57 protein-coding genes and 1 pseudogene (1 of these 58 running past the window's edge) are annotated in these 43113 nt (G+C 66.2%); 49 read left to right on the top strand and 9 right to left on the bottom strand.

Annotated features, from left to right (window positions below; genetic code table 11):
• From F816_RS0111735 to rplQ, 29 genes and pseudogenes are all read left to right on the top strand, one after another.
• Positions 1–231, top strand: a pseudogene (locus F816_RS0111735) (elongation factor Tu); the annotation flags it as partial.
• Between the two features lie 5 nt (positions 232–236).
• Positions 237–548, top strand: a complete 312-nt coding sequence (gene rpsJ, locus F816_RS0111730) for a 30S ribosomal protein S10 (protein ID WP_017941070.1) — start codon at positions 237–239, stop codon at positions 546–548.
• A gap of 110 nt (positions 549–658) precedes the next feature.
• Positions 659–1303: a 50S ribosomal protein L3 gene (rplC, locus tag F816_RS0111725; protein WP_019594876.1), complete on the top strand. Its 645-nt coding sequence runs from the start codon at positions 659–661 to the stop codon at positions 1301–1303.
• 4 nt (positions 1304–1307) lie between these two features.
• Complete coding sequence (rplD, locus tag F816_RS0111720; RefSeq protein WP_018168211.1) at positions 1308–1913, top strand: 50S ribosomal protein L4; 606 nt, start codon at positions 1308–1310, stop codon at positions 1911–1913.
• The gene (gene rplW, locus F816_RS0111715; protein WP_018146458.1) at positions 1910–2206 is read left to right on the top strand and encodes a 50S ribosomal protein L23; all 297 of its coding nucleotides are present in this window, start codon (positions 1910–1912) and stop codon (positions 2204–2206) included. Before rplD ends, rplW begins: the two co-directional genes overlap by 4 nt.
• Positions 2207–2208: 2 nt before the next feature.
• Positions 2209–3030 (top strand): 50S ribosomal protein L2, encoded by an 822-nt coding sequence (gene rplB, locus F816_RS0111710; protein WP_018146457.1) that lies wholly within the window; start codon positions 2209–2211, stop codon positions 3028–3030.
• A 12-nt stretch (positions 3031–3042) separates the two neighbouring features.
• Positions 3043–3315 carry a 30S ribosomal protein S19 gene (gene rpsS, locus F816_RS0111705; protein WP_018146456.1) on the top strand — a complete coding sequence of 91 codons (273 nt, stop codon included), beginning with the start codon at positions 3043–3045 and terminating at the stop codon, positions 3313–3315.
• Positions 3316–3324: 9 nt separating this feature from the next.
• Positions 3325–3666 carry a 50S ribosomal protein L22 gene (gene rplV / locus F816_RS0111700; protein ID WP_018146455.1) on the top strand — a complete coding sequence of 114 codons (342 nt, stop codon included), beginning with the start codon at positions 3325–3327 and terminating at the stop codon, positions 3664–3666.
• 2 nt (positions 3667–3668) lie between these two features.
• Positions 3669–4349 carry a 30S ribosomal protein S3 gene (rpsC, locus tag F816_RS0111695; RefSeq protein WP_018146454.1) on the top strand — a complete coding sequence of 227 codons (681 nt, stop codon included), beginning with the start codon at positions 3669–3671 and terminating at the stop codon, positions 4347–4349.
• Between the two features lie 10 nt (positions 4350–4359).
• Positions 4360–4773 carry a 50S ribosomal protein L16 gene (gene rplP / locus F816_RS0111690; protein WP_017941078.1) on the top strand — a complete coding sequence of 138 codons (414 nt, stop codon included), beginning with the start codon at positions 4360–4362 and terminating at the stop codon, positions 4771–4773.
• Positions 4773–4967, top strand: coding sequence for a 50S ribosomal protein L29 (rpmC, locus tag F816_RS0111685; RefSeq protein WP_018168209.1), 195 nt, complete (start codon positions 4773–4775; stop codon positions 4965–4967). Before rplP ends, rpmC begins: the two co-directional genes overlap by 1 nt.
• Before the next feature lie 4 nt (positions 4968–4971).
• Positions 4972–5238 carry a 30S ribosomal protein S17 gene (rpsQ, locus tag F816_RS0111680; protein ID WP_018146452.1) on the top strand — a complete coding sequence of 89 codons (267 nt, stop codon included), beginning with the start codon at positions 4972–4974 and terminating at the stop codon, positions 5236–5238.
• A gap of 22 nt (positions 5239–5260) precedes the next feature.
• Positions 5261–5629, top strand: a complete 369-nt coding sequence (gene rplN, locus F816_RS0111675) for a 50S ribosomal protein L14 (RefSeq protein WP_018146451.1) — start codon at positions 5261–5263, stop codon at positions 5627–5629.
• A gap of 7 nt (positions 5630–5636) precedes the next feature.
• Positions 5637–5951, top strand: a complete 315-nt coding sequence (gene rplX, locus F816_RS0111670) for a 50S ribosomal protein L24 (RefSeq protein WP_019594875.1) — start codon at positions 5637–5639, stop codon at positions 5949–5951.
• An 18-nt stretch (positions 5952–5969) separates the two neighbouring features.
• Positions 5970–6509, top strand: coding sequence for a 50S ribosomal protein L5 (gene rplE / locus F816_RS0111665; RefSeq protein ID WP_018146449.1), 540 nt, complete (start codon positions 5970–5972; stop codon positions 6507–6509).
• Positions 6510–6524: 15 nt separating this feature from the next.
• Positions 6525–6830, top strand: a complete 306-nt coding sequence (gene rpsN / locus F816_RS0111660; RefSeq protein ID WP_019563614.1) for a 30S ribosomal protein S14 — start codon at positions 6525–6527, stop codon at positions 6828–6830.
• A gap of 14 nt (positions 6831–6844) precedes the next feature.
• Positions 6845–7237, top strand: a complete 393-nt coding sequence (rpsH, locus tag F816_RS0111655; RefSeq protein ID WP_018146447.1) for a 30S ribosomal protein S8 — start codon at positions 6845–6847, stop codon at positions 7235–7237.
• Between the two features lie 10 nt (positions 7238–7247).
• On the top strand, positions 7248–7778 hold the full coding sequence (rplF, locus tag F816_RS0111650; protein ID WP_018146446.1) for a 50S ribosomal protein L6: 531 nt from the start codon (positions 7248–7250) through the stop codon (positions 7776–7778).
• Between the two features lie 10 nt (positions 7779–7788).
• Positions 7789–8142 carry a 50S ribosomal protein L18 gene (gene rplR, locus F816_RS0111645; protein WP_019594874.1) on the top strand — a complete coding sequence of 118 codons (354 nt, stop codon included), beginning with the start codon at positions 7789–7791 and terminating at the stop codon, positions 8140–8142.
• Between the two features lie 26 nt (positions 8143–8168).
• Positions 8169–8675, top strand: coding sequence for a 30S ribosomal protein S5 (rpsE, locus tag F816_RS0111640; protein WP_019594873.1), 507 nt, complete (start codon positions 8169–8171; stop codon positions 8673–8675).
• Between the two features lie 3 nt (positions 8676–8678).
• On the top strand, positions 8679–8858 hold the full coding sequence (gene rpmD / locus F816_RS0111635) for a 50S ribosomal protein L30 (RefSeq protein WP_018168205.1): 180 nt from the start codon (positions 8679–8681) through the stop codon (positions 8856–8858).
• Between the two features lie 2 nt (positions 8859–8860).
• Complete coding sequence (gene rplO, locus F816_RS0111630; RefSeq protein WP_018146442.1) at positions 8861–9292, top strand: 50S ribosomal protein L15; 432 nt, start codon at positions 8861–8863, stop codon at positions 9290–9292.
• Positions 9293–9295: 3 nt separating this feature from the next.
• Positions 9296–10642: a preprotein translocase subunit SecY gene (gene secY, locus F816_RS0111625; protein WP_018146441.1), complete on the top strand. Its 1347-nt coding sequence runs from the start codon at positions 9296–9298 to the stop codon at positions 10640–10642.
• 15 nt (positions 10643–10657) lie between these two features.
• Positions 10658–10771 (top strand): 50S ribosomal protein L36, encoded by a 114-nt coding sequence (rpmJ, locus tag F816_RS14680; protein ID WP_077277041.1) that lies wholly within the window; start codon positions 10658–10660, stop codon positions 10769–10771.
• Between the two features lie 66 nt (positions 10772–10837).
• Positions 10838–11194 carry a 30S ribosomal protein S13 gene (gene rpsM, locus F816_RS0111620; RefSeq protein ID WP_018139891.1) on the top strand — a complete coding sequence of 119 codons (357 nt, stop codon included), beginning with the start codon at positions 10838–10840 and terminating at the stop codon, positions 11192–11194.
• Positions 11195–11215: 21 nt separating this feature from the next.
• Positions 11216–11605 carry a 30S ribosomal protein S11 gene (rpsK, locus tag F816_RS0111615; RefSeq protein ID WP_017941093.1) on the top strand — a complete coding sequence of 130 codons (390 nt, stop codon included), beginning with the start codon at positions 11216–11218 and terminating at the stop codon, positions 11603–11605.
• 15 nt (positions 11606–11620) lie between these two features.
• Positions 11621–12241 (top strand): 30S ribosomal protein S4, encoded by a 621-nt coding sequence (gene rpsD / locus F816_RS0111610; protein WP_018146440.1) that lies wholly within the window; start codon positions 11621–11623, stop codon positions 12239–12241.
• 30 nt (positions 12242–12271) lie between these two features.
• Positions 12272–13261, top strand: coding sequence for a DNA-directed RNA polymerase subunit alpha (gene rpoA / locus F816_RS0111605; protein WP_019594872.1), 990 nt, complete (start codon positions 12272–12274; stop codon positions 13259–13261).
• A gap of 42 nt (positions 13262–13303) precedes the next feature.
• Positions 13304–13693, top strand: a complete 390-nt coding sequence (gene rplQ, locus F816_RS0111600; RefSeq protein ID WP_018146438.1) for a 50S ribosomal protein L17 — start codon at positions 13304–13306, stop codon at positions 13691–13693.
• A 172-nt stretch (positions 13694–13865) separates the two neighbouring features.
• On the opposite strand, the gene uvrA is transcribed toward rplQ, so the two are convergent.
• Complete coding sequence (uvrA, locus tag F816_RS0111595) at positions 13866–16718, bottom strand: excinuclease ABC subunit UvrA (RefSeq protein WP_019594871.1); 2853 nt, start codon at positions 16716–16718, stop codon at positions 13866–13868.
• Between the two features lie 192 nt (positions 16719–16910).
• Between uvrA and F816_RS0111590 the strand changes: the two genes are divergently transcribed.
• From F816_RS0111590 to lnt, 7 genes are all read left to right on the top strand, one after another.
• Complete coding sequence (locus F816_RS0111590; protein WP_019594870.1) at positions 16911–18281, top strand: MFS transporter; 1371 nt, start codon at positions 16911–16913, stop codon at positions 18279–18281.
• A gap of 129 nt (positions 18282–18410) precedes the next feature.
• Positions 18411–18896: a single-stranded DNA-binding protein gene (ssb, locus tag F816_RS0111585; protein ID WP_018146435.1), complete on the top strand. Its 486-nt coding sequence runs from the start codon at positions 18411–18413 to the stop codon at positions 18894–18896.
• A gap of 45 nt (positions 18897–18941) precedes the next feature.
• Positions 18942–20294: a tRNA (N6-isopentenyl adenosine(37)-C2)-methylthiotransferase MiaB gene (gene miaB / locus F816_RS14135; protein ID WP_019594869.1), complete on the top strand. Its 1353-nt coding sequence runs from the start codon at positions 18942–18944 to the stop codon at positions 20292–20294.
• 12 nt (positions 20295–20306) lie between these two features.
• Positions 20307–21320, top strand: a complete 1014-nt coding sequence (locus F816_RS0111575) for a PhoH family protein (protein ID WP_018146433.1) — start codon at positions 20307–20309, stop codon at positions 21318–21320.
• The gene (gene ybeY / locus F816_RS0111570) at positions 21310–21825 is read left to right on the top strand and encodes an rRNA maturation RNase YbeY (protein ID WP_019594868.1); all 516 of its coding nucleotides are present in this window, start codon (positions 21310–21312) and stop codon (positions 21823–21825) included. The genes F816_RS0111575 and ybeY overlap by 11 nt, the downstream gene beginning before the upstream one ends.
• On the top strand, positions 21818–22750 hold the full coding sequence (locus F816_RS0111565; protein ID WP_019594867.1) for an HlyC/CorC family transporter: 933 nt from the start codon (positions 21818–21820) through the stop codon (positions 22748–22750). The genes ybeY and F816_RS0111565 overlap by 8 nt, the downstream gene beginning before the upstream one ends.
• A 5-nt stretch (positions 22751–22755) precedes the next feature.
• Complete coding sequence (gene lnt, locus F816_RS0111560) at positions 22756–24246, top strand: apolipoprotein N-acyltransferase (protein ID WP_019594866.1); 1491 nt, start codon at positions 22756–22758, stop codon at positions 24244–24246.
• Between the two features lie 4 nt (positions 24247–24250).
• On the opposite strand, the gene F816_RS0111555 is transcribed toward lnt, so the two are convergent.
• Both F816_RS0111555 and F816_RS0111550 read right to left on the bottom strand, forming a co-directional pair.
• A complete protein-coding gene (locus F816_RS0111555) occupies positions 24251–24796 on the bottom strand; it encodes a zinc ribbon-containing protein (RefSeq protein WP_019594865.1) in 546 nt (181 codons plus the stop codon).
• A gap of 172 nt (positions 24797–24968) precedes the next feature.
• Entirely contained in the window at positions 24969–25823 is an 855-nt protein-coding gene (locus tag F816_RS0111550; protein WP_019594864.1) for a DUF2189 domain-containing protein, read from the bottom strand.
• Positions 25824–26044: 221 nt separating this feature from the next.
• On the opposite strand from F816_RS0111550, the gene leuS reads away from it, so the two are divergent.
• The 8 genes from leuS to F816_RS0111510 all read left to right on the top strand — a co-directional run bounded on the left by leuS (position 26045) and on the right by F816_RS0111510 (position 34056).
• Entirely contained in the window at positions 26045–28636 is a 2592-nt protein-coding gene (gene leuS / locus F816_RS0111545; RefSeq protein ID WP_019594863.1) for a leucine--tRNA ligase, read from the top strand.
• On the top strand, positions 28633–29172 hold the full coding sequence (gene lptE / locus F816_RS0111540) for an LPS assembly lipoprotein LptE (RefSeq protein ID WP_019594862.1): 540 nt from the start codon (positions 28633–28635) through the stop codon (positions 29170–29172). Before leuS ends, lptE begins: the two co-directional genes overlap by 4 nt.
• Positions 29172–30209, top strand: coding sequence for a DNA polymerase III subunit delta (holA, locus tag F816_RS0111535; RefSeq protein ID WP_019594861.1), 1038 nt, complete (start codon positions 29172–29174; stop codon positions 30207–30209). The genes lptE and holA overlap by 1 nt, the downstream gene beginning before the upstream one ends.
• Positions 30210–30213: 4 nt before the next feature.
• Positions 30214–31533 carry a glutamate-5-semialdehyde dehydrogenase gene (locus F816_RS0111530; RefSeq protein ID WP_019594860.1) on the top strand — a complete coding sequence of 440 codons (1320 nt, stop codon included), beginning with the start codon at positions 30214–30216 and terminating at the stop codon, positions 31531–31533.
• Positions 31534–31848: 315 nt separating this feature from the next.
• Complete coding sequence (gene nadD, locus F816_RS0111525) at positions 31849–32499, top strand: nicotinate-nucleotide adenylyltransferase (RefSeq protein WP_019594859.1); 651 nt, start codon at positions 31849–31851, stop codon at positions 32497–32499.
• Positions 32500–32507: 8 nt separating this feature from the next.
• Entirely contained in the window at positions 32508–32900 is a 393-nt protein-coding gene (gene rsfS, locus F816_RS0111520; RefSeq protein ID WP_019594858.1) for a ribosome silencing factor, read from the top strand.
• A gap of 22 nt (positions 32901–32922) precedes the next feature.
• Positions 32923–33393, top strand: coding sequence for a 23S rRNA (pseudouridine(1915)-N(3))-methyltransferase RlmH (gene rlmH / locus F816_RS0111515; protein WP_018176977.1), 471 nt, complete (start codon positions 32923–32925; stop codon positions 33391–33393).
• A 6-nt stretch (positions 33394–33399) separates the two neighbouring features.
• On the top strand, positions 33400–34056 hold the full coding sequence (locus F816_RS0111510; protein ID WP_019594857.1) for a nucleoside triphosphate pyrophosphatase: 657 nt from the start codon (positions 33400–33402) through the stop codon (positions 34054–34056).
• On the opposite strand, the gene F816_RS0111505 is transcribed toward F816_RS0111510, so the two are convergent.
• Positions 34013–34435, bottom strand: a complete 423-nt coding sequence (locus tag F816_RS0111505) for a DNA polymerase III subunit chi (RefSeq protein ID WP_019594856.1) — start codon at positions 34433–34435, stop codon at positions 34013–34015. The two genes, F816_RS0111510 and F816_RS0111505, sit on opposite strands and share 44 nt — an antisense overlap.
• A 16-nt stretch (positions 34436–34451) precedes the next feature.
• Positions 34452–35930, bottom strand: coding sequence for a leucyl aminopeptidase (locus F816_RS0111500; RefSeq protein WP_019594855.1), 1479 nt, complete (start codon positions 35928–35930; stop codon positions 34452–34454).
• Between the two features lie 88 nt (positions 35931–36018).
• On the opposite strand from F816_RS0111500, the gene lptF reads away from it, so the two are divergent.
• The 3 genes from lptF to F816_RS0111485 are packed head-to-tail and all read left to right on the top strand — an operon-like array spanning position 36019 to position 38857.
• Positions 36019–37146: an LPS export ABC transporter permease LptF gene (gene lptF / locus F816_RS0111495; RefSeq protein WP_019594854.1), complete on the top strand. Its 1128-nt coding sequence runs from the start codon at positions 36019–36021 to the stop codon at positions 37144–37146.
• Positions 37143–38216: an LPS export ABC transporter permease LptG gene (gene lptG, locus F816_RS0111490; protein ID WP_019594853.1), complete on the top strand. Its 1074-nt coding sequence runs from the start codon at positions 37143–37145 to the stop codon at positions 38214–38216. The genes lptF and lptG overlap by 4 nt, the downstream gene beginning before the upstream one ends.
• Positions 38213–38857, top strand: a complete 645-nt coding sequence (locus tag F816_RS0111485; RefSeq protein WP_019594852.1) for a GDSL-type esterase/lipase family protein — start codon at positions 38213–38215, stop codon at positions 38855–38857. Before lptG ends, F816_RS0111485 begins: the two co-directional genes overlap by 4 nt.
• Before the next feature lie 286 nt (positions 38858–39143).
• Here the strand turns inward: F816_RS0111485 and F816_RS0111480 are convergent, their stop codons facing one another.
• Positions 39144–39683, bottom strand: coding sequence for an RDD family protein (locus F816_RS0111480; RefSeq protein WP_019594851.1), 540 nt, complete (start codon positions 39681–39683; stop codon positions 39144–39146).
• Positions 39684–39742: 59 nt separating this feature from the next.
• Here F816_RS0111480 and F816_RS0111475 point away from each other — a divergent pair, with 59 nt between their 5' ends.
• Positions 39743–40096 (top strand): PilZ domain-containing protein, encoded by a 354-nt coding sequence (locus F816_RS0111475; protein WP_018168181.1) that lies wholly within the window; start codon positions 39743–39745, stop codon positions 40094–40096.
• A 19-nt stretch (positions 40097–40115) separates the two neighbouring features.
• Here F816_RS0111475 and glp read toward each other — a convergent pair whose 3' ends face one another.
• Genes glp through mobA form a run of 3 tightly spaced genes read right to left on the bottom strand, consistent with a single transcriptional unit; the run spans position 40116 to position 42563 of the window.
• Positions 40116–41372, bottom strand: coding sequence for a gephyrin-like molybdotransferase Glp (gene glp, locus F816_RS0111470; protein WP_019594850.1), 1257 nt, complete (start codon positions 41370–41372; stop codon positions 40116–40118).
• A 14-nt stretch (positions 41373–41386) separates the two neighbouring features.
• Positions 41387–41929, bottom strand: a complete 543-nt coding sequence (gene mobB / locus F816_RS0111465) for a molybdopterin-guanine dinucleotide biosynthesis protein B (RefSeq protein WP_019594849.1) — start codon at positions 41927–41929, stop codon at positions 41387–41389.
• Positions 41930–41981: 52 nt separating this feature from the next.
• Complete coding sequence (gene mobA / locus F816_RS0111460; protein ID WP_026333252.1) at positions 41982–42563, bottom strand: molybdenum cofactor guanylyltransferase MobA; 582 nt, start codon at positions 42561–42563, stop codon at positions 41982–41984.
• Between the two features lie 127 nt (positions 42564–42690).
• On the opposite strand from mobA, the gene F816_RS0111455 reads away from it, so the two are divergent.
• Positions 42691–43113: the beginning of a nodulation protein NfeD gene (locus tag F816_RS0111455; protein ID WP_019594847.1), read on the top strand. Its footprint extends 1119 nt past the window's final position; 423 of the gene's 1542 nt are visible here — the first part of the coding sequence; it begins with the start codon at positions 42691–42693; its stop codon lies beyond the right edge, outside the window.

Raw genomic sequence — 43113 nt, 5'->3', positions numbered from 1 at the left:
CGTCATACGCCGTTCTTCAACGGGTACCGTCCGCAGTTCTACTTCCGCACGACGGACGTGACGGGTTCGGTGGAGCTTCCGGAAGGCACCGAGATGGTGATGCCGGGTGACAACGTGAAGATGACGGTGTCCCTGATCAATCCGATCGCGATGGAAGACGGTCTGCGCTTTGCGATCCGCGAAGGCGGCCGCACTGTGGGCGCCGGCGTCGTCTCCAAGATTATTGAGTGAACCAGATGGCTAACCAGCGCATTCGAATTCGTCTGAAGGCCTTTGATCATCGACTGATCGACCGTTCCGCGGCCGAGATCGTCGAGACTGCGAAGCGGACCGGTGCCCGAGTCAAGGGCCCGATCCCCCTGCCGACCAAGAGCGAGGCGTATACCGTCCTGGTTTCCCCGCACGTCAACAAGGACGCGCGGGACCAGTACGAGCTGCGCACGCACAAGCGACTGATGGATATCCTCGATCCGACCGACAAGACCGTGGATGCCCTGATGAAGCTGGATCTGGCCGCAGGCGTAAATGTTCAGATCAGGCTTAACTAACGTTAAATTTTCTGCCATACTATTGGGCTTTCCGTGGCCCGGCGGAATTTTCGCCGGGCCACGGCTTTAGGGCGCTTGTTAGCGCCGTCTGATACGGAAGGGGTTTTGTAATGGCTCTTGGACTCATCGGTCGCAAGCTCGGCATGTCGCGCGTCTTTACGGACGATGGCGTCTCTGTGCCGGTTACGGTGCTACAGGTGGACAACAATCGCGTGGTCCAGATCAAGCGCACCGAAGGCGACGGCTACAACGCGGTCCAGGTGACGGCGGGCTCGCGCAAGCCGTCCCGGGTAAGCAAGCCGGAGGCTGGGCACTACGCCGCGGCGTCGGTGGAGCCCGGGCGCGGTCTGTGGGAGTTTCGCGTCGACGAGACCGACCTCGAAGGCCTGGCTGCCGGTGATGCAATCACCGTCGACTGGTTCGAGGAGGGGCAGATCGTGGATGTGACCGCTCAGAGCAAGGGCAAGGGCTTCCAGGGTGCCGTGAAGCGTCACAACTTCCGCACCCAGGACGCGACCCACGGCAACTCGCTGGCGCATCGCGCTCCGGGTTCCATCGGTCAGAACCAGAGCCCGGGCCGGGTGTTCAAGGGCAAGAAGATGGCCGGGCACATGGGCGCCGAGCGTAAAACCATCCAGAACCTCAAGGTGGTGCGCGTCGACGCCGATCGCAGCCTGGTCCTGGTTCAGGGTGCCGTGCCGGGCGCGCCGAGTACCGACGTGATGATTCGTCCGGCCGTGAAGTCGAAGGGTTAAAACAATGCAAGTTACGACTGCCGATACCGGGGCCAGCGTGGAGCTGTCCGCCACCTGCTTTGAGCGGGATTTCAATGAACCGCTGGTGCATCAGAGCGTCGTCGCTCAGCTGGCCGGCGCACGCAGCGGGACCCGTGCCCAGAAGACCCGGGCCCAGGTCAGTGGCGGCGGCATCAAGCCGTTCCGCCAGAAAGGGACTGGGCGTGCTCGCGCTGGTACGATTCGCAGCCCGCTGTGGACGGGTGGCGGCAAGGTGTTCGCTGCGCGCACTCAGGATTTCTCGCAGAAGCTGAACAAGAAGATGTACCGCGCCGCTATGGCGTCCATCCTCTCCGAACTGCTGCGGCAGGATCGCCTGAAGGTGGTCGCTGCATTTGCCGTCGAGTCGGGCAAGACCCGTGACGGTATTGCCAAGCTCGGCGAGTTGGGCCTGGAGCGGGGGCTGGTGGTGCTGGCCGAGGATGACGCGATGACCGAACGTGCGTTGAGCAACGTCCCGCACGTGGATGTGATCGATGTGAGCGGTGTCAATCCCGCCAACCTGGTCGGGGCCGATACCGTCGTGATTACGGAAGGCGCCATCCGCAAGCTTGAGGAGTGGCTGGCATGAATTCGCGTCTGATGCAGATTATTCAGGGTCCGGTGGTGTCGGAGAAGTCGACCAATGCCGGCGAAGTGGGGCAATACGTGTTCCGTGTGCTGCCGGATGCGGACAAAGCCGAGATCAAGGCCGCGATCGAGAAGCTGTTCGAGGTTCGGGTGGAGCACGTGCGCACATTGAACCAGCAGGGCAAGAACAAGCGCTTCGGTCGCATGTTCGGGCGTCGCAACCACTGGAAAAAGGCCTATGTGGCCCTCGCTGAAGGCGAGAGCATCGACATGGGTGAAGGAGAACAGGTCTAGTCATGGCGATTATCAAGACCAATCCGACCTCTGCCGGGCGCCGTCACGCGGTGAAGATCCGCGGCGACGGTCTGCACAAGGGCGCGCCGCACGCGGCGCTGCTCGAAAAGCAGACTCGCTCGGGCGGGCGCAACAACGCCGGGCGCATTACCACGCGCCACGTCGGTGGTGGCCACAAGCAGCGCTACCGCATCGTTGACTTCAAGCGGAACAAGGACGGCGTGCCCGGCAAGGTCGAGCGGCTGGAGTATGATCCGAACCGCAGCGCTCATTTGGCGTTGGTACTGTACTCTGACGGCGAACGCCGGTACATTATTGCGCCCCGCGGGCTGAAGCAGGGTGATGCCGTGACTAGCGGCTCGCAGGCGCCGATTCGCGTGGGTAACGCAATGCCGCTGCGCTCCATTCCGGTGGGCACGGTGATTCACTGCATCGAGATGAAGCCGGGGAAGGGAGCGCAGATTGCGCGGTCCGCCGGTGCCTCGGCCCAGGTCGTGGCACGTGAAGGCGCACACGCGACGATTCGCCTGCGCTCCGGTGAGATGCGCCGCATCCAGTCCGAGTGCCGGGCCACGATCGGCGAAGTCGGTCACAGCGAGCACAGCCTCAAGAAATTCGGGAAGGCCGGTGCCAAACGCTGGATGGGTGTCCGCCCAACCGTGCGTGGTACCGCGATGAACCCGGTCGACCACCCGCATGGTGGTGGTGAAGGTCGCAACTTCGGGCGTCACCCGGTGACCCCGTGGGGCCGCCCGACCAAGGGTTACAAGACCCGCAACAACAAACGTACCGACGGCATGATCGTGCGTCGGCGCAAGAAGTAACGGAGTGCCAGCATGCCGCGTTCACTGAAGAAAGGCCCGTTCGTCGACCATCACCTTCGCAAGAAGGTGGATGAGGCGCTCGAGAAGAACGATCGGCGTCCGATCAAGACCTGGTCGCGCCGCTCGATGATCATCCCGCAGATGGTGGGTCTCACCCTCGCGGTACACAACGGGCGTCAGCATATTCCGGTGCTGGTCAACGAAAACATGGTCGGCCACAAGCTGGGCGAGTTTGCGTTGACGCGGACCTTCAAGGGTCACATCGCCAACAAGAAGTCGCGCTGAGGACGAACGATGGAGACGATTGCAAAACTGCGCTACGCGCGCATCTCGCCGCAGAAGACGCGGCTGGTCGCCGACCAGGTTCGTGGCATGCGGGTGGAAGAGGCTCTGAACGAGTTGACTTTCAGCCCCAAAAAGCCGGCAGCGATTGTAAAAAAGGTGCTGGAGTCCGCGATTGCCAATGCGGAGAACAATGACGGTGCCGACATCGACGAGCTGCGCATCTCGCGCATCCAGATCGACGAAGGCCCGGTTCTCAAGCGCATGCAGGCGCGAGCCAAGGGTCGCGGCAACCGCATCATGAAGCGCACTAGCCACATTGTAGTGGGCGTGAGCGAGAAGGGAGCGAACTAACCATGGGTCAGAAAGTACATCCAACCGGCATCCGGCTGGGCATTTCTCGCCCGTGGTCGGCGACCTGGTACGCGGACGGTCGCGAGTTTGGTGAAACGCTGAACAACGACATCAAGCTGCGCACGTTTCTGCAGAAGAAACTTGCCCACGCGTCGGTCAGCCGTATCACCATCGAGCGTCCCGCCAAGGCCGCGCACATCACGATTCACACGGCACGTCCGGGGATTGTGATCGGCAAGAAGGGCGAGGACATCGAGAAGCTGCGCCGCGAAGTGGCAGCCGAGACGGGCCTGGAGCAGGGCAACGTCAAGATCAATATCGAAGAGGTGCGCAAGCCCGAGATCGAAGCCCAACTGGTCGCGGAAGGCATCGCCCAGCAGCTTGAACGCCGCATTATGTTCCGTCGTGCGATGAAGCGCGCCGTGGGTAACGCGATGCGCCTGGGTGCCCAGGGCATCAAGGTGCACGTGGCCGGTCGCCTCAATGGCGCCGAGATCGCGCGTTCCGAGTGGTACCGCGAAGGCCGCGTACCGCTGCACACCTTGCGTGCGGACATCGACTACGGTTTCGCCGAGGCGCGTACGACCTACGGGATCATCGGCGTCAAGGTGTGGATCTTCAAGGGCGAAGTTTTCGGCCTGGAACCGGTCGAAGGGACGCGCGCTGCGGCCAACGCGAGCTAGGACATAGACCATGTTGCAGCCAAAAAGAACCAAATTCCGCAAGCAGTTCAAGGGCCGGAACCGGGGCATGGCCTCCACCGGCGCCAAGGTCAGCTTCGGCGAGTACGGCCTCCAGGCCGTGGAACGCGGTCGCATTACCGCGCGCCAGATCGAGGCGGCGCGGCGTGCGATGGTGCGTCACATCAAGCGTGGCGGGAAGATCTGGATCCGGGTGTTCCCGGACGTCCCGGTCACCAAGAAGCCGCTTGAAGTGCGCATGGGTAAGGGCAAGGGCGGTGTCGAGTACTGGGTCTGCAAGATCCAGCCCGGCCGCGTGCTCTACGAGATGGAAGGTGTGCATGAAGACGTTGCGCGTGAGGCAATGCGTCTGGCCGCCGCCAAGCTCCCGGTCAAGACGGTGTTTACCCGTCGGCAGGTGATGTGATGAAAGCAGAAGAGCTCAGAAAGAAGTCGGACGGCGATCTGGACCAGGAGCTGGAAGCGCTCTACAAGGAACAGTTCGGCCTGCGCATGCAGAAGTCGGTCGGGCAGCTTGCGCGCCCGGATCGTGTCGGCAAGGTGCGGCGCGAGATCGCGCAGATCAAGACGCTGATGAATGAACGTAGAAGGGCAGGTTAAGACAATGACCGAAGAAGGTTCCAGGACTCAGCGTTCCGTCGTCGGGCGCGTGATTAGCGACAAGACGGACAAGACCCGCACGGTTCTTGTTGAGCGTCGCGTCCGTCATCCGCTGTACGGGAAGTTCATTCGTCGCAGCACGAAACTGCACGTCCATGACGAAGAAAATGTATCGCGCATGGGCGATCGGGTTCGTATCCGTGAATGCCGGCCGATTTCCAAGCAGAAGCATCATGCCCTGATCGAAGTGGTCGGGCAGGACGCTCTCTGAATCGGCTGCCAGGAGATAAGTCATGATTCAAATGCAGACCGTGCTTGAGGCCGCCGATAACAGCGGTGCCCGACGCATCCAGTGCATCAAGGTGCTGGGCGGGTCGCACCGCCGGTACGCCCGGGTGGGCGACGTCATCAAGGTGAGCGTCAAGGATGCGATCCCGCGTGGCAAGGTGAAGAAGGGCGATGTCTATGACGCCGTCGTGGTGCGCACGGCCGCGGGCGTGCGCCGTGCGGATGGATCGCTGATCCGGTTCGACCGCAACGCCGCGGTCCTGCTGAACAACCAGCACCAGCCGATCGGCACCCGTATCTTTGGGCCGGTGACGCGTGAACTGCGAGGGGAGAAGTACATGAAGATTATCTCCCTCGCCCCGGAAGTGCTGTGAGGACGTGATGAACAAGATTCGCAAAGGCGACGATGTCGTCGTGATTTCTGGCAAGGACAAGGGTCGCCGGGGCACCATTATTAAGGTCCTGGAAGGCAAGGTTCTGGTTCAGAACATCAACATGGTGAAGAAGCATCAGAAGCCGAACCCGCAACAGGGTGTTGGCGGTGGGATCATCGAGAAGGAAATGCCGATCGATGTGTCCAACGTGATGGTCTTCAACCCAGCAACCGACAAGGGTGATCGCGTGTCGTTCAAGACCCTGGAAGACGGCCGTAAGGTACGGGTCTTCCGCTCGAACGGCGAAGTCGTGGACGCATAACGCGGGACGGACGGTTTTATGGAACGCTTGAGAGAAGAATACGAATCCACGGTGAAGCAGGCCCTGCGCGAGCAGTTCAGCTATGCCAACGTGATGGAAATCCCGCGTGTCACCAAGGTGACCCTGAATATGGGTCTGGGTGATGCCGTGGCGGACAAGAAGGTGATCGAGCACGCGGTCAGCGACATGACGGCTATTGCCGGGCAGAAGCCGGTCGTGACCAAGGCGCGCAAGTCGATCGCCGGCTTCAAGATCCGCGATGACTATCCGATTGGCTGCAAGGTGACCTTGCGCCGGCGGCAGATGTACGAGTTCCTGGACCGCCTGATCAGCGTTGCGCTGCCGCGCGTGCGGGACTTCCGCGGGTTTTCCGCGAAAGCCTTCGATGGCCGTGGCAACTACAGCATGGGCATCAAGGAACAGATCATCTTCCCGGAGATCGATTACGACCGTGTCGACAAATTGCGCGGCATGGACATCACGATTACCACCAGTGCAAGAACGGACGCGGAAGCCAAGGCCCTTTTGGAGGCCTTCCGATTCCCGTTCCGGCAGTAACCGAGGTAGGCGCACATGGCAAAGACATCGATGCTCGAACGCGAGAAAAAGCGCGAGCGACTGGTCAACAAGTACGCGGCCAAACGGGCCGAGCTGAAGGCGATCCTGGTCGACGAGACCAAGTCGTCCGAGGAACGCCTGGCGGCCATGCATGCGCTGCAAAAGCTGCCGCGTGATTCCGCGCGCGTTCGGCAGACGAACCGGTGCGGCGTCACTGGTCGGCCGAAAGGTTATTACCGCCGGTTTGGCCTGGGGCGCAACAAGCTGCGCGAACACGCCATGAAGGGCGAGATTCCGGGCCTGCGCAAGGCGAGCTGGTAAGGAGATTTGAACCGATGATGACCGATCCGATTTCCGACATGCTCACCCGTGTTCGCAACGCCCAGCGTGCGAACAAGGAGCAGGTCGCCATTCCTTTCAGCAAGGCCAAGGAGCGTATCCTTAAGGTCTTCGCCGATGAGGGTTTCGTAGGCGACATCCAGGTCGAGGGCGAAGTGGCCCAGAAGAAACTGGTGGTGAAGCTGAAGTACTTCGAGGGACGGCCGGTCATCGAGACCGTCGAGCGGATCTCGCGTCCGGGCCTGCGGATCTATCGCGGCAAGGACGAGCTGCCGCGGATCAACGCCGGTCTCGGGGTTGCCGTGGTCTCCACGCCACAGGGTGTCATGAGTGACCGCGCTGCCCGGGCCGCAGGCCAGGGCGGCGAAGTCCTCTGCAAGATTTACTGAGGAATCAGCCATGTCGCGCATTGCAAATCTGCCGATCAAGCTGCCGAACGGCGTTTCCGTCGAGCAGTCGGACAGCGAGATCAAGATCAAGGGTCCGAAGGGCGAGCTTCAGCTCACCTGCCCCGAGGCCGTGATCGTTACCGTCGAGGACGGGGTGGTTCGAGTAAAGGCCACGGAGAACGCGAAGAATGTCGCGTTGGCGGGTACTATTCGGGCACTCCTGGGCAATCATGTCCACGGGGTGAGCGAAGGGTTCGTCCGGGCGCTGGAATTGGTCGGCGTCGGCTATCGCGCCCAAATGCAGGGCGCGAAGCTGAACCTGACGCTCGGGTACTCGCATCCGATCGACTTCGACATTCCGGAAGGCGTGACGGTGGAGACGCCGACCCCGACCGAGGTCGTGGTCAAGGGAACGGATCGCCAGAAGGTGGGCCAGGTGGCAGCGAATATTCGCGCCTTCCGCCCGCCGGAGCCCTACAAGGGCAAGGGCGTGAAGTACAAAGACGAGCGCATCGTGCGCAAAGAAGCCAAGAAGAAGTAGGTAGGCACCAGTGGACAAGAAAGAGGCCAGACTTAAGAGGGCGCGGCGCGCACGGTTCAAGATCCGTGAGCTGGGGGTGCATCGTCTCTGTATCCACCGGACGCCGCGCCACATGTACGCGCAGATCATTGCCCCCTCGGGCGACGCGGTGCTTGCCGCGGCGTCGACCGTGGAAAAGGATCTGAAGGATGCCGGGGGTTCCACCGGCAACGCCGAGGCCGCCGCCCGCGTGGGCCAGGCCATCGCGGAGCGTGCGCGCAAAGCAGGGATCGAACAGGTCGCGTTTGACCGCGCGGGTTTTCGTTATCACGGACGGGTGAAGGCACTTGCCGACGCCGCCCGTGAAAGCGGCCTGCAGTTCTAGTCAAACGCGATCGAGCGGAGAGAGAAATGGCACGTAACGATGTAAGCGAAGCGCAGGACGGCCTCCAGGAAAAGCTGATTGGCGTCAACCGCGTTGCGAAGGTGGTCAAGGGCGGCCGGCAGTTCCGGTTTGCCGCACTGACCGTCGTCGGTGATGGCGAAGGACGAGTCGGATACGGTTACGCGAAGGCGCGCGAAGTGCCGGCGGCGATTCAGAAGGCAATGCAGCAGGCGCGCATGGAAATGCGCAATGTGTCGCTGAACGAAGGCACGCTGCACTATGCGGTGAACGGGCATCATGGCGCGGCCAATGTCTACATGCAGCCGGCCTCTGAGGGTACCGGGATCATCGCCGGTGGCGCGATGCGCGCAGTGCTCGAAGTAGCGGGCGTGCGTAACGTGCTGGCCAAGTGTGTCGGTTCGCGCAACCCCATCAACGTCGTGCAGGCGACCATCGACGGGCTCACCATGGTGAACTCGCCGGAACGGGTTGCGGCCAAGCGCGGCAAGACCGTCGACGAAGTGAAGAGCTAAGCCATGAGCAAGCTGAAACTGACACTGGTACGCAGCACCGCCGGCCGCATCGCCACGCACAAGGCGTGCGTGCGCGGACTCGGGCTGCGCAAGACCCACAGCAGCGCGATCATTGAGGCCACCCCCGAGAACATGGGCATGGTCAAGAAGGTCTCGTACCTGCTGAAGGTAGAGGAAGTCTAATCATGCGACTGAATAACATTTCCAGCCCCGACGGTGCCCGCAAGCCGGCCAAGCGCGTTGGCCGAGGCATTGGCTCCGGTCTGGGCAAGACCGGCGGCCGCGGCCACAAGGGCCAGAAGTCTCGCTCGGGTGGTTACACGAAGGTCGGGTTCGAAGGCGGTCAGATGCCGCTGCAGCGTCGCCTGCCCAAGGTGGGCTTCCGCTCCCGCAAGCAACAGTATTCTGCCGAAGTGCGTCTCAGCGAACTGGCCAAGGTCGACGGTGACGTGACCCTGGACACCCTGAAGGCTGCAGGCGTCGTGCGCAGCGACGCACAGAGCGCCAAGATCTTTGCCTCGGGTGAAGTCTCGAAGGCCTGTGCCGTGAAGGGCGTGGGCGTCACCAAGGGCGCGCGGGCGGCGATCGAAGCCGCTGGCGGGAGCGTTGAGGCCTAAATAATGGCACGTGGAGCGACAGCACGTTCCGGTGGCGGGCTCACCGGGTTTACCGAGTTACGCCAACGCCTGCTGTTCGTTCTGGGTGCCCTGGTGGTGTACCGGATCGGTACATTCATTCCGGTGCCCGGTATCAACCCGGTGGCCGTCTCGCAGTTCTTCGAACAGCAAAGCGGGACCATCCTGGACATGTTCAACATGTTTTCCGGGGGGGCACTGGAACGCCTGTCGATCTTTGCGCTGGGGGTCATGCCGTACATCTCGGCGGCCATCATCATGCAACTTCTGGCCGCGACCGTTCCGGCGCTCCAGCAGTTGAAGAAAGAGGGCGAACAGGGACGGCGCAAGATTACGCAGTACACGCGCTACGGGACTGTGGCGCTCGCGCTGTTCCAGAGTATCGGGATCGGGATTGCCTTGAATGGTCAGACCATCCAGGGGATGCCGATGGCCCTGAACCCGGGGCCGATCTTCATCTTCACCGTTGTGGTCTCGCTGGTGACGGGGACGCTGTTCCTGATGTGGCTGGGTGAACAGATTACGGAACGGGGTATTGGGAACGGGATCTCGATCATCATCTTCGCTGGTATCGTCGCAGGGCTTCCGGGCGCGATTGGCGGAACCCTGGAGCTGGCCCGTACCGGCGAACTGGCCGCGGCATTCGTGGTGATTCTGATCGTCCTGGCCCTGGCGGTGACTGCTTTCGTGGTGTTCGTGGAGCGCGGGCAACGCCGAGTGACGATCAATTACGCCAAGCGCCAGGTGGGAAGGAAGATGGTCGGTGGCCAGTCGTCGCACCTGCCGCTGAAGCTGAACATGGCCGGGGTGATCCCGCCGATCTTCGCGTCGAGTATCATTCTGTTCCCGTCGACGTTGGGGCAGTGGTTCGGCCAGGCTGAAGGGATGGACTGGCTGCGCGAGATCTCGACGACGCTGGCCCCGGGGCAGCCGCTGTACGTGATGTTCTATGCGGCCGCGATTATCTTCTTCTGCTTCTTCTATACCGCGCTGGTGTTCAACTCACGCGATACGGCGGAAAATCTGAAGAAGCAGGGCGCCTTCATTCCGGGGATCCGGCCAGGTGTCCAGACCGAAAGATTCATTGACGGGGTCATGACTCGACTGACGGCGGTGGGGGCGGTGTACATCACCGCAGTGTGCCTGCTACCGGAGTTCCTGATCCTGTATTGGAACGTGCCCTTCTACTTTGGCGGGACCTCGCTTCTGATCATCGTGATCGTGGTGATGGATTTCATGGCGCAGTTGCAGTCGCATCTGGTGTCCCACCAGTACGAAGGCTTGATGAAGAAAGCGAATCTGAAGGGTTTCGGCGGGACCGGGATCCGCTAGACCAGGAGAAAGACCATGAAGGTACGTGCATCTGTAAAGCCGATGTGCCGGAACTGCAAAGTCATTCGGCGTAATGGCGTGGTCCGGGTGATCTGTTCCGACGCCCGCCACAAGCAGCGTCAGGGCTGAAGCTTGGCGTAACGCATAATCATTGCTACTATAGCCGGCTTTGCCGGATTTTGATGGAGAAGTTGGATGGCTCGCGTCGCTGGAATCAATATTCCTGACCAGAAGCACACGGTAATCGCGCTGACCGCGATCTATGGCATTGGCCCGACTCGGGCCGGCCTGATCTGCGATGGCGCGGGTGTGCGTCGGGACATCAAGGTGCGGGATCTGACGGATGCCGAAGTGGATGCTCTGCGCGCCCAGATCGACAAGATCCCCGTGGAAGGGGATCTGCGCCGGGAAGTCAGCATGAACATCAAGCGATTGATGGATCTGGGCTGCTACCGTGGCGTGCGCCACCGTCGCGGCTTGCCGTTGCGCGGTCAGCAGACGCAGACGAATGCACGCACCCGAAAGGGCCCGCGTCGCCCGATTCGCAAGTAATCAGACTGGGATCTCAGGTACATGGCACAAGCGCAAACACGGACCAAGAAAAAGGTCCGCAAAAATATCGCCGAGGGCGTGGCTCATGTGTACGCCACGTTCAACAACACGATCATCACGATCACCGACCGGCAGGGGAACACGATCAGCTGGGCCACCTCCGGTGGTTCGGGCTTCCGTGGTTCCCGCAAGTCGACGCCGTTCGCCGCGCAGATCGCGGCCGAGCGCGCCGGGACGACTGCGGCCGAACACGGCGTGAAGAATCTCGACGTGATGGTGCGGGGCCCGGGTCCGGGTCGCGAGTCGGCGGTACGTGCGCTGAACAATGCCGGGTTCAAGATCACCAATATCAGTGATGTAACCCCGATCCCTCACAACGGCTGCCGGCCGCCCAAGAAACGCCGCGTTTAAGGCTGGAGTTGAAGAATGGCTCGTTACATTGGACCGAAATGCAAGTTGAGTCGCCGTGAAGGCGTGGACCTGGGCCTGAAGAGTGGGGTCCGTGCGCTGGAAACAAAGTGCAAGCTCGACAAGCCGCCGGGGCAGCACGGTGAACGCCGTACTCGCCTGTCCGACTACGCCGTGCAGCTGCGCGAGAAGCAGAAGCTTCGCCGCATCTACGGCGTGCTGGAAAAACAGTTCCGCAACTATTACAAGAAGGCCGCTCAGCGCAAGGGCTCGACGGGTGAGAACCTGCTGAAGCTGCTGGAAGGTCGCCTGGATAACGTGGTGTACCGCATGGGCTTCGGCTCCACCCGCTCCGAAGCGCGCCAGCTGGTCGCGCATCGCGCGATCCAGGTGAACGGCCAGGTGGTCAACATCGCGGCCTATCAGGTACAGCCGTCCGACGTGGTTACGGTCCGGGAAAAGGCGCGTAAGCAGGTGCGCATCCAGGACTCGATGACGCTGGCCGAGCAGACCGGGTTCCCGAGCTGGATCGAAGTGGACACCAGCAAGTTCGAGGGTACGTTCAAGGCGATCCCGGATCGTTCCGATCTGCCTGCGGACATCAACGAGTCGCTCGTCGTCGAGCTGTACTCGAAGTAATCGTTTTTCGGCCTGGCGCCAGGAGTCACAATGCAGTCGAACGAACTGGTCAAGAAACAGCAGATCGAGGTCGAGGCCGAGAATCGGAATCAGGCCAAGGTCGCCCTCGAGCCGCTGGAACGCGGCTTCGGCCACACCCTGGGCAATGCCCTGCGACGTGTGTTGCTGTCGTCCATCCCGGGTGCCGCCATTGTCGAGGCCCGGATTGAAGGCGTGCTGCACGAGTACACCACCATCGAAGGGGTACAGGAAGATGTCGTCGACATCCTGCTGAACCTGAAGGGTGTTGCGCTGCGTATGCACAGCCGCGACGAGTCCACGCTGACCCTGAGGAAGAAGGGTCCGAGCGTGGTGACGGCCGGCGACATTCAGGTCGACCATGATGTCGAGGTGGTGAACCCGGACCACGTGATCGCCACGATCACCAAGAACGTGGATCTGGACATCACTCTGACGGCGCGCGCGGGTCGCGGGTACGAACCCGTTAGCACGCGTCGGCAGGCCGAGGGTGGGGACGACACGGGTATTGGTCGGCTGTTGCTGGACGCCAGCTTCAGCCCCATTCGCCGCGTGTCCTATCGTGTCGAAAGTGCACGTCTGGCCCAGCGGACCGATATGGATCGCCTGGTGCTCGAGCTCGAAACCAATGGCGCGATCGCCCCGGATGACGCCGTGCGTCAAGCCGCGACCATCCTCCAGGGCCAGTTGGCCCCGTTCGTGGACTTGCAAGAAGAATCGGCCGAAGTGGCGGGTGCCGTAGGTGGCGCGATCGACCCGGTGCTGCTGCGTCCGGTGGACGAGCTGGAACTGACGGTTCGTTCGGCCAACTGCCTGAAGGCCGAGAACCTGTACTACATCGGGGATCTCGTCCAGCGCACCGAGGTCGAGCTGCTGCGTGCACCGAACCTCGGCAAGAAGTCGCTGACTGAAATCAAGGACACGCTGGCGACCCACGGGCTGTCGCTCGGCATGCGTCTCGAGAACTGGCCGCCGCCGGGTCTGCGCGACGACAACGAGTAATCACGGCGCCCCGCGCCCATCGTTTTTTAGAGGAAGCCTCTCATGCGTCATCGTCATTCCGGCCGTCAGCTTGGCCGCAACAGCTCGCACCGCAAGGCCACGTTTCAGGCCATGTCCGTGGCCCTGTTCCGGCATGAACTGATCAAGACCACGCTGCCCAAGGCGAAAGAGCTGCGTCGCGTGGCCGAACCGCTGATCACGCTGGCCAAGGAAGACAGCGTTCACGGTCGTCGGCTGGCGTTTGCCCGCCTTCGTGACAAGGAGATCGTCGGCAAGCTGTTCGCCGAACTGGGTCCTCGCTACCAGGCGCGGCCCGGTGGCTACCTGCGGATCCTGAAGTGCGGCAACCGCGCGGGTGATAATGCCCCGATGGCCTACGTTGAACTCGTGGATCGTCCGGAACTTGATGCCGGAGAAGGCGAAGCCGCCTGAGGTTTCGTCGCCAGAGGAAAGCGCGCTCGCAGGTTGAGCGCTCGGAAAGCCGGCCTTGCGCCGGCTTTCTTGCGTCTGGGTAACCACGACTTGCGAATGCGAGAGGTCAGCGCGGTCTGTGGGGACGGTGCGCAGGCGCGCAGCCCGTGGAGATGGAAAAGGGCGCGAACCGTTAACCGTTGGCGGCGTGAGAAGAGCTTGCGGCGGGGAGCAGCGGTGCAAGGAACTGTCCGGTGTGGCTGTGGGCGGTGGCGGCCACCGCTTCGGGAGTGCCTGCGACGAGGAGTTCGCCGCCGCCGCTACCGCCTTCCGGGCCGATGTCGATCAGCCAGTCGGCGGTCTTGATAACGTCGAGGTTGTGCTCGATCACGACGATGGTATTGCCATGGTCGCGGAGGCGGTGGAGCACGCGCAGGAGCTGGGCGATATCCTCGAAATGCAGGCCGGTGGTCGGCTCGTCTAGGATGTAGAGCGTACGACCGGTATCGCGCTTGGAGAGCTCGCGGGCGAGCTTGATGCGCTGGGCCTCGCCACCGGAAAGGGTGGTGGCATTTTGCCCCAGCTGGATGTAGGACAGGCCCACCTCCATCAACATCTCGAGCTTGCGGTGGATCACCGGTACCGGCTGGAAGAAGTCGAGGGCCTCTTCGACGGTCATCTCCAGGACTTCGTGGATATTCTTGCCCTTGTAGCGCACGTCCAGGGTCTCGCGGTTATAGCGATGGCCCTTGCAGACGTCGCAGGGGACGAAGACGTCCGGCAGGAAGTGCATTTCCACCTTGATCACGCCATCGCCCTGGCAGGCCTCGCAGCGCCCGCCACGGACGTTGAACGAGAAGCGCCCGGGCTTGTAGCCGCGCGAACGGGCCTCGCCGGTTGCGGCAAACAGTTCGCGTATGGGCGTAAACAGGCCGGTATAGGTGGCCGGGTTGGAGCGCGGGGTACGCCCGATCGGGCTCTGGTCGATGTCGACCACTTTGTCGATCAGCTCCATGCCGTCGATGCGGTCGTGATCCTCGATGTGGTGGCGCCCGCCATGGAGTGCGGTGGCGACGGCCGGGTACAGGGTGTTGTTGACGAGGGTGGACTTGCCGGAGCCGGAGACCCCGGTCACGCAGGTGAACAGCCCGGTGGGGAAGGCGAAATCACCGGCCTTCAGGTTGTTGCCACGCGCGCCGATTACGCGGATCTCGTGCTCCGCGTCGGGCTGCGTTCGCTGGTCCGGCACCGGGATGCAGCGGGTGCCGCGCAGGTATGCGCCGGTGAGGGAATCCGGATGATTCGCGACCGCCTCCGGGGTGCCCGACGCCACAATGTGGCCGCCGTGGCGACCCGCGCCGGGTCCGATATCCACGACATAATCGGCTTGTCGGATGGCATCCTCGTCATGCTCCACCACGATGACCGTGTTGCCGAGGTCGCGCAGGTGGCTCAGGGTCTTCAGCAGGCGTGCGTTGTCGCGCTGGTGCAGCCCGATTGATGGCTCGTCGAGGATGTACATCACCCCGACCAGGGCCGAGCCGATCTGCGAGGCCAGGCGGATACGCTGGGCCTCGCCGCCGGAAAGCGTGTCGGCGGAGCGGTCCAGGGTCAGGTAGTCGAGGCCGACATCGTTGAGGAACCCCAGGCGCGCGGAGATCTCGCGCACGATCTTCTCGGCGATCTGGGCGAAGCGCCCCGGCAGGCGGAGGTCGTCGAAAAAGGCCTGCGCGTTGGCCACGCTCATGTGCGTGACCTCGGGCAGGGTCATGTCGCTGACAAAGACGTTGCGTGCGGCTGAGTTGAGGCGCGTGCCGTGGCAGTCGGGGCAGGGCTGTTCCGCCTGGTAGCGGCCCAGTTCCTCGCGCACTGCCGCGGAGTCGGTCTCGCGGTAGCGCCGCTCCAGGTTCGGGATCACACCCTCGAACACGCGTTCGTCGGTGCGCAGTTGGCCGTTGGCGGCCGGGGTCGAGAGCTTGACCTTCTCCGTGCCCGAACCATGCAGGACGACCGCACGGACCTCGGCCGGCAGTTCCTGCCAAGGGGCCTCCACGTCGAAGTCGTAATGCCGGGCGAGACTGGTCAGCAGGCTGAAATACCAGGCGTTGCGCCGATCCCAGCCCCGTACGGCCCCGCCACCAAGGCTTAGCTCGGGCTGCGACACGACCCGTTCGGGGTCGAAGAACTGGTGCACACCGAGGCCGTCGCAGGTGGGGCAGGCGCCTGCCGGGTTGTTGAACGAGAACAGCCGGGGCTCCAGCTCGCGCAGGGCATAGCCGCAAATCGGACAGGCGTAGCGCGCGGAGAAGATCATCGGCTCGCGATCCGGCTCGTCCATCCACGCGATCAGCGCCAGGCCATCGGCCAGTTCGGTGGCGGTTTCGAAAGACTCGGCCAGGCGCTGGCGCAGGTCCTCGCGCACGCGGAAGCGGTCGATCACGATCTCGATGTTGTGTTTGCGCTTGGGGTCCAGGGCCGGCAGGGCGTCGAGGTCGTGGATCTCGCCATTGATACGCGCGCGCAGGTAGCCCTGGGAGCGCATGGCCTCGAGCATCTTGTGGTGCTCGCCCTTGCGGCCGCGGACCACCGGCGACAGCAGCATGACCTTGTCGCCCTCTGGCAGATCGAGTACCTGGTCGACCATCTGCGAGATGGTCTGGGCGGCCAGAGTCTCGCCGTGTTCCGGGCAGCGCGGCTCGCCGGCACGCGCGAACAGCAGGCGCAGGTAGTCGTAGATCTCGGTGATGGTCCCGACGGTGGAGCGCGGGTTGTGCGAGGTGCTCTTCTGCTCGATGGAGATCGCCGGCGACAGACCCTCGATCTGGTCGACGTCGGGCTTTTCCATCATCGACAGGAACTGCCGGGCGTAGGTCGACAGGCTCTCCACGTAGCGGCGCTGGCCCTCGGCGAACAGGGTGTCGAAGGCCAGCGAGGATTTGCCCGAACCGGAAACGCCGGTAATCACGATCAGCCGTTCGCGCGGCAGGTCGAGGTCCACGTTCTTCAGGTTATGGGTGCGGGCGCCGCGAATGCTGATGCTGTCCATGGGGCTGGATCGACTCCACTGGGTTACGTCGCGCGGCGCGCTAGAGAAAACACGGATCAGTGTTTCCATTGGGGCGCCGCAAACCATCCATGGTAACACCCGGGCCGCGCACGCCATGGTTTCCCCGCCGCGCTTGCCGGTAAACTCCCCGGACATGAAGAGCTCTTCTTGCCCGCGTCGGTCCCGGACGCCATGAATCCCCGCGAGCTGCGCGCCACCACTGGGCTGGCGGCGATCTATGGCGTGCGCATGGCCGGCCTGTTCATGGTCCTGCCGGTGTTCATGCTGCATGCCGACCGTATCCCCGGCGCGACCCCGCTGCTGATGGGCCTGGCGCTCGGGATCTACGGACTCACCCAGGCCGTGCTGCAGATCCCGTTCGGTCTCTTGTCGGACCGGGTCGGCCGCAAGCCGCTGATCCTCGCCGGGCTGTTGCTGTTTGTTGCTGGCAGTGTGCTGGCCGCGGTCGCCGAGACCATCCACGGCATCATCCTCGGGCGTGCCCTGCAGGGGGCGGGTGCGGTGGCAGCGGTGATCCTGGCCCTGACAGCGGACCTGGTCGGCGAGGAACGGCGCATGCGGGCGCTCGCCGTGATCGGGCTGACCATCGGCCTGACCTTCACCGCAGCGATGGCACTGGGCCCGGTGGTCGACCAGGCAGCGGGATTGTCCGGGATCTTCGGCCTGTCTGCGCTGCTCGGGCTGGTCGCGATCGTGATCCTGTTCCTTTGGGTGCCAACCCCGGCACGGGCGCGGGCACACCCGGACATGGTGCCGGTCTGGTCGGCACTGCCCCGCGTGCTGCGCGCCCCGGACCTGTTGCGCCTGAACCTCGGCATCTTCGTGCTGCACCTGGTCCTGGCCGCGAACTTTCTGGTTATCCCGGTGCTGCTGGTGGAGACGCTCGGGCTAGCGGGTGCCAGCCACTGGAAGTTCTATGTGCCGGTGCTGCTGGCGGGGTTCGCGCTAATGCTCCCGGGGATCATCTTCGGGGAGCGCCGCCGGCGCGTGCATAGCGTGCTGCGCGGGGCGATCGCCCTGCTGGCCGGGGTGCAGATCCTGCTGGCGCTGCTGGTGCTGGATGGCGGCGGTCTGTGGACGCTGGCGGCGCTGATGGTCCTGTTCTTTGCCGCCTTTAACCTGCTGGAGGCGGGGCTGCCGTCGCTGGTTGCGCGCGTGGCGCCGGTCGCCCACAAGGGCACGGCGATGGGCGGCTTTGCCACCGCGCAGTTCCTTGGGATCTTCGCCGGCGGCGTGCTGGGGGGCGTCCTGCTGACACTGGTCGGGCCGGTCGGGGTGTTCCTCGCCGGGGTGCCGTTGCTGCTGGCCTGGTGGTGGATCGCGCGCGGGATGCACCCGCGCTACCGGTCCAACCGAGTGGTGGCGGTGCCCGCTCACTGGTCCGGTCACGAGGCGGAACTGCTGAGGACGTTTGCCGGGTGGCCGGGCGTGTACGAGGCGGACCTGTCGCCGGATGCCGGTTCCCTGTACCTGAAGGTGGAGCCCGGAGGGCCGGACACCCCCGAGCTGACAGCCTGGCTGGCGCGCACGCCAAGCGCGTAGAACGCGCGCAATGCCTCCCCGACTGGCCGCGCGAATCTGTCCACATCCCGGACCGGTGCACTGTCGCGGCCGGGGTGGACTGCTACACTATCGAATCTGTTTCTCCATGCTTGGACACAAGGAGGCCCCATGGCCCGCGGCGTCAACAAAGTCATCCTGCTCGGCAACCTCGGGGCCGACCCGGAAAAGCGCGAGACCCCGAACGGGGTTACCGTCACCAATCTGCGTCTGGCGACGTCGGAGCAGTGGACCGACAAGAACTCCGGCGAGAAGCGCGAGAACACCGAATGGCACCGGGTGGTGATGTTCGGGCGCCTGGCGGATATCGCCGCGCAGTATCTGTCCAAGGGCTCGCAGGTCTATGTCGAAGGCAAGATCCAGACCCGCAAATGGCAGGACCAATCCGGTAACGATCGTTACAGCACCGAGGTCGTGGCCAACGAGATGCAGCTGATCGGCGGCCGCGGTGGCAGTGGCGGCGGTGGTGGCGGTTTCGACCAGGACCCGGGTTATGGCGGCGGCAATGCCTACGGCGGTGGTGGCCAGCAAGGCGGCAACCGCAGCAACGCACCGGCCTCCGGCGGCGGCTTCGATGACGACGACGTCCCGTTTTAACGTCCATATAAGCCACGGTTCACCCACTAGCGAAGTACCGAGAGCATGATCCGCAAGGTCTACATCCAGACGCACGGCTGTCAGATGAACGAGTACGACTCCGATCGCATGCTCGACGCACTGCGTGAGCTGCACGGGGCGCAGCGTACCGATGATCCGGAGCAGGCCGACCTGCTGCTGATGAACACCTGCTCCATTCGCGAGAAGGCGCAGGAGAAGGTCTTCTCGTTACTGGGGCGCTGGCGGCAGATCAAGGAACGCCGGCCGGAGGTGATCATCGGTGTGGGCGGTTGTGTTGCCAGTCAGGAGGGCGATGCCCTGCGCGCCCGGGCCCCGTACGTGGATCTGGTGTTCGGCCCGCAGACCCTGCACCGCCTGCCGGCCATGATTCAGTCGGTGCGCCGTGAGCGTGCCCCGGTGGTGGATATCTCCTTCCCCGAGATCGAGAAATTCGACCGCCTCCCGGAGCCGAAGGCCGACGGTCCGAGTGCGTTCGTCTCGGTGATGGAGGGCTGCTCCAAGTACTGCAGCTTCTGCGTGGTGCCCTATACGCGCGGCGACGAGATCAGCCGCCCGTTCGACGACGTGATTGCCGAGGTGGTCGCGCTGGCCGCGCAGGGGGTCAGGGAGATCAACCTGCTGGGGCAGAACGTGAATGCCTATCGCGGGCCGATGGATGACGGCGACACCGCCGACCTGGCGCTGCTGATCCACTATGTCGCGGCGGTCGACGGGATCGAGCGCATTCGCTTCACGACCTCGCACCCGGTGGAGTTTTCCGATTCGCTGATCCAGGCCTTTGCGGACGAACCGAAGCTGGTCAGTCACCTGCACCTGCCGGTGCAAAGCGGCTCCGACCGCATCCTGGCGCAGATGAAGCGCGGCCACACGATCCTGGAGTACAAGTCCAAGATCCGCCGCCTGCGCGAGGCGCGCCCGGACCTGGATCTCTCCTCGGACTTCATCGTCGGTTTCCCCGGCGAGACCGACGCCGACCACGCCGCGACGATGAAGCTGATCGAGGAGCTGCATTTTGATTTCTCCTTCAGCTTTATCTACAGCGCGCGTCCGGGCACCCCGGCCGCATCGCTGCCGGATGACGTGCCGATGGCGACCAAGAAGGCCCGTCTGGCCGAGTTGCAGGCCCTGATCGAGCAGAACGGCCGCGCGCGAAACAAGTCCATGGTGGGCAACGTCGAGCCGGTGCTGGTGGAAGGTCCGGCCAAGCGCAACCCCGGCGAACTGGCCGCGCGCACGGCGAACAACCGCATCGTCAACTTCGCCGGGGACCCCGGCCTGATCGGGCAGTTGATCCCGGTCGAGATTACCGAGGCCCTGGCACATTCCCTGCGCGGGCGTACGGTGGAGCGGGCAATGCCCGCTGCCGTCGGCGCTTAGGGAAACCGACGCATGGCCAATCGTCTGGATTTCACCCTGGAGCCTGGTGACCAGGAGACGCTCGCGCGGATCTCCGGGCCGCTGGATGCCCACCTGCGCCTGATCGAGTCGCGCCTGGGCGTGGCCGTGCATAATCGCGGGCCGCGCTTCAATCTCACCGGGCCGGGCGGTGCCGTGAAGGCGGCCGGGGCCTTGATCCACGACCTGCACCGGATGGCGCAGGAAGAACCGGTCAGCCTGGAGCAGGTGCATACCGCGCTGCAGACCGCCCATGTTGAGGGGTTGGCGGAGCCCGAGGGCACGGGCGACGATCCCGCGTTGCGGCTCAAACGCGCGGTAATCCGTGGTCGCGGCCCGCGTCAAGCGAAATACCTGTCCGCGATCGCGCGGCACGATCTCAGTTTTGGCATCGGCCCGGCCGGGACCGGCAAGACCTACCTTGCGGTGGCCGCCGCGGTCGCCGCACTGGAGCAGGACCGCGTGCAGCGCCTGGTGCTCGTGCGTCCGGCGGTGGAGGCCGGCGAGCGCCTGGGCTTTTTGCCCGGCGATCTGGCGCAGAAGATCGACCCTTACCTGCGGCCGATGTACGACGCCCTGTACGAACTGATGGGCTTCGATCAGACCGCACGCTTGATGGAACGCCAGGTGATCGAAGTCGCGCCGCTGGCCTACATGCGCGGGCGCACCCTGAACGAGGCCTTCATCATCCTCGACGAGGCGCAGAACACCACCCTCGAGCAGATGAAGATGTTCCTGACCCGCATCGGCTTCGGCTCCACTGCGGTGGTCAACGGCGACATCACCCAGGTTGACCTGCCGCGGGGGCAGGGATCGGGCCTCAAGCACGCGATGCAGATCCTCCAGGGCGTGGAGGGGGTGCATATCACTCGTTTCCAGGCCGGTGACGTGGTGCGCCACCCGCTGGTGCAGCGCATCGTCGAGGCCTACGAGGCCCACGACCATGCGTCTGGCAAGCCGGCTGGGGAGTCTGAGCCCGGTTCCGGGCGGGGTGCCGATGGCGCTTGAAATCGCGGTGCAATACGCTGTTCCGCGTGCCGGTCTGCCTGGCCCCACCACCTTGCACCGGGCGGCCCGCGCCGCCTGGCGCGGGGCGGGCGCGGCCACAGTCACTCTGCGCCTGGTGGATGCCGAGGAGGGGCAGTCGCTGAATCACACCTTCCGGGGACGCGACTACGCGACCAATGTGCTGTCATTCCCGGCGCCGACGCTGCCGCCGGGCTTGCCGCCCGAGGCGAGCGCCTATCTCGGAGATATCGTCCTGTGCGTGCCGGTGCTGGCGCGCGAGGCGGCGGAACAGGGCAAGACGCTGGCGGCCCATTACCACCACATGGTGGTGCACGGGATGTTGCACCTGCAGGGCATGGATCACCAGACGCCGGACGAGGCCGCGCGGATGGAGGCAATTGAGTCCTCGATCCTGGCCGGGTTAGGCTATCCCAACCCCTACGATGCCGACCCTCCGGCCCGCGTCCTGTCGCCGCATCCTGCCGGAACCGCCCCCGATGCCTGAACCCGAACCCGACGAACAACCGATCTGGCGGCGCTGGCTGATCCGCGCCGGCGAGATCCTGCGCCCGCGCCGCGAGCCGGCGACCCGACACGAGCTGATCGAATGCCTGCGTGGTGCCCACGCCCGCGAGCTGGTCGATCCCGAGGCCCTGACCATGCTGGAGGGGGTGCTCAACGTCGCGGATATGCAGGTGCGCGACATCATGATCCCGCGCGCGCAGATGGAAGTGGTGCGCCGCGACGCGGGGCTCTCCGAGTTCCTCCCGGACGTGGTGGCTTCCGCGCATTCGCGCCTGCCGGTGGTGGGGGATCACCGCGACGAGGTGGTCGGCGTCCTGCTCGCCAAGGACCTGCTGCGCTTCTTTGGCGAGCCGGACGATGCCGCCTTCGATATGCAAGAGATCCTGCGCCCGGCGGTGTTCGTGCCGGAGAGCAAGCGTCTGAACGTGTTGCTGAAGGAATTTCGCCTGAGCCGCAACCACATGGCGATCGTGGTGGATGAGTATGGCGGCGTGGCCGGCCTGGTGACCATCGAGGACGTGCTGGAGCAGATCGTCGGCGAAATCGAGGACGAGCACGATGTCGAGGACTACCTGACCCAGATCATGCAGCACCCCGGTGGGCGTTACACCATCAAGGCGTTGACCCCGATGGAGGAGTTCAACGCCTACTTCCAGACCGCCTACAGCGAGGACGACTTCGACACCATCGGGGGCCTGGTGCTGTCGCATTTCGGTCATGTCCCGCGTCGTGGCGAACAGATCGTCGTGGATGGCATGCAGTTCCGCGTCCTGCGCGCCGACAACCGGCGCCTGCACCTGCTGGAGATGCGCCTGCCGGAGCCGGACATGCAGCCCGCCACCGGTGAGGGCTCGCAGCCGTTCGATGGTCCGGCCCGGGAGCCGGACGACCGCCACATCCCCTGATCGGCATGCAAACCTTCGTCGAACGCCTGCCGCCCTGGGCCTCCGGGCTTGTTGCCTTGCTGGCCGGGGCGGGTGCAACCCTGGCCTTTGCCCCGGTTGACTGGTTCCTGGCCGCCCCGTTGGCCCTGGCCGTGTGGTTCGCCCTGTTGCCGGGCGCCCGACCGCGCCGTGCCGCCTGGACGGGCTATGCCTTCGGCCTCGGATTCTTCGGGATCGGGGTGAGCTGGATCTTCAATAGCCTGTTGGTGTTCGGGCAGGCGCCACTGGTGGTCGCCTCGCTGATTACCGTGCTATTCGTGCTGGTCCTGGCGGGCTATCCGGCGTTGCTGGCTGGATTGGCGGCGCGCTTCCTGCCACTGGGGCGTCCGGCCGGGTTGCTGGCGCTGGCCGGTGGCTTGGTGCTGATGGAGCTGGCGCGTTCCTGGCTGTTCTCCGGCTTTCCCTGGCTGCTGTTCGGCCACACCGTGCTCGACACGCCGCTGCAGCCCTGGCTGCCACTGGTCGGCGAGCTGGGCGCGGGGCTGGTGGTGGCCCTGCTGGCCGTGGCGCTGGTCCTGGTGTTTCTGACCCGGCAGCGCTGGCTGGGCGCGGGCCTGGTGGGGGCACTGGTGATTGCCTCGTTGTCCCTGGGGCTCGCGCGCTGGGTGGAGCCGGGCGGCCAGACGATTTCGGTGGCCATGGTCCAGGGCAACATCGATCAGGCGCGCAAGTGGGATGCCGATGGCATCGAGTATTCGCTGGGGGTCTACGAGGAACTGACCCGCGAGGCGGGTGAGGTGGACCTGGTGGTCTGGCCGGAGACCGCGATCCCAGCGTTCTATGTCGAGGTCCAGCGACCGCTCGGGCAGCTCGTCCAGTCGCTGGCGGAGCATGACAGCGAACTGCTGACTGGGGTCTTCGACCATGCGTCGGCCGGACGCCATGTGTACAACTCGGTGGTCAACGTGACCACCGGGGCCGGCTACAACAAGCGCCAGCTGGTCCCCTTCGGTGAGTACATCCCGTTGCGCGGCCAGCTCGACTGGCTGGATCGGTTGCTGGCGATCCCGATGTCCGACCTTTCCCCGGGCACCGGCGACGGGCGCATGCGGGTGGCCGGTCAGACCGCCGGGGTCAGCATCTGCTACGAAGCGGCATATTCGCGCCACATCCGCGCCGCGCTGCCGGAGGCCGGGTTCCTGGTCAACGTCTCCAACGACGCCTGGTTCGGCGACAGCCTCGCCCCGGCCCAGCATCTGCAGATTGCCCGGGTACGGGCGGTGGAGACCGGGCGCCCGATGATCCGGGCAACCAATACCGGCATCTCGGCCCTGATTGATGCCGATGGCCGGATACTCGAGCGTTCGGGGATCTTCACCCGCGAGGTGGTCACGGGCACGCTACAGCCTCGCCACGGCGTGACGCCGGCAACCGCCACCGGGGCGGGGCCGGCGGTGCTGGCCGCGCTGGTGCTGGTGGTTGCCGGTGCCGCGGTCGGCCGTCGCCGCCGACGCTGACGGGTTATTCGGCCTCGGTGCCGCCGGGGCCGCGACGGAACGTCGTGTTGTGGCAGTTGGAGCACGGCGGGATGCGGCCGACCTTCGTCATGTGCACGGGATGGCCGCATTGCTTGCAGAGCAGTTCGCCGGGGCCGGTGATCTCGCCGGTGTGCCACTCGCCCATCACCTGGGCGCGCGCGGTCAATTCGGTGATCTCGATCCGGGTGCGGTCGGCGATGCGTTCCAGGGCGTTCTTGATGCTGGCCTCGATCAGACCCAGATCGATCTGTAGCCAGCCACGCCAGTCGGAGCTGCGGTTGTCGAGGTAGGCGCCCAGATCCTGCAGGTCGCGGCGCAGGTAGTCCATCACCTCGTGAGCCTCTTCTCGGGTCAGGTCACTGGCCTTCTGCACGCGGTCGCGGGCGTTCTCCAAAGCCTCGGTGATCGCCTTGCTGGTCTTGTCCTCCAGCTTTTCGAGGTCCTCGGTGACCTCGTTCAGCATGCGGTGGTACGCATCGCTCAGGCGCGATTCGCGCTGCTCATCGTGTTCCTTCCGTTCCTCGCTCATCGGCCTATCCTTCGCGGTTGCAGGTCTCGGTTTCCAGGGGCAGCCTGTGACGCCGTCTCCCCAAGGTTCAACGTTAGCACGAGCGCACGCACCCGGAGCAGGGGCGCTCCGGGTGCGTGAATGGGCCGTGTTTCCGCGGGAGTATCGGAGCCGCTGCCGGGATTGCGGGGGTTCAGGGCATTGGGACCAGATCCCGGTAGGCGTGCCACATGGCAAAGCCCAGCCAGGGGAAGATCACGATCAGGGCCAGCAGCGCGGTCGCCACCGAAACCATGAACAGCGCGGTGATGATCAGGCCCCACAGGATCAGCGTACCCGGGTTGTGACTGAAGGCCTTCAGGCTGACCCCGATCGATTCGATCAGGCTCTTTTGCGGGGCATCATCGCGTATCCGGTGATCCAGCAGGGCCGGGATCGTGACCAGGCTGAGGGCGAATACCGCGAGGCCGAACACGATGGCGGCCACCACCACCCCGACCAGCGAGATAATGCCGGCGCCGCTGCCGAGCATCGCGCCCACCAGGTGATGCAACTGTCCCATGACCGCGATTTCGCCGATGTTAAGCACCGCGATCCACATCCAGACAAAGCTGGCCCAGATCACGAACAGGATGGCCAGCAGCGCGGCAAAGGCCCAGATCGAGCCACCCATCGGCCCCAGCCAGCCGAGACCGGAACCGCCCGGTTCGCCGCGCTCTTTCTGCAGCGCGAGGTAGTTCACACCGACGGCGAGTACGGGTCCGAGGAGCAGGATTCCGGCCAGAAGCGAGAAGGCCATCCACGGCTGATTCCAGGACAGGCCCAGCAGGATCAGCGCGGCCAGGGTGATCACCAGGCCGTGCACCAGGGCCACAGGCATCTGCCAGAGGTCCCGCCAGCCCTTGCCGAGCCAGGTGCCCAGGTCCTCCGTCGCGACCTCGCGGATGGCCGGGGAATCCGTCTCCGGCGTATGTTCGGGGACCGTTTCCCCCAAGTCCTCGGGATAGGCGCGCTGCAGCATGGGCACCACGTCTTTCTCTTCACTCATAACCTGCCTCCTGAGAACGTTTTGCCAACCGCTTTCTTTGACTGTAGGTCTTGAGGCAGTCAGGTAGGGGTACTGTTCCCGGCGTTGCGTGACGGGTATCACATCGAAGACGTGTGGCGAGGGGTGGCCGGGCGGTTTCCCAGCCGCTTGGAGGGGGTGGGGGCGACTGGTATTCTGCGCAGTTCTTTGTTTCACGCGAAAACTCAGGGCAGGTGGGCCACATGCAGGAGCAGTATTCCCCGGAGATGATCGAGGCGCAGGTGCAGCGCCAGTGGGAGGAGGCTGACTGCTTCCGTGCGCGCGAGGATGCCGCCGGTGAGCCGTTCTACTGCCTGTCCATGTTCCCGTACCCCTCGGGCAAGCTGCACATGGGGCATGTGCGCAACTACACCATTGGCGATGTGATCGCGCGCTTCCAGCGCATGCAGGGGCGGAGCGTGCTGCAGCCGATGGGCTGGGACGCCTTCGGCCTGCCGGCCGAGAACGCGGCGATGCAGAACCACGTGCCGCCGGCGGCCTGGACGCGCCAGAACATCGAGCAGATGCGCACCCAGCTCAAGCGCCTGGGGTTTGCCTACGACTGGTCGCGCGAGTTCGCCACCTGTGATGCCGATTACTACCGCTGGGAACAATGGCTGTTCGTGCGCCTGTTGAAGAAGGGCCTGGTCTATCGCAAGAAGGCGACCGTGAACTGGGACCCGGTGGACCAGACCGTGCTGGCCAACGAACAGGTGATCGAGGGCCGGGGCTGGCGCTCCGGGGCGGTCGTCGAGCGCCGCGAGATGCCGCAGTGGTTCCTGCGCATTACCGACTACGCCGACGAACTGCTGGAGGCCCTGGACGAGCTGGACGGCTGGTCGGACCAGGTGCGCACCATGCAGCGCAACTGGATCGGGCGTTCCGAGGGCGTGGAGCTCGAGTTCGCGGTCGAAGACGGCGAGGCGCTGGCTGTCTACACCACGCGCCCGGATACCCTGTTCGGCGTTTCCTACATGGCGCTGGCACCGGAGCACCCGCGGGTGCAGGCGCTGGCGGAGCAGGACGCCGAGCTGGCCGCGTTCGTCGCCGACTGCGCGCAGGGCGGGGTGGCCGAGGCGGACCTGGCCACGATGGAGAAGAAGGGCCGCGCGCTGGGCTTCACCGCCCGCCATCCGCTGACCGGCGCGGATGTCCCGGTCTGGGTCGCCAACTTCGTGCTGATGGAATACGGCACCGGCGCGGTGATGGCCGTGCCCGCGCACGACGAGCGCGACCACGAGTTCGCGACGAAATATGGCCTGCCAATCCGCCAGGTGATCGCCCCGGCGGACGGCGCCACGGTCGACGTGCAGCAGGCCGCGTTCACCGACGCCGGCGTGCTGGTGAACTCGGGTGATTTCGACGGCCAGGCATCGGAGGCCGCCAAGGCCGCGATCGCCGAACACCTGGAGCAGGCCGGGCTGGGTCGGCGCCGGCGCAACTACCGCCTGCGCGACTGGGGCATCTCGCGCCAGCGCTACTGGGGTTGCCCGATCCCGGTGATTCACTGCGAGGCCTGTGGCGCGGTGCCGGTGCCGGAAGCGGATCTGCCGGTGCGCCTGCCCGAGGACGTGATCCCGGACGGGGCCGGCTCGCCGCTGGCGCGCATGCCCGAATTCTTCGAGACGCCGTGCCCGGAATGCGGGAAGCCGGCGCGGCGCGAGACCGATACCTTCGACACCTTCTTCGAATCCAGCTGGTACTTCGCGCGCTATGCCTGTGCCGACAACGACACGGCCATGCTGGATGCGCGCGCTGACCACTGGCTGCCGGTGGATCAATACGTCGGCGGCATCGAGCACGCCGTGCTGCATCTGTTATATGCGCGCTTCTTCCACAAGCTGCTACGCGACGAGGGCCTGCTGGCCTCCGACGAGCCGTTCACCCGCTTGCTGACCCAGGGCATGGTGATCGCACCAACCTTCTATCGCGAGCGCAAGGACGGCGGGAAGGACTGGATCAACCCGGCGGACGTCGAACTGGAGCGTGCCGAGGACGGCTCGGTGAAGGCCGCGCGCCACCGCGAGGACGGGGCGCCGGTCGTGGTCGGCGGCATGGAGAAGATGTCCAAGTCGAAGAACAACGGTGTGGACCCTCAGGCCCTGATCGAGCGCTTCGGCGCGGATACCGCGCGGCTGTTCACCATGTTCGCCGCACCCCCGGACCTGTCGCTGGAATGGTCCGACTCCGGCGTGGAGGGCGCGCATCGCTTCATCAAGCGCCTGTGGCGCGCGGTCCACGAGCACGTGGGCGGCGAGTCGCCCGGCACGCTGGACACGGACGCGCTGGACGATGCCGGGCGCGAGCTGCGGCGCAAGCTGCACGACACCATCGCCAAGGTCAGCGACGACATCGGCCGGCGCCAGACCTTCAACACCGCGGTGGCCGCGAACATGGAACTGCTGAACGACCTCGGCAAGTTCCCGCAGGACGCCGCCGAGGCCCCGGCTGTGCGCCAGGAGGCGCTGGAGGGCATCGTGCGCATGCTGGCCCCGATCATCCCGCACGTGACCGAAACGCTGTGGCGGGCCCTGGGTCACGACGCGCTGGTGGCCGCCACGCAATGGCCGCAGGTTGACGAGGCCGCACGCCAGGCCGCGCAGGAGACCCTGGCAGTGCAGGTGAACGGCAAGCGCCGTGCCGAGATCGCGGTCCCGTCCGGGGCCGACAAGGACGCGATCGAGACCGTTGCACGCAACGACGAAAACGTGCAGCGCCATATCGAGGGGCAGGATGTGATTAAGGTGATCGTCGTTCCCGGCCGTCTGGTCAACTTCGTGGTGAAGCCGCAATGACCGCCCTTTTGCGCGCGGGTCTGGTGCTGGTCCTGGTGGCCGCGTTGGCCGCCTGCGGCTTTCAGCTGCGTGGCAGCAGCGAGTGGCCGGAGGCACTGAATCCGGTGCAGATCACGGGCATCAATGCGCGCGACTCGCTGTACCGCGAACTGGCCGTGACCTTGGGCTCCTCGGGCGTGGATGTCGTGCGCCAGCGCCCGGAGGGCCAGGGTGCGATCCTGGAGATCCGTTCGGTCAACGATCAGCGCCGCACCCTGTCGGTGACCGAGGCCGCGCGGGTGTCCGAGTATGAACTGGTGCGCACGGTCGATGCGCGCCTGCGCCCGGTGGATGGCGAGGCGGTTGACCTGGGGCCACTGCGCGCCTCGCGCATCTATCTGTTCGATGGCACTGCGGTGCTCAGCCGGGGCGAGCGCGAATCCACCCTGCGCGAGGCGATGGACCGCGACATCGTCAGCCAGCTGCAGCGCCGGATCGCCGCCCTGATCGAGCCGGACGGCAGCCTGCGTGACCCCGCGGAGGACCCGGCCCCCTAATGGCGCTGGATATCGCCCGCCTGGAGCAGGACCTGGCGCGCGGCCTCGCGCCGATCTACCTGTTGCTGGCCGAGGAGCCGTTGCAGGCAATCGAGGCGGCCGATGCGATTCGCGCTGCCGCCCGCGAGCAGGGCTTCCTGGAGCGCACGGTGCTGGACCTGACCGCACAATCGGACTGGGGCCCGTTCGAGGCCGCGATCCGCGACCGGTCGCTGTTTGCCGAGCGCACGGTGCTGGACGTGCGCCTGGCGACCGGCAAGCCGGGCAAGACCGGTGGCGACCACCTGAAGGCCTACGCCGGCGACCCGCAGGCTGACTTGGTCCTGCTGCTGCACCTGCCGCGCCCGGACCGCGACATGCGCCGGGCCGCCTGGTTCAAGGCCCTGGAGGGCCGCGCGGTGGTGATCCACGCGCGCCCGGTGCCACCGGCCCAGCTGGGCGGCTGGATCCGTGCGCGGCTGCAGAGGAACGGTCTGCGCATCACCGACCCGGCGCTGGCGTTGCTGGTCGCGCGGGTGGAGGGCAACCTGCTGGCCGCGCGTCAGGAGATCGAGAAGCTGGCGCTGGCCGGCGTGACCGAGATCGACGAGACCGTGCTGGCGGAGGCCACCACGGATTCCGCCCGCTTCGAGCTGTTTGCCCTGGCCCCGACCGCGCTGCGCGGTGATGTCCGCCACGCCCTGCGCATGCTGGAGGGGCTGCTGGATGAGGGCCAGGCCGAGCCACTGATCCTGTGGGCGCTGGCCCGCGAGTGCCGGCTGCTGGTGCAGGCGATGGAGCGCAAGGCCGCCGGTGCCCCCGACCGTGAGGCGTTTCAGGGCAGTTTCGGCGACGGCCAGAAGGCCCTGCGCCAGGCCATGTCGCGGCTGGACCTGAGTGCAGCGCGGGGCCTGCTGGGCGAGGCCGCGCGCGTGGATCGGGTCATCAAGGGTCAGGAAAACGGCAATGCCCGGCAGGGGTTGCTAGACTTGGTGGCCCGTATGGCGGGGCGGCCGCTGACCCGACCCGAACCCGCACTGAATTCTCAACGAGTCTGACTGCATGAACGCTGCCGTGAACCCCACTGAATCCGCCGCTACCAGTGGCGTGGTCGCCCAGGTCGAGGCGCTCGGCCGTGCTGCGCGCGCCGCATCGCGGCGTATGGCCGAGGCCGAGCCGGGGGCGAAGAACACCGCACTGCATGCGATCGCCGAGGGCATCGCCGCGCGCCGCGCCGAGCTGAATGAGGCCAACAGCCGCGACCTGGAGGCCGGGCGCGAGCGCGGCCTGGACGCCGCGATGCTGGATCGCCTGGCGCTGACCGATGCCCGCATCGATACCATGATCGAGGGCTGCCGCCAGGTAGCCGGGCTACCCGATCCGGTGGGCACGATCTCCGACATGGCCTACCAGCCGAGCGGTATCCAGGTCGGCCAGATGCGCGTGCCGCTGGGCGTGATCGGGATCATCTACGAGTCGCGGCCGAACGTGACCATCGACGCCGCCGCGCTGTGCCTGAAGTCGGGTAATGCGGCGATCCTGCGTGGCGGCTCCGAGTCGCTGCATTCCAATCAGGCCCTGGCCGCGATTATCCAGGCCGGTCTGGAGCAGGCGGGGTTGCCGCGCGAGGCGGTGCAGGTGGTGCCGACTACCGACCGCGCGGCGGTCGGCGCGCTGCTGCGCATGCCGCAGTACGTGGACGTGATCGTCCCACGCGGGGGCAAGGGTCTGATCGAGCGCGTCAGCAACGAGTCTCAGATTCCGGTGATCAAGCACCTGGACGGCGTCTGCCACGTGTACGTGGACGGCGGCGCGGATGTCGACAAGGCGCTGGCGGTCGCGGTGAACGCGAAGACCCAGCGCTACGGGACCTGCAACACCATGGAGACGCTGCTGGTGCACGCGGACCAGGCCGAGGCCTTCCTGCCGCGCCTGGCGGCCGCGCTGGGCGAGCACCAGGTCAGCCTGCGCGGCTGCGCGCGGACCCGCGCCATCTTGGCCAGCAGCGGGGCCGAGAGCGGAGCCGACATCGCGGAGGCCACCGAGGACGACTGGGTGGCCGAATACCTGGGGCCGATCCTCGCGATCCGCGTGGTCGACGACCTCGATATGGCGATCGATCACATCAATACCTATGGCTCGCACCATACCGACAGCATCGTGACCGAGGACTACACCCGCGCCCGGCGTTTCCTGCGCGCGGTGGACTCCAGCTCGGTGATGGTGAACGCCTCCACCCGTTTCGCCGATGGCTTCGAGTACGGGCTGGGCGCGGAGATCGGCATCTCCACCGACAAGCTGCACGCCCGCGGCCCGGTGGGCCTGCACGGGCTGACCACGCTCAAGTACGTGGTGTTCGGCAATGGCCATATACGTGGCTAGGGAAACACTGATCAATGTACACGCTCGCGCTCGAGTCGCTTTTGCGTACGAACAAGGCGTGGTGACTGCCGTGCAGTCATTCTGCACAAGGGAACCGCAACGCCGTGCGCGCGCAAAAGCGGCCGAGCCCCTTCGGGGTTGGTACCCCAGGTTCCCCGATCCTGCGTTGCGCCGCTTGTGGGTAGAACCACTACCCGCTGCACCGCGCGCCTCGTCTCGGAAAACCTGGGGGGGCAACGCGAGTGTGTACATTGATCAGTGTTTCCCTAGGGGAGAAGCTGATTCAACCGTGTGTCTCCCTGGGGCGATCCCCGCGTGATCGGGATCCTCGGCGGCACCTTTGACCCGATCCACTTCGGCCACCTGCGCCCGGCGCTGGAGGTCCAGCAGCACCTGGGGCTGGAGCGCGTGCACTTCATCCCCTGCCACGTACCGCCGCATCGTGCGAGCCCCGGAACCGGCAGCGACGACCGCCTGGCGATGGTGGAGCAGGCGATTGCGGACGTACCGGGATTCGTCGCCGACCGTCGCGAGCTGGATCGTCAGGGGCCGTCCTACACCGTGGATACCCTGCTCAGTTTCCGCGAGGAGCTGGGGCCGGACGCGCCGCTGGTACTGATCATGGGAATGGATGCCTTCGCCGGGCTGCCATCGTGGAGCCGCTGGCAGCAGATCTTCGAGCTGGCGCATATCGTGGTCTCGCACCGCCCCGGCAGCCCGGCCTCCCACGATCTGGGCGGCTGGCTGGGGAACGCCGCGACGCACGACCCGGCGGCGCTGCACAAGGCGCCCGGGGGGCTGGTCTACTTCCAGCCGGTCACCCAGCTCGACATCTCCGCCACTGCCATCCGGGACGAGCTGCAGGCCGGGCGCAGCCCGCGCTTCCTGCTCCCCGGGGCCGTCAATCGCTACATCCAGGACCACGGTCTGTACCGGGCCGGGTCGAACCGCAATCACGGGACATGACCGACACAATGAACAGCGAACAACTCCTGGGGCTGGTGACCACGGCTCTGGACGACATGAAGGCACAGAACATCCGTACCATCGACGTGCGTGGCAAGACCACGCTGACGGATTTCATGGTGATCGCCTCCGGGACCTCCGGGCGTCACGTGCAGTCCACCGCCGAGTCGGTGGCCACCGAGGCCAAGCAGGCCGGCATCCCGCCGCTGGGAGTCGAGGGTCAGGAGAGCCAGGAGTGGGTGCTGGTGGACCTGAACGATGTCATCGTTCACGTGATGCTCCCGGAGACCCGCGACTTCTACAACCTGGAGAAGCTCTGGATGGCGGAGGAGGCCGCGGACACCGAGAAGGCCGCCCCCGAGGACCCCAGCCTGGAGCGGGTCCGGCGCCTGCGGCGCTGAACGCCGAGCGAGGCCTCGCCCGATGCGTCTGGACCTGATCGCAATCGGCAAGCGCATGCCCGACTGGGTGGCGGAGGGCTTCGCCGAATACGCCGGGCGCCTGCCGCGCGAGCTGGAGCTGAACCTGCAAGCGCTGGCGGGTCCGTCGGGCGCGAAGTCGATGGACACCACCACGCTCCTGCGCCGCGAGGGCGAGATCCTGCTGAAGGCGATCCCCGAGGGTGCGCGCGTGATCCTGCTGGACGAGCGTGGCAAGGCGGTCGACACCAAGGGCGTGGCCAAGCGCCTGGAGGACTGGCAAGCGGACGGTCGCGACGTCGCGCTGGTGATTGGCGGGGCCGCCGGGCTGGACGAGGCCGTGCGCGCCCGCGCCGAGTGGGCCTGGTCGCTATCGCCGCTGACCTTCCCGCACATGCTGGTGCGCGTACTGGTCGCCGAGCAGCTCTATCGCGCCTGGTCGTTGCTCAACAACCACCCCTACCACCGGGCCTGATCCCCCATGAGCCCGATGGCCCCGCCGCTCCTGCTCGCCTCCGCCTCGCCGCGGCGGCGGGAGCTTCTGGAGCAGGTCCAGCTCGCCTTCGAGGTGGCGCCGATGGACGTGGACGAGAGCGCGCAGCCGGGCGAGACGCCGGAGGCCCTGGTCGAGCGCCTGGCCGTCGCCAAGGCGGAGGCGGCGCGCGCTCGCCTGGCGCCCGGCCAGTGGGTGCTGGCGGCCGATACCGTGGTCGCCGTGGACGACGACGCACTGGGCAAGCCCGCGGATTTCGCCGACGCCGCCGCCATGCTCGGGCGGCTGTCCGGGCGCGAGCACCGGGTCGTGTCCGGCATGGCCCTGTGGCGCCCCGGCGAGGCCATGCGCGCCCGTCACGTGACGACCCGGGTACGCCTGCGCGAGCTGAGCCCGGCCGATATCGAGGCCTACTGGGCGACCGGCGAGCCACGCGGCAAGGCCGGTGCCTACGCCATCCAGGGCCGCGGCGCCGCCTTCGTCGAGTGGATCGAGGGCTCCTACACCAACGTGGTCGGGTTGCCGCTGTTCGAGCTGGAGGCCTGGCTGCGCGAGATGCCCGACCCGCCGCCGCGTGTCGGATCGGCGTCTCCCGCGGACGTTACTGGATCTTGTGGTGTTCCAGCGGGTAGCCGCGCTCCTTGAAGAAGCGGTAGCGGCTACGGCCGGCATCGCGCCCCGTCTCGTCGCCACCGACGATGTCGGCGACCCGTTCGAAACGCCCACAGTACTCCGGGACCTCGGGGGCGAGGTTGATCAGCACGTCGCAACGATCCGACGGCGCATGCGCCTCGTGCAGGGAGACCGGGACGTCCGTGTCGCGCACGTCGGTGCTGTGCGGCAGGAAGGCCGTGTCCTCGAAGGTCCACAACCATTCATCCAGGGTGCGCGTCAGCTCCGGCGAGCCGGTATGGATATGTACTCGATGTCCCTGCCCGCTGGCCTTCTTTGCCAGACGGCAGACGAAGCGCAGGCGTGCCTCCGGGGCCGGATCCTCGAGCAGGTAGAAGCTGACGTGGGTCATGCCCGCCGGACCGCGATCAGGCCTGGTCGAGCAGGTAGCGCATCAGCATCGGCACCGGGCGCCCGGTCGCGCCCTTTTCCTTGCCGCTCTTCCAGGCCACGCCGGCGATGTCGACATGCGCCCAGGTGTAGTCCTCGGTATAGCGCGACAGGAAGCAGGCGGCGGTGATGGTGCCGGCCGGGCGTCCGCCGATGTTGGCCATATCGGCGAAATTGCTCTTCAGCTGTTCCTGGTACTCCGGCCACAGCGGCAGCTGCCAGGCGCGATCCCCGCTCTCCTCGCCAGCGGCCAGCAGGCCCTTGGCCAGGCGCTCGTTGTTGCCGAGCACGGCCGCGCCCTGGTGCCCCAGCGCGATGATGCAGGCGCCGGTCAGGGTGGCGATGTCGATCACCGCCTTCGGCTTGTAGCGCTCGACCCAGGTCAGGGCGTCGGCCAGGACCAGGCGGCCCTCGGCGTCGGTGTTCAGGATCTCCACCGTCTGCCCGGACAGGGTGGTGATGATATCGCCGGGGCGGGTCGCGCGGCCGTCGGGCATGTTCTCGGCGCTGGTGACCACGCCGACCACGTTGATCGGCAACTCCAGTTCGCAGCAGGCCTCGATCACGCCGAACACGCTGGCCGCGCCACACATGTCGTACTTCATCTCGTCCATCTCGGCACCGGGCTTGAGCGAGATGCCGCCGGTGTCGAAGGTGATGCCCTTGCCGACCAGAACCACCGGGGCGTCGCCCTTGGTGGCGCCGGAGTATTCCATGGCGATCAGGCGCGGCGGGCGCTCGGAGCCCTTGCCTACGGCCAGGATTGCGCCGGCGCCGAGTTTCTCCAGGTCCTTCTCGTCCAGCACCGTGGTCTTCAGCTTCTTGTTCTGCTTCGCCATTTCGCGCGCGGTGTCGGCCAGGCTCTCCGGGTAGCAGACATTCGGCGGGGTATTGCCCAGGTCCTTGGCGCGATTGACGCCGGTGGCGATCGCCGCAGCCTCGCTGCAGGCGCGCTTCGCCGCCTCGGCCTCGTCGCGCTCCACGCTGAGCTGGATCTTCTCCAGCTTCACCGGGGTGGTCTTCTCCTTGCCCTTGAACGGGGTGAAGCGGTAGGCGGCATCCGAGATCGCCGCCACCAGGGTATGCACCGTCCAGGCGATGTCCTTGCCGCGCGGCTGGAAGTCCGCCACCGCGATCACCGCGCTGGTGGTGGGGCGCTCGATCAGGGCGGCCGCCAGGGTCTGCGCGGCCTTGCGTGCGGCGCGGGCGTCAAAGTCCTTCTTCGCGCCCAGGCCGATCAGGAGTGCGTTACCCTTGCCTCCACCGGTAGGCAGCAACAGCCGGCTGCCGGCCTCGCCGTCCATCTCGCCGGCCTTCAGCAGGGCGGTGATCTCGCCATCGCGCGCGGCATCCAGGGCGGTGGCGCCCGCGGCCGGCTTGCGCTTGTGGGCGATCCCGGCGGCGCGGATGCCGGCGCGGGGTTTGTCGAGGGTCGAGGTGGTGACGGAGAATTGCATGAATGCCTCCCGAAAATGAGTTCGATCATGGTACCAGCGCCAGGCGGCGCCCGGCCACGCGCCGCGCGGGCCGCGGGGTAATGCGCGCATGATCCTGCGCCGCGCCGAGCGTCTTATCGCCCGCGAGCTGCTGGTCACGCAGACCGCGGTCACCGTCGTGCTGTTGCTGGTGATCATCGGCGGCGTGTTGGGGCGGGTGCTGCGCGATGTCGCCGAGGGCAGTATCCCCGTGGATTTCCTGCCGGGCATGGTCGCCTTCGGCGCGTTCAAGGGCATTGTGTTCCTTTGGCCGGTGGCGCTGTTCCTGGCCTTCATGCTGGTGCTGGGCCGGTTGCAGCGCGACAGTGAGCTGGTGGCGCTACAGGCCAGCGGCATGTCCTTCGCCGCGTTTTATCGCGCGCTGTTCTGGGTGGCTGTGCCGGCTACGTTGCTGTTGTTGGTGCTGATGACGCTGGTGGTGCCACGTACCGAGGCCCAGATCGACCAACTGCGCGACCTCGCCGAGACACGCTCCGATCTGGTCGGCATCACGCCCGGGCGCTTCCTGCGCTCGCGGGTTGGCGAGCAGGTCTTCTTCGCCGAGCGCCTGAGCGAGGACCGCGAGGCCCTGCTGGAGGTGTTCATTTACCGCGAGGTCGACAGCGAGGCGCAGGTGACCGTAGCCGAGCGCGCGATCCCCGACCCGGGGGCTGAGGGCAGTGGTTTCCTGATCCTCGAGAACGGCTATCGCCATGTCGGCGTGCCCGGCGAGGGCAGCTTCCGCATGCTCGAGTTCGAGCGCCTGCGGACCCAGATCACCGAGCCGGATGCCGGGGCTGGGCGGCGCTCGCTGAACGCGATGTCGACGCTTCAGCTGTGGGCGGAGCGCGATCGGCCGGACCATCGTGCGGAGCTCGAGTGGCGCATCGCCATGCCGCTGTCCATCCTGGTGCTCACGCTGATCGCGCTGCCGCTGGCCCAGGTGCCGCCGCGGACCGGGCGCTATGCCCGCATCCCGGCGGCGATCGGCGTCTACGTGCTGTACGCGAACTTCCTGATCCTGGGTCAGGGGCAGCTGGCGGATGGCCGCACGCCACTGGCCCTGGGGCTCTGGTGGACGCATGGCCTGATGCTGGTTTTTTGGCTATGGCTGGCCTGGCGCAAGGGCATGCTGGGCCTTGGCCGGGGAGCGGGCGGCGGCCCTCGCCGCGTGGAGCGTGACGAGGTGGCTTCGTGACGACCGTACTGGGTCGCTACATCATGCGCCAGGTCCTGATCGGGACCGCGCTGGCCGTGGTCCTGCTGGTGGCGCTGGATGCGGTCTTCGCGCTGATTGACGAGCTGCGCGACACCGGGCGTGGCAACTATGGCCTGACCGAGGCACTGCTGTATGTGGCGCTGACCCTGCCGCGGCGGATGTACGACATGCTGCCCCCGGCGGCGCTGCTCGGCGGACTCTTGTGGCTGGGCAATCTGGCCGCCAACAGCGAGCTGACCGCGATGCGGGCCGCCGGAATGACGCTTGGGCGCTTCATCGGCTGGGTGATGCAGGCCGGACTGGTGGTCGTGGTCGTGATGGTGGTGGTCGGCGAGTTCTTCGCTCCTGCGGCCGAGAGTCGTGCACAGAACCTGAAGGCCAGCGCCTTCGATGAACAGCTGAGTGTGAGCCCCATCGGGCTCTGGGCGCGCGATGGCCAGCGTATGGTGCAGGCGGATGCGGTGCTGCCGGGCAACCGCCTGATCGGCGTGCGCATCATCGAAGTGGATGCGAACCGCGAGCCGCGCGAGATTACGCGTGCGCAGAGCGCGCAGTACGTGGACGGGGCCTGGCGGCTGCAGGGCGTGGCGCGTTCGCGGCTGTCGCTGGAGCGCGTCGAGCCCGAACGCCTGGAGGAGGAGGTCATCGGGCGCCTGATCGCGCCGGAGTACTTCGACATTCTGGTGGTTGAGCCCAGCCAGATGGCGGCACAGAACCTGGCGCGCTATATCGACTACCTGCAGGAAAATCGCCTGGACTCGGCCCCCTACGAGGTCGCGTTCTGGCAGCGACTGACCCTGCCGGCCAGCACCTTCGTGATGCTGCTGCTGGCGATCCCGTTCCTGTTCGGCTCGCAGCGCGAGGGTGGTGCCGGGCGGCGCCTGTTCATCGGCATCGCCATCGGCGTGTCGTTCGCCATCGTGATGCGCGCGATGACCCATCTGGGGCTGGTCTACAACCTGCCCCCGGTGGTTGCGGCGAGCCTGCCGGTGGTGCTGTTCCTGATTTTCGCGCTGGTGGCGTTGCAACGCATGGGACGTCAGACATGAGGGGGTGGCTGCGCGGTGGGTTCCTGATCGTGCTGGCGGCCCTGCTGGCGGCCTGTGGTGGCGCGGGCCCGGGCGACTTCGAGCCACTCCCGCGCCAGGCCACGGTGCTCGCCTTCGGCGACAGCGTGACCCACGGGACCGGGGCGGGCTCGGGCGAGGACTATCCGGCGCGGCTGGCGGCGATCACCGGCTGGACACTCATCAATGACGGGGTGCCGGGCGACCGCGCCAATAGCGCCCGCGGGCGCCTGGAGCCCAGCCTGCGCGAGCACCAGCCGGACTTGGTGCTGATCTGGCTGGGCGGCAACGACTTTCTGCGCCAGCGCGATCCCGCCGCGGTCAAGGAGGATTTGCGCGCCCTGGTGGCAACGGTGCATGAACACGGGGCCCAGCCATTGTTGCTGGGGGTGCCGCGGGCCTCGGCCCTGGGGGCCGCCACCGGGCGCCTGCGGGACGATCCGATCTATCGCGAACTCGCCCGCGAGGAACAGGTGGCCCTGATCGAGGGCGTGCTCTCCGGCGTGTTGTCCGAGCGCGAGCTGCGCGCCGACCCGGTGCACCCCAACGCCCGTGGTTACCGTCGCATCGCTGACGAGATTGCCGAGGCCCTGGACGACCTCGGCCTCTGGCTCGCCCCCTGATTCTGGATTACTACGAAGCTACGAAAAAGGGCAAGGTCAAGGGCGTTTTCACCACAGAGGGCACAGAGTCCACGGAGAAGACCGGACGGAGAGGGGTAGGATGTGATGAGCGCAGCGAATCGCATCATGTCGCGGCCCGGGGCGTTCCGGTTCCCGGGTTGATGCGTTTCGCTGCGCTCAACCGCATCCTACTCGCTGACGCCCAAACACAATGCCCTTCCCATCTTCCAAACTTCCTGTAAACCGCCTTTGACCTTCTTCGCGGTGAAGAAGCAGTTGGTGGGGGTCAGGTTTTCTGGTTTTGTTTCCAGCGCGGCTTGGCGAGGCCCTGGATGCGGACCAGTTCGGTGCTGGAGAGCCAGTCGTGCAGCATCCAGCGCCGCGGGTGGAACTGCGACAGGCCGAGCGCGAACAGCGCCGCCGCCGTGACCACGGTGATTGCCACGGCGCCGTGCTCGCGCACCGCCCAGATCGCCATCAGGATCACCAGCCACTGGGCGACCGCGACCAGGTAGCGCAGGGTGGCCTGCCAGGCATTGACCGCGTGGCCACCCTCGGTGCGCAGCTGGATGTTCCAGGCCTGCATGCCAAGCGTCTGTCCGGTGCGGGTCCAGAACCAGTAGAAGAAGCCCCAGGCCACGATCAGGTTGAGCACGAAGTGCACACGCGGCGAGTACAGCCCGGTGGTATTGCCGAGGACAACCACCAGCAGGCCAAGGACCATCCAGATCGCCACCAGCAGCAGGGCATCGTAGACGATGGCGGCCAGGCGGCGGAGCAGGCTCGTCGGTTGGCCGTCGACGGACAAGGCGGCGGTTTCGGTCATGGGATTCCCGGATGGTTCTGGATTTGGCCGCAGGCGCGGAGTGGGCGTAGTCTTGCCGTATGGAGCGACGCTTTCAACGTATCCCTCTGGAATTTCCGGCTACCCTGCTCACCGACGGCGGGGACTGCGCGGTTCGCGTGGAGGATATCTCCCTGAAGGGGGTGCTGCTGGAGGGCGCGGATCTTCCGGTCCTGGCCGATGGGGACGAGGTCAGCGTCGATATCCCGCTCAGCGGCGAGGCGCGCATCACCGTCGAGGGCCGCGTGTGCTGGCACGAAGGCCTGTGGCTGGGCGTGGAGATCGAGGCGATGCCGCTCGAATCCGCCTCGCACCTGCGGCGCCTGGTCGAGCTCAACCTGGGTGACGAGGCCCTGCTGGAGCGGGAATTCGCCGCGCTCGTCCAGTCCCCCTGAGCGCGGGCCGAAACTCGGGTCACACCTCCGGGAAGATCTCCCGGAACGGCAGCACCTCCACCCAGTCCCCCGCCCGGGCCCCGCTGGACTCGCGGGGCAAAACCACGTAGGCGTTGGCCTCGCTCATCGCGCGCAGCTGGTGCGAGCCCTGGCCGCCGGCTGCGCGCACCACCCAGCCGCGGTCGTCAGTCTCGAGTAACGCGCGCTGGAAGTCCTTGCGGCCCGGGGTCTTGTACAGATCCTCCAGCAGGCGGGCGTTCAGGGTCTGCGGCTCGTTCGCGTCGCGCCCGGCCAGCTGCAGCAACGCCGGGCGTACCAGCAAGGCGAAGGTGGTCATCACCGCCACCGGGTTGCCGGGCAGGCCGAAGAAATGCGCGCGGCCGAACTGTCCGAATGCCAGTGGCCGCCCCGGCTTGATCGCCAGCTTCCAGAAACCGACTTGTCCCGAGGCCTGCAGTACGCGGGTCACGTGATCGGCATCGCCCACCGAGACGCCCCCGGTGGTGATGATCATGTCCGCGTCCGCACCGGCCCGGGTCAGGGCTCGTGAGACCTCCGCCTCGGTGTCGCGGATCACGCCGTAGTCCAGTACCTCCACCGGATAGGCGCTCAGCAGCGCGCGCAGGGTGTGGCGGTTGCTGTCGTGGATCTGTCCCGGGCCCAGCGGTTGATCGACGGGGACCAGTTCGTCCCCGGTCGAGAAGAAGGCCACGCGCGGCCGGCGCAGCACGCTTACCCGGGCGATACCCTGACTGGCCAGGACCCCGATCTCGGCGGCGCCGATGCGCTGCCCGGAAGCATATAGCGGGCTGCCGGCGGCGGTGTCACTGCCCGGTCCACGGATGTTGTGTCCCGGTGTCAGGCCGCCGTTTTGCAGGGTGATCGATTCCCCGTCCCGCTGCACCTGCTCCTGCATGATGACCAGTTCGGCCCCGGCCGGGACGACCGCGCCGGTCAGGATACGCAGGCACTGGCCGGGCTGCAGCTCGCCATCCCAGGGATGCCCGGCCGCCGATGTGCCCACCAGTGCGAGACAGGCCCCGTCCGTTGCGTCCGCGGCGCGCAGGGCGTAGCCATCCATGGCCGAGACCGCCGCTGGCGGCACGTCGATGCGTGCGTGAATCGGCTGGGCCAGGGTGCGCCCGAGGGCCTCTTCCAGCGTGACCTGTTCGCTCTGGGTGATCGACCGGCAGGCCTCGAGGATCGCGGCACGGGCCTGTTCCAGGGTCTTGGCGTTGGAATCGAATTCGTCGCAACCGGGGGCAGCCTCGGGCATGGGATGTCTCCGCTTCAGGGATGAATATTCAGATAGTCGATGATGAAGGCAGCCACTGCGTCGGGGTCGTTGACCGGCAGCAGTGGGCCGTCGAAGTCCAGGGTCGGGGCGTCGGTGGCCACCGCGATCACCCCGGCGACCTCGCGGTACAGTGGCGGCTTGCCGACCGACGGGCGGTGCACCTCGATCTTGGGCAGGTCCCACTGCTTGAAGCCCTCGACCAGGATCAGGTCGGAGCGTCGCGGGTCCAGCCGCGCGCACAGCATGTCCAGATCCGGCACGCGGCCGTCGTCGGTCTCCGGCGTCTCCACCATCAGGGCGTAGCGCCGCCCGGAGGCGACCAGCATCTGGTCAGCCCCGGAGTGGCGCAGCTCAAAGCTGTCCTTGCCCGGCTTGTCCACGTCGAATTCGTGGTGGGCGTGCTTGATCATCGCCGGGCGCAGGCCCCGGGCGCGCAGGGCCGGGATCACGCCCTTGAGCAGCGTGGTCTTGCCGCTGCCGCTCCAGGCGGCGAAGGCGATGCGGGGCAGGGTCGAGGGGGTGGTCGGTTCGGTCATGGGCGTCGTTCCCGGGCACTGCGGTTCGGGATCGAAAGTATAGCGATCATGATCAGTCTCTCCCCAGGTCATCCGGTGTGTTGATGTTGGCGAACGCCTGCGGCTGATCGGAGAAATCGACGGGGATTGCACCCATGTCGCGGAACCAGCGTCCCGCGGCCAGGGACCCGCGCTCCAGGTCGTCCAGCAGGGCCTGCGCCAGTGTCGGGCGCAGCAGCGCGAACAGCGGCTGCAGGCGGTCGCCGTCGTGGGCGACCGCGGCCGGGGCGTGTTCCCGGTCCAGGGCCTGTTGCAGGCGTTGGCCGAGATCCCGCGGGCAATGCGGGGCGTCCACCGGGGCGCACAGGAGGTTTTGGCCGGGGAAGGCTGCGAAGGCCGCCGCGATCCCGGCCAGCGGGCCGCGGTAATCGGGGTGCAGATCGCAAAGACAGGGAAACCCCAGCGCCCGATAGCGGTCGATATCGGTATTGCTGCTAACGGCCAGCTGTGCGGCCTGGGGCTGCAGGCGCTCGATCGCGTGTTCGATCAACGGGCGCCCGTGGTACTCGACCCAGCCCTTGTTGCACCCGCCCATGCGGCGGCCCTGGCCGCCGGCCAGGATCACGGCGGTGAGGGTTTCGGGCGGGGTCTGCATTGCCTGCGTTTCCATGCGGGTCTGCGGGTTCGGCGCCGGTCCGGCCTTTGGTTTATCGTGGTGGTGTCGGCTGTCGCGTGTGCGCACGCAGTGTACGACGAATCCATCCTGACGGGAGAGGAAGCCCATGCGGGTTCCATTCGGGCGCAACGCGGGACAGGGCGGATGGCGCCCCTGGCGACATCTGTTGTGGCTGACCTGCCTGTTGCTGGGCGCCGGCTGGCTGGTGGCGGCGAGCATGGCCGATACCGGGGATCGCCACGGCCTGATGCTGACCGTGGAGGACGCCATCGGCCCGGCCACCGGCGATTACATCCGTCGCGGCATTGAACGCGCGGAGGCGGAAGACGCCGAGATCATGATCCTGATGCTGGATACCCCCGGCGGACTGGATTCCAGTATGCGCAGCATCATCAAGAACATCCTGCAATCGGACGTGCCGGTGGTGACGTATGTCCACCCGGCCGGCTCGCGCGCGGTCAGTGCCGGGACCTACATGCTCTATGGGTCGCATGTCGCGGCCATGACCCCGGCCACCAATCTGGGTTCC

This window comes from Thioalkalivibrio sp. ALM2T, assembly GCF_000381505.1.
In the GTDB taxonomy this organism is placed as follows: Bacteria; Pseudomonadota; Gammaproteobacteria; order Ectothiorhodospirales; family Ectothiorhodospiraceae; genus Thioalkalivibrio; species Thioalkalivibrio versutus.
This window is presented reverse-complemented; position numbering and strand designations above follow the sequence as displayed.

Coding starts and splice junctions, on each gene's coding strand:
- rpsJ (WP_017941070.1), top strand. CDS start 237: ATGGCTAACCAGCGCATTCGAATTCGTCTGAAGGCCTTTGATCATCGA.
- rplC (WP_019594876.1), top strand. CDS start 659: ATGGCTCTTGGACTCATCGGTCGCAAGCTCGGCATGTCGCGCGTCTTT.
- rplD (WP_018168211.1), top strand. CDS start 1,308: ATGCAAGTTACGACTGCCGATACCGGGGCCAGCGTGGAGCTGTCCGCC.
- rplW (WP_018146458.1), top strand. CDS start 1,910: ATGAATTCGCGTCTGATGCAGATTATTCAGGGTCCGGTGGTGTCGGAG.
- rplB (WP_018146457.1), top strand. CDS start 2,209: ATGGCGATTATCAAGACCAATCCGACCTCTGCCGGGCGCCGTCACGCG.
- rpsS (WP_018146456.1), top strand. CDS start 3,043: ATGCCGCGTTCACTGAAGAAAGGCCCGTTCGTCGACCATCACCTTCGC.
- rplV (WP_018146455.1), top strand. CDS start 3,325: ATGGAGACGATTGCAAAACTGCGCTACGCGCGCATCTCGCCGCAGAAG.
- rpsC (WP_018146454.1), top strand. CDS start 3,669: ATGGGTCAGAAAGTACATCCAACCGGCATCCGGCTGGGCATTTCTCGC.
- rplP (WP_017941078.1), top strand. CDS start 4,360: ATGTTGCAGCCAAAAAGAACCAAATTCCGCAAGCAGTTCAAGGGCCGG.
- rpmC (WP_018168209.1), top strand. CDS start 4,773: ATGAAAGCAGAAGAGCTCAGAAAGAAGTCGGACGGCGATCTGGACCAG.
- rpsQ (WP_018146452.1), top strand. CDS start 4,972: ATGACCGAAGAAGGTTCCAGGACTCAGCGTTCCGTCGTCGGGCGCGTG.
- rplN (WP_018146451.1), top strand. CDS start 5,261: ATGATTCAAATGCAGACCGTGCTTGAGGCCGCCGATAACAGCGGTGCC.
- rplX (WP_019594875.1), top strand. CDS start 5,637: ATGAACAAGATTCGCAAAGGCGACGATGTCGTCGTGATTTCTGGCAAG.
- rplE (WP_018146449.1), top strand. CDS start 5,970: ATGGAACGCTTGAGAGAAGAATACGAATCCACGGTGAAGCAGGCCCTG.
- rpsN (WP_019563614.1), top strand. CDS start 6,525: ATGGCAAAGACATCGATGCTCGAACGCGAGAAAAAGCGCGAGCGACTG.
- rpsH (WP_018146447.1), top strand. CDS start 6,845: ATGATGACCGATCCGATTTCCGACATGCTCACCCGTGTTCGCAACGCC.
- rplF (WP_018146446.1), top strand. CDS start 7,248: ATGTCGCGCATTGCAAATCTGCCGATCAAGCTGCCGAACGGCGTTTCC.
- rpsE (WP_019594873.1), top strand. CDS start 8,169: ATGGCACGTAACGATGTAAGCGAAGCGCAGGACGGCCTCCAGGAAAAG.
- rpmD (WP_018168205.1), top strand. CDS start 8,679: ATGAGCAAGCTGAAACTGACACTGGTACGCAGCACCGCCGGCCGCATC.
- rplO (WP_018146442.1), top strand. CDS start 8,861: ATGCGACTGAATAACATTTCCAGCCCCGACGGTGCCCGCAAGCCGGCC.
- secY (WP_018146441.1), top strand. CDS start 9,296: ATGGCACGTGGAGCGACAGCACGTTCCGGTGGCGGGCTCACCGGGTTT.
- rpmJ (WP_077277041.1), top strand. CDS start 10,658: ATGAAGGTACGTGCATCTGTAAAGCCGATGTGCCGGAACTGCAAAGTC.
- rpsM (WP_018139891.1), top strand. CDS start 10,838: ATGGCTCGCGTCGCTGGAATCAATATTCCTGACCAGAAGCACACGGTA.
- rpsK (WP_017941093.1), top strand. CDS start 11,216: ATGGCACAAGCGCAAACACGGACCAAGAAAAAGGTCCGCAAAAATATC.
- rpsD (WP_018146440.1), top strand. CDS start 11,621: ATGGCTCGTTACATTGGACCGAAATGCAAGTTGAGTCGCCGTGAAGGC.
- rpoA (WP_019594872.1), top strand. CDS start 12,272: ATGCAGTCGAACGAACTGGTCAAGAAACAGCAGATCGAGGTCGAGGCC.
- rplQ (WP_018146438.1), top strand. CDS start 13,304: ATGCGTCATCGTCATTCCGGCCGTCAGCTTGGCCGCAACAGCTCGCAC.
- uvrA (WP_019594871.1), bottom strand. CDS start 16,718: ATGGACAGCATCAGCATTCGCGGCGCCCGCACCCATAACCTGAAGAAC.
- F816_RS0111590 (WP_019594870.1), top strand. CDS start 16,911: ATGAATCCCCGCGAGCTGCGCGCCACCACTGGGCTGGCGGCGATCTAT.
- ssb (WP_018146435.1), top strand. CDS start 18,411: ATGGCCCGCGGCGTCAACAAAGTCATCCTGCTCGGCAACCTCGGGGCC.
- miaB (WP_019594869.1), top strand. CDS start 18,942: ATGATCCGCAAGGTCTACATCCAGACGCACGGCTGTCAGATGAACGAG.
- F816_RS0111575 (WP_018146433.1), top strand. CDS start 20,307: ATGGCCAATCGTCTGGATTTCACCCTGGAGCCTGGTGACCAGGAGACG.
- ybeY (WP_019594868.1), top strand. CDS start 21,310: ATGGCGCTTGAAATCGCGGTGCAATACGCTGTTCCGCGTGCCGGTCTG.
- F816_RS0111565 (WP_019594867.1), top strand. CDS start 21,818: ATGCCTGAACCCGAACCCGACGAACAACCGATCTGGCGGCGCTGGCTG.
- lnt (WP_019594866.1), top strand. CDS start 22,756: ATGCAAACCTTCGTCGAACGCCTGCCGCCCTGGGCCTCCGGGCTTGTT.
- F816_RS0111555 (WP_019594865.1), bottom strand. CDS start 24,796: ATGAGCGAGGAACGGAAGGAACACGATGAGCAGCGCGAATCGCGCCTG.
- F816_RS0111550 (WP_019594864.1), bottom strand. CDS start 25,823: ATGAGTGAAGAGAAAGACGTGGTGCCCATGCTGCAGCGCGCCTATCCC.
- leuS (WP_019594863.1), top strand. CDS start 26,045: ATGCAGGAGCAGTATTCCCCGGAGATGATCGAGGCGCAGGTGCAGCGC.
- lptE (WP_019594862.1), top strand. CDS start 28,633: ATGACCGCCCTTTTGCGCGCGGGTCTGGTGCTGGTCCTGGTGGCCGCG.
- holA (WP_019594861.1), top strand. CDS start 29,172: ATGGCGCTGGATATCGCCCGCCTGGAGCAGGACCTGGCGCGCGGCCTC.
- F816_RS0111530 (WP_019594860.1), top strand. CDS start 30,214: ATGAACGCTGCCGTGAACCCCACTGAATCCGCCGCTACCAGTGGCGTG.
- rsfS (WP_019594858.1), top strand. CDS start 32,508: ATGAACAGCGAACAACTCCTGGGGCTGGTGACCACGGCTCTGGACGAC.
- rlmH (WP_018176977.1), top strand. CDS start 32,923: ATGCGTCTGGACCTGATCGCAATCGGCAAGCGCATGCCCGACTGGGTG.
- F816_RS0111510 (WP_019594857.1), top strand. CDS start 33,400: ATGAGCCCGATGGCCCCGCCGCTCCTGCTCGCCTCCGCCTCGCCGCGG.
- F816_RS0111505 (WP_019594856.1), bottom strand. CDS start 34,435: ATGACCCACGTCAGCTTCTACCTGCTCGAGGATCCGGCCCCGGAGGCA.
- F816_RS0111500 (WP_019594855.1), bottom strand. CDS start 35,930: ATGCAATTCTCCGTCACCACCTCGACCCTCGACAAACCCCGCGCCGGC.
- lptF (WP_019594854.1), top strand. CDS start 36,019: ATGATCCTGCGCCGCGCCGAGCGTCTTATCGCCCGCGAGCTGCTGGTC.
- F816_RS0111485 (WP_019594852.1), top strand. CDS start 38,213: ATGAGGGGGTGGCTGCGCGGTGGGTTCCTGATCGTGCTGGCGGCCCTG.
- F816_RS0111480 (WP_019594851.1), bottom strand. CDS start 39,683: ATGACCGAAACCGCCGCCTTGTCCGTCGACGGCCAACCGACGAGCCTG.
- F816_RS0111475 (WP_018168181.1), top strand. CDS start 39,743: ATGGAGCGACGCTTTCAACGTATCCCTCTGGAATTTCCGGCTACCCTG.
- glp (WP_019594850.1), bottom strand. CDS start 41,372: ATGCCCGAGGCTGCCCCCGGTTGCGACGAATTCGATTCCAACGCCAAG.
- mobB (WP_019594849.1), bottom strand. CDS start 41,929: ATGACCGAACCGACCACCCCCTCGACCCTGCCCCGCATCGCCTTCGCC.
- mobA (WP_026333252.1), bottom strand. CDS start 42,563: ATGCAGACCCCGCCCGAAACCCTCACCGCCGTGATCCTGGCCGGCGGC.